The sequence below is a fragment of the Vreelandella sp. 2A-K22 genome (assembly GCF_054065485.1).
In genome coordinates, this window is sequence record NZ_JBSUGC010000007.1 from 114279 (window position 1) to 171949 (window position 57671).

Sequence of the window (57671 nt, forward strand, 5' to 3'; positions counted from 1 at the left end):
TTGGTCTGCGTGCTGGGTGAGACCGGGGTCAACTTCGGTGCGGGCATGACCGGTGGGTTTGCCTATGTGTTGGATGAAGAGCGCACCTTCGTGGACAAGTACAACCACGAACTGGTCGAGATTCACCGCGTTAACACAGAGGCCATGGAGGCGTATCGTCGTCACCTGCGTGAAATGATCGAAGCCTATGTGGCCGCGACGGGTTCCGCGCGTGGGGCGGCTATTTTGGAAGACTTCAGCGACTATGCGCGCCACTTCTGGCTGGTTAAGCCAAAAGCGGCCAGCTTGGGTAGTTTGCTGGATCAGTCTCGGCGTCAGCCGCAATAACCCGCTTATGCCCCTCACGCTGACAGGAGAGAGATCATGGCTAACCGTTTAAATAACGATTTTCAGTTTGTCGATGTGGGTCGTAAAGACCCAGAAAAGAAAGACGCCCGCGCCCGTGCCAAAGAGTTTGCGGAAATTTACGAACCGTACAAACCCACCGATGCGGCCAGTCAAGCGCATCGCTGCCTGCACTGCGGTAACCCGTACTGCGAGTGGAAGTGCCCGGTGCACAACTACATTCCCAACTGGCTACAGCTGGTGGTGGAAGGCAACATCATTGAAGCCGCTGAGCTGTCGCACAAAACCAACTCGCTGCCTGAAGTGTGTGGTCGCGTGTGCCCGCAGGATCGCTTGTGTGAAGGCGACTGCACGCTAAATGACGGCTTTGGTGCGGTGACCATTGGTTCGGTAGAGAAGTACATCACCGATACGGCGTTTGCCATGGGCTGGCGCCCGGATATGTCCCACGTCACCTGGACGGATAAAAAAGTCGCCATCATTGGCGCGGGCCCTGCGGGCCTGGGCTGTGCGGATATTTTGGCCCGTAACGGCGTTAAGCCGGTGGTGTTCGACAAGTATCCGGAAATCGGTGGCCTGCTGACCTTTGGTATTCCCGAGTTCAAGTTGGAAAAGAGCGTGATGGAGCGCCGTCGAGCGGTCTTTGAGGAGATGGGCGTCGAGTTCCGCCTGAATACCGAGATTGGCACCGATATCGAGTTTGAGACCTTGATGCAGGAGTACGACGCGGTTTTCCTGGGTATGGGGACTTATAAATACATGGAAGGCGGCTTCCCTGGCGAAGATCTGCCGGGCGTGTACAAGGCCCTCGATTTCCTGATTGCCAACGTCAACCGCTGCCTGGGCTTTGAAAAAGATCCCAACGACTATATCTCTATGGAAGGCAAGCGTGTGGTAGTGCTGGGCGGCGGTGATACGGCGATGGACTGTAACCGTACCTCGATTCGTCAAAACGCTACCAGCGTGACCTGTGCGTACCGTCGTGACGAAGGCAACATGCCGGGGTCGCGCCGTGAAGTCTCCAATGCTCGTGAAGAGGGCGTTGAGTTTTTGTTCAACCGTCAGCCGGTGGCGGTCGTCGGTGAAGAGAAAGTCGAAGGCGTGAAAGTTGTGCGCACACGCTTGGGTGAGCCGGATGAAAACGGCCGTCAGCGCCCTGAAGTGGTGCCCGGTTCTGAAGAGATCATTGCGGCGGATGCCGTGGTTATCGCCTTCGGCTTCCAGGCAAGCCCTGCGCCGTGGTTCGATAGCGCCAATATTCAGGTCGATGAGCGCGATCGCGTCACCGCGCCGGAGCACGGCCAGTACGCCTTCCAAACCAGCAACGAAAAAATCTTTGCCGGTGGCGATATGGTGCGCGGTTCTGATTTGGTGGTCACGGCGATTTACGAAGGTCGCCAGGCTGCAGAAGGTATTCTGGATTACCTGGGCGTGTAATTCGCCTTTACCCCGGGTGAGTGGGGCCGAATTGGCCCCGCGACTACCCCGGCATCAGGCCAACGCGAGGGCGCTGTGAACCCATCCCTGGGCGCTACTTTTGTCATCCATGACAAAAGACCCTCGCTTAGGCCTGATCCCGGCGTCGCTATGTGCATCGATCCATTGACTATCTTCGGCAGTTCAAATTGAGCCTTAAGCCGTAATCTGCTAGTCTGTCGACCCATCCTGGCGTGGCTTTCTGCCGTGCCTTCTGATCACGTTTCGACAGGTTATCCATGACACGATATATCTTCGTGACCGGCGGCGTTGTGTCCTCTCTTGGCAAGGGCATCGCCTCCGCCTCGCTTGCGGCGATTTTAGAGGCCCGCGGCCTTAAGGTCACCATGCTCAAGCTCGACCCGTACATCAACGTGGATCCGGGCACCATGAGCCCCTTCCAGCACGGTGAGGTGTTCGTCACAGAAGATGGCGCCGAAACCGATCTTGATCTCGGGCATTACGAGCGCTTTATTCGCACCAAAATGACTCAGCGCAACAACTTTACGACCGGCCGTGTTTACGAGCACGTACTGCGTAAAGAGCGTCGGGGCGACTATCTCGGTGGCACTGTTCAGGTCATTCCACATATCACCGACGAGATTAAAGAGCGCGTTTACGCGGGCGGTGAAGGGTTTGATGTGGCGCTGGTAGAGATCGGCGGCACGGTCGGTGATATCGAATCGCTGCCTTTCCTGGAGTCGATCCGCCAAATTCGTAGTGAGCAGGGCGCCAACCGCGCGCTGTTTATGCACCTGACCCTGGTGCCCTACATCAAAACGGCGGGTGAGACCAAAACCAAGCCGACCCAGCACAGCGTTAAAGAGCTGCGCTCTATCGGTATCCAGCCGGATATTCTGATTTGCCGCAGCGAAGTTGAGCTGGAAGAGAGCGAGCGCCGCAAAATCGCTCTGTTCACCAACGTCGAAGAGCGTGCCGTGGTACCGCTGCAGGATGCCGATACGATCTATCGCATTCCGCTGATGCTCCATGAACACGGTCTGGACGAGATCGTTTGCGATAAGCTGCGCCTGGAAGCCCCGGAAGCAGATTTATCCGAGTGGGTGAAGGTACTTGATGCCAAGCTCAACCCGCTCAAATCCGTCAGTATTGCCATGGTCGGTAAATACATGGAGCTGCTGGATGCCTACAAGTCGCTCAACGAAGCGCTGATTCATGCCGGTATCCAGGGTCGTATCAAGGTCAATGTCGACTATATTGACTCCGAAGACATTGAGCGTCATGGCACCGAGCGCTTGGCGGGTAAAGACGCTATTCTGGTGCCCGGCGGCTTTGGCGAACGTGGCGTAGAAGGCAAGATTATGACCGCTCAATTCGCCCGCGAAAACAACGTGCCATATCTGGGTATTTGCCTGGGTATGCAGGTGGCGGTGATTGAGTTTGCCCGTAATGTGGCAGGCTGGAACGACGCCAACTCTACCGAGTTCACCCACGACACCCAGCACCCGGTAGTAGGTTTGATCACCGAATGGCTAAGCCCAGAAGGCAAAGTCGAGCTGCGTGATGCAGCGTCTGATTTAGGTGGCACCATGCGCTTAGGTGGCCAGGTATGCCATTTGGCATCGGGAACCAAAGCACGCGAAGCCTACGGCTCGGATGAGATTGTCGAGCGCCACCGTCACCGCTTCGAGGTCAATAACCAGTTTATCGATGAGCTTGAAAAGGCGGGCTTGGTTATCTCAGGCAAGAGCGTCGACCAATCGCTGGTTGAAGTCATCGAGCTGGCTGACCACCCTTGGTACGTAGCCTGCCAGTTCCACCCGGAGTTCACTTCTACTCCCCGTGATGGTCACCCGCTGTTCTCTGGCTTTGTGAACGCCGCCTTGGATTACAAAACAGCGCGCAGTCGCGCCCACGCGAACTCGCAGGAATAAGAGGGCAGAAGCATGGCTTCTCAAGACCGATCTCAAGAGCGTCATATTAACGTTGCCGGCTTAACCGCCGGTAACTCCTTGCCGCTTATGCTGCTGGGTGGCATGAACGTACTGGAGTCGGCCGATCTTGCCGACGAAGTCGCTCAAGCCTACGTCACGGTGACCCAGAAGCTGGGTATGCCCTACGTTTTTAAGGCCAGCTTTGACAAAGCCAATCGCAGTTCGATTCACTCCTACCGCGGCCCGGGTATCGAGAAAGGGCTGCAGATACTGGCCGATATCAAAGCTCGCCACAACGTGCCGATCATCACTGACGTTCACGAGCCTTGGCAGGCGCAAGCAGCCGCTGAAGTCGCTGACATTATCCAACTGCCGGCCTTTTTGGCTCGCCAAACTGATTTGGTGGTCGCCATGGCCAAAACCGGCGCGGTTATCAATATCAAAAAGCCGCAGTTTTTGGCGCCCCATGAAATGCGTCATATCCTCAGCAAGTTCCAGGAAGCGGGTAACGACCAGTTGATGCTCTGCGAGCGCGGCTCAAGCTTTGGTTACAACAATCTGATTGTTGATATGCTGGGCTTTGGTGATATGAAGCAAACCGGCTACCCGGTATTTTTCGATGTGACCCACGCGCTGCAGCGCCCCGGTGGGCGTGCCGATAGTGCTGATGGGCGCCGTGCCCAGGTGGCTGAGTTAGCGCGTGCAGGCGTGGCTGTCGGCCTTGCCGGGCTGTTTTTGGAAGCCCACCCTGACCCAGACAACGCCAAATGCGATGGTCCCTGTGCATTGCCGCTGGATCAATTAGAGCCGTTCTTGACTCAGCTTGCCCAGTTGGATGCGCTGGTCAAAGGGTTTGAGCCGCTAACGATTCGCTAAGCTGTATTTAGCTAATCAGGTCGTTATATTAATAATTTTATCTGACTAACAGGAAAGGATACTGCCATGACCAAAATTGTTGCTATCAGTGCGTTGGAAGTGCTGGATTCCCGTGGTAACCCGACCGTGCAGGCGCACGTACGCCTTGCCAGTGGTGCTGTCGGTGAAGCCTGTGCCCCCAGTGGTGCTTCAACCGGCTCCCGGGAAGCGTTAGAGCTGCGCGACGGCGATAAGTCGCGCTACCTGGGCAAAGGCGTGCTGAAAGCAGTCGATGCGGTCAATGGCAAAATTCGTGAAGCGCTGATGGGCATGGATGCGCGTGATCAGCGCGGCTTGGACGATGCCATGTTGGCGCTGGACGGCACTGAAAACAAAGCGAATCTGGGGGCGAATGCCATCCTAGCCGTTTCGCTGGCGGCGGCTAAAGCAGCTGCTAACGCCAAAGGCGTACCGCTCTACGCCCACATTGCCGAGCTCTACGGTCAACCTGGCCAGTACAGCATGCCGGTGCCGATGATGAACATCATCAACGGCGGCGAGCACGCGGATAACAACGTCGATATCCAGGAATTTATGGTGCAGCCAGTGGGCGCGCCTAACTTCCGCGAAGGGCTGCGCATGGGCGCGGAAATTTTCCACGCGCTGAAGAAAGTGCTCTCCGCGAAAGGGCTCTCTACATCCGTCGGTGACGAGGGCGGCTTTGCGCCTAACCTGGCGTCTAACGCTGATGCGCTAGCGGTGATTAAACAAGCCGTTGCCGATGCTGGCTATGAGCTGGGTAAAGACGTCACGCTGGCGCTGGATTGTGCTTCGTCTGAGTTTTACAAAGACGGTCAGTACAACCTTTCCGGTGAAGGCAAAAGCTACGACGCCCAAGGCTTTACCGATTACCTGGCAGGCCTGTGTGCCGATTACCCGATTGTGTCTATCGAAGACGGCATGGATGAATCGGATTGGGCGGGTTGGAAAGCGCTGACCGATAAGCTGGGCGATAAAGTGCAGCTGGTGGGCGATGACCTATTCGTGACCAATACCAAGATTCTCAAGCGCGGTATCGATGAGCAGATCGGTAACTCTATCCTGATCAAGTTCAACCAGATCGGTTCGCTCTCTGAGACGCTGGACGCGATTAAGATGGCGCAGGATGCTGGCTTTACGGCGGTTATTTCTCACCGCTCCGGTGAAACCGAAGATACCACCATTGCCGATTTGGCGGTGGGTACCTGTGCCGGTCAGATCAAAACGGGCTCACTTTGCCGCTCTGATCGGGTTGCCAAGTACAACCGTTTGCTGGTGATTGAAGCAGAGCTGGGTGATGTGACCTACCCAGGTTTGAAAGCCATTAAAGGGCAGTAAAATGCCAATATCGAGCGAATTTTTAGAGGTGCTTGTAAGAGATGTCTCAAAATTTTGTAAGAGATATCTTACAAATACCGACGAGAATCGCTCGGTTTAGGGTAAGAAATAGCTTACTTTGCCACTAAGTAAAGTTTAAGATATTGTTTAATAAGTAGTTTTTTAAAAAGGGCGAGTCGCAGCGACTCGCCCTTTTGCATTTTGGCTTTGTTGAGAAGCGGCCATGATCTGACACAATATACACAGGACAAGGGGAGGCAAGGACGCTTCAGTCAGGATGCAGCGGGATGTAGGTCAGATGCGCCGGGTGATACAGTGAGGTGAGCCCTGGCAAGGACGTCATCTGAGGAGGTTGATCCAGGGAGTGGTCAGAGGAAGTGCTTGGAGCGGGCGGCCTACGGGTCGCCTTTTTTTGCCCGCAATTTGGCAGCACATTTTTGACGATACACTTTTGAAAACACAAAAAAACCAGCGCTGTTTTTAACAACCAGCGCTGGTTTAAAGAGAATTTTTAAAGAGAGCTTTTAAAAAGAGCTATGTGCTGATTTTTAAACCGTCACAGCGTTTAGCGCTCTAGTTTCTCAAGCTTGCCGGGCTTGCCATCCCACTCTTCGGCGTCCGGCAGCGGGTCTTTTCTTTCGGCGATGTTGGGCCATACTTCGGCCATCTCAGCGTTAATCTCGATAAAGGCCTCCTGTCCATCCGGCAGCTCATCCTCGGAGAATATCGCCTCGGCGGGGCACTCGGGCTCACACAGCGCGCAGTCGATACACTCGTCAGGATGAATGACCAGGAAGTTCGGGCCCTCGTAAAAACAGTCGACCGGGCAGACTTCCACACAGTCGGTGTATTTGCACTGGATGCAGTTCTCGGTAACGACAAACGTCATCTTGCTATCCCTCTTGCAGGGCCGGGTAACTCCCAGCCATGGTCAATCGTGAATGGTTATAAATCAGCCGTTTTTTATAAGCTAAAAGTTTGAACGACATTCTAGAGGTGCGCATACCTGGCGGCAAGCGCCATATGGCTTTCCCTCCTATAAGCACCATTAGATCAGGTCTCGCCACTGATACAACAGCGCTAGCGCTTCCCGTGGCGTTAAACCATCCATATCGACGTTTTCCAACGCCTCGACCACCGGATGCGGTGCAGCGGCGAACAGATCGTTTTGCTGCGGTGCGGTTCGCGGCGCCTGCGCTGTGTTATCCACATCACGCTGCTCCAAACTTATCAGCTTCTCGCGGGCACGTTTAATCACATGGTTGGGCACGCCCGCTAATTGCGCCACCTGCAAACCATAGCTCTGGCTGGCCGGGCCCGCTTCGATGCGGTGCATAAACACAATGCTGTCGCCATGCTCGGTCGCCGTTAGGTGGATATTGGCCACCCCTTCCATATGCTCAGGCAGCGCCGTCATTTCAAAGTAGTGGGTCGCAAACAGCGTTAGCGCGCGTCCTTTTGCCAAATGTTCAGCGCTTGCCCAGGCGAGCGACAGACCGTCAAAGGTACTGGTGCCGCGGCCAATTTCATCCATCAGGATCAAGCTTTGCTGGGTGGCATTGTGGAGAATGTTGGCGGTTTCAGTCATCTCGACCATAAAGGTAGAGCGCCCGCCGGCCAAGTCATCCGATGAGCCAATGCGGGTGAATATTCGATCCAGCGGGCCGATCTCGGCGGCATCGGCGGGCACAAAACTGCCGCAGTGAGCGAGAAGGGCGATGAGCGCCGTCTGACGCATATAGGTCGATTTACCGCCCATGTTAGGGCCGGTAATAATCAGCATGTGCTGGTCAGGATTGAGCGTCACGTCGTTGGGGACAAAGGGTGTCTCGCTCACCTGCTCGACCACCGGATGTCGTCCCGCGTCAATTTGAATCCCGGTGGTTTCGCTGAGTGTTGGACGCACCCAGTTCAGCGCCTCGGCGCGCTCGGCAAAGGCGCACAGTACGTCCAGTTCCGCCAAGGCTTGCGAGGTGCTCTGCAGCGCGTGAAGGCTTGCGTTGAGATCGCCAAGCAGGCGATCGTAGAGCCATTTTTCACGCGTCAACGCGCGAGATTTAGCGGAGAGTGCCTTATCTTCAAACTCTTTGAGCTCGGGGATAATGAACCGCTCGGCATTTTTAAGTGTCTGGCGGCGAATATAGTCGGCGGGCGCCTGCTGGGCTTGTGAACGCGGTAGCTCAATAAAGTAGCCGTGCACCCGGTTGTAGCCCACTTTGAGATTGGCTAGCCCCGTACGCTCGCGCTCGCGAAGCTCGAGCTGAATAAGATAGTCGCCCGCGTTTTCGGCCATGCCACGGTGCTCATCGAGCTCTGAATCAAAGCCATCGGCAATCACCCCGCCATCGCGGATCACCACCGGCGGATTTTCTACCAGCGCCCGGCTGAGCATATCGGCCATTTCTGGGTAGGGGCGAATATGCGGGCGCAGGTTATCCAGCGCACTGCCGCTCTCAACCTCGCTAAGCTGTTGCTCCAGTTCCGGAAGCGTTACCAGTGCATCCCGCAGCCGTGCCAAATCGCGCGGGCGGGCGCTATACAGCGCCACCCGGGCCAGAATGCGCTCCACGTCGCCCACCGCGCTCAACGTCTCGCGCAGCGGCATATAGGCGGCATCCAGGCTTAGCAGCGCCACACCCGCATGACGGGCCTGGACAATCTCGCGTTGACGCAGTGGCCGATTAAGCCAGCGTTTGAGTAGCCGTGAACCCATGGCGGTGGTACAGGTATCCAGCACGCTGGCCAGGGTGTTGTCGCTGCTGCCGCCCAGGTTGATATCAATTTCCAGATTACGGCGGCTGGCAGCGTCGATCACCACCGCGTCGTCGCGGTTCTCAACGCTGATGGCGGTCACGTGGGGCAGGCGCGAGCGCTGAGTGTCCCGGGCATAATCGATCAATACCCCGGCAGCAATTAGCGCAGAGGTTAAGTGCGCACAGCCAAAGCCACGTAAATCCTGCACTTCGAACTGGTCGCAGAGGCTACGGGTAGCGCTTTCCAAATCAAACAGCCACTCGCCCTGGCGGCGCAGGCTGCGTTTCTGCGACCAGGCCTCGGGTAGCGTTAAGCTTTCGGGTACCAGCAGCTCGGCCGGGGAGAGACGCGTCAGCTCGGCGAGCATTTCGGCTTCGCTGTCTACTTCCAGTACGTTGAAGCGACCACTGGAGAGCTCCAGCCAGGCAAGGCCCCAGCTCTCTTTTCCGGGAGAAACGGACACCAGGACGTTGTCGCGGCGGGCATCGAGCAGCGCTTCATCGTGGAGTGTGCCAGGGGTGACGATACGCACCACTTGGCGCTCAACGGGCCCTTTGCTGGTCGCGGGGTCGCCAATTTGCTCACAAATAGCGACCGACTCGCCGCCAGCGACGAGGCGGGCCAGATAGCCCTCAGCGCTGTGATAGGGGACGCCCGCCATCGGGATAGGCTTGCCGCCTGACTGCCCACGCTGGGTAAGGGTAATATCCAGCAGTGCGGCGGCGCGCTTGGCGTCGTCGAAAAACAGTTCATAAAAATCCCCCATGCGGTAGAACAGCAGTACCTCGGGGTGCTCGCGCTTGATCTTTAAATATTGCGTGATCATGGGCGTGTTAGGGGGAATGGCCTGTGACATGGGCGTCCTGATTGAGCAATTTCTTTGAGAAAGCTAAACGCAGTATTCTACGCTGAATAGACGACTCACTTGAAGGAGCGACCATAGTGCCCAGCGAAACTAGCCTGAAAAATCTTGATTTAACCCTGTTAGCTCAGCGGCTGGGGCGGCTGTGTAAGCAGTTGAATGTAGAAGTGACCGCCGCTGAGTCATGTACGGGGGGCGGCATTGCCAGCGCCATTACCGAGGTGGCGGGTAGCTCTGCTTACTTTACGACGGGCTATGTGACCTATGCGAATGCTGCTAAAACGCGCTTATTGGGGGTGCCTGAGACCACGCTGGCCGAGCACGGTGCTGTCAGCAAGGAGGTCGTCAAAGCCATGGTGCTGGGTGCCTGTAATGAAAGTGGCGCGGGCTTAGCTGTTGCCGTTAGCGGTGTTGCAGGCCCAGAGGGGGGGAGCGCTGAAAAGCCGGTGGGTACGGTTTGGTTGGCCTGGGGAGATGCTGCTGCCCAGGAAGCTGAATGCTTTCACTTTCCAGGTGACCGTCAGTCGGTGCGAGAGCAGGCCGTGCGTCAGGCCTTGGTTGGGCTGGTGGCGCGCCTGAATGAGCGCGAGAAGGCGAGCAAGACGAACCAGCCGTAAGAAAAAGGCGCATATGCAAAAAGGCTGTTGATAAAATAGATGAGAGAAAGCGCGATCAAGGATTTGTTTACGGCGCAATCTTTGGCATACTACTGGCTAATTATACAGCTTGTTATGAGGAATCTCTGAATGGCTCAGGATGACAACCGCACTAAAGCGCTAAACGCTGCACTCACCCAAATCGACCGTCAGTTCGGCAAGGGCACCGTCATGCGTCTAGGCGACGCACCGCGTGTCGTCATGCCGTCGGTTTCCACCGGTTCATTGGGTCTGGATATCGCCCTCGGCATCGGCGGGCTGCCGTTTGGCCGCGTGGCTGAAATTTTTGGTCCAGAGTCCTCGGGTAAAACGACACTGACCCTTTCGGTGATTGCGCAAGCGCAAAAGCAAGGCAAAGTGTGTGCCTTCGTCGATGCCGAGCATGCGCTTGACCCCAGCTACGCAGAAAAGCTAGGCGTCAACCTGGATGATCTACTGATTTCCCAGCCGGACACCGGTGAGCAGGCGCTGGAAATTACCGACATGCTGGTACGCTCTGGCGGTGTTGACGTGATTGTTATCGACTCGGTCGCTGCGTTGACCCCGCGCGCTGAAATCGAAGGCGAAATGGGTGATTCCCACGTTGGCCTACAGGCGCGTTTGATGTCTCAGGCACTGCGTAAAATCACCGGTAATATCAAAAACGCCAACTGCTTGGTGATCTTCATCAACCAGATCCGCATGAAGATCGGCGTCATGTTTGGTAGCCCCGAAACCACCACTGGTGGTAACGCGCTGAAGTTCTATGCCAGCGTGCGTCTGGATATTCGTCGTACCGGCTCGGTGAAAGTGGGTGATGAAGTCACCGGTAACGAAACCCGCGTGAAAGTAGTCAAAAACAAGGTAGCACCGCCATTCCGTCAGGCTGAATTCCAGATTCTTTACGGCAAGGGTATCTACCACGCCGGTGAGGTCATCGACCTGGGCGTGCAGTGCAACCTAGTCGACAAAGCCGGTGCCTGGTACAGCTATAAAGGTAAGAAAATCGGTCAAGGTAAAGCCAATTCAGCGCTGTATCTGGAAGAGCACCCGGAAATTATGCTCGAAATCGAAACGCAGATTCGTGAGCAGCTCTTGGCCAAGCCCGATCCTAAAAAGGAGAAGGAAGATGCACCTGCCGAAGCAGCGGCAGAATTGGATGCGGGTGATGACGATCTGCTTTAAGACGACTCTCGCTAAGATAAGCTGATGGCATTCACCTCCCAGCGTGATGCTACGCCCCGTGATATCGCCATTGGTTTACTGGCTCGGCGCGAATACTCCCGCGCCGAGCTTGCTCAGCGTCTGAAGAAAAAGTCTTTCGACGATGCCGCTATTGATGAGTGCCTGGACGCCTTGGTTGAACAAGGGCTGCAGTCTGACGCGCGCTTTGCGGCCAGTTTCGTGCGCTCGCGCATACTGCGTGGCCAAGGCGTGATTCGTATTAAAGGCGAGTTGCGCCAGCGCGGCATAGACCAGGAAACCCTTGCCACCGCTTTTGAAGAAGTGGAGGGGGGCGAGCAGGTCGACTGGTTTGAGCTAGCCCGGGAAACCCTGGCGCGGCGTTTTGATAGCCCTGGTGAGACCCCCAAAGAGCGCGCTAGGCGTGAACGTTTTCTCGCCAGTCGCGGCTTCGATTTTGAACAAATTCGCTACGCGCTCTCCTGTCTGTAATACGTTTTCCCCAGCCTATACAATACCCCCTCTTACATTTCTAGTAGCGCTCTAATACGCTTGTTCATCCAGTTGTTTACGTGGCTGTTTGCCTTTCTGCCACTAAGTGCGGCTTTAGTCGTTTGACAACTGCGCTATAATGGCTGCTTTGCGACCCCTGAGGGTAGCGGCAACAGCGCCCTGGGACATCACGCTTTCTTGTTACGGATACCCTATGAAAAGCGCAGAGATTAGACAGGCCTTTCTCACCTTCTTCGAAGAGCAGGGGCATACGATTGTACCCACCAGCTCATTAGTGCCGGGCAACGACCCGACGCTGCTGTTTACCAATGCCGGCATGGTGCCGTTTAAAGATGTGTTTCTAGGCCGCGATCCGCGCCCTTACGTGCGCGCCACCTCTGCGCAGCGCTGCGTTCGCGCGGGCGGTAAGCATAATGATTTAGACAACGTCGGCTATACCGCACGCCACCACACCTTCTTTGAGATGCTGGGTAACTTCAGCTTTGGCGACTACTTCAAGCGCGACGCCATTCGCTTTGCCTGGGTGTTTTTAACCGAAACGCTGGGACTCCCCAAAGACAAGCTGTGGGTAACGGTACACATCAGCGATGACGAAGCTGAGCGCATCTGGAAAGATGAGATTGGCATCGACCCTGAGCGCTTCTCCAAGCTGGATGAAGATAACTTCTGGCAGATGGGCGACACCGGCCCCTGCGGCCCCAGTTCGGAAATCTTCTTTGATCACGGCCCTGAGGTTTGGGGTGGCCCGCCGGGCAGCCCGGAAGAGGATGGCGATCGCTATATCGAAATCTGGAACCTGGTGTTCATGCAGTTTGATCGCGATGCCCAGGGCACGCTCAACCCGCTGCCCAAGCCCTCCATCGATACCGGTATGGGGCTGGAGCGTGTCGCCGCTGTCATGCAGGGCGTCCACTCCAACTATGAGATCGACCTGTTCCAGAACCTGCTGCAAGCCGCTGCGAAAGCGACCGGGCACCCTGATACCGCTACGCCTTCGTTGCGCGTAATTGCCGACCATATCCGTTCCTGTGCCTTCTTGATTGCTGATGGCGTGCTGCCTTCCAACGAAGGGCGCGGCTATGTCCTGCGTCGGATCATTCGCCGTGCAATTCGTCACGGCCACAAGCTGGGCGCGGTTGAGCCGTTCTTCCACAAGCTGGTGGAGGCGCTGGATGCGGAGATGGGCGATGCCTATCCGGAACTGCGTGAAGCGAGCGATCAAATTGCCCGTGTACTGCTGAAAGAAGAAGAGCAGTTCGCACGCACCCTGGATCACGGTATGGGGCTCTTGAATGCGGCACTGGCCGAGTTGGATGGCAAGGTGCTGCCGGGTGAGACGGTGTTTAAGCTTTATGACACCTACGGCTTTCCCTTCGACCTTACCGCCGACGTCTGTCGTGAGCGTGGCGTTAGCCTGGACGAAGATGGCTTTCAGCAGGCGTTAGAGGCCCAGCGTGAACGCGCACGGGCGGCCAGCCAATTTGGCGCCGACTACAGCGCCTCCATCGAGTTGGAGGGCGAAACTGCCTTTACCGGCTACGACCGCTTGGAAGATCAGGCCAAGGTAACCGCGCTGGTCGACAGCGAGGGCAATCCACTGGCAGCGCTGGAAGCGGGGCAGAAGGGTGTCGTGGTACTAGACCGCACGCCGTTTTACGGCGAGTCAGGCGGCCAGGTGGGCGATACCGGCTACCTGTATGTCGACGGTGGCCGTTTCCAGGTCACTGATACCCAAAAGCAGAGCGGTCATCATCTTCACCAGGGCATGATGGTAGAAGGCTCGCTAAGCGTTGGCGCAAGCGTGCGTGGTGAAGTGGATGCCAGCCTGCGCACAGCCACCATTCGCAATCACTCAGCCACCCACCTGCTGCATAAAGCGCTGCGCATGGTGCTGGGTGATCACGTACAGCAGAAAGGCTCGCTGGTGAACGCCGAGCGCCTGCGCTTCGACTTTAGCCACTTCGAGCCGGTGACCGCCGAGCAACTGGCGGAAGTCGAACGGCTGGTCAATGAGCAGATTCTGGCTAATGCGCCGACCAAGATCGAGCAGATGAGCCTGGACCAAGCCAAGGCCAAGGGCGCAGCAGCGCTGTTTGAGGCCAAATACGCCGAGAACGTGCGCGTGCTGACCATTGGTGCCGACGATTTCTCGATCGAGTTATGCGGTGGTACCCACGTGGCACGCAGCGGTGATATTGGCTGCTGCCATGTGATGAGCGAAGTGGGCATTGCTTCTGGTGTGCGCCGCATCGAAGCGATCACCGGCGAAAATGCGCTGGCTCACTTCCGCGAGCAGGAAGCCCGCCTCGAGCGATTGGGTGAGCGCTTGAAGACCAAGCCTGAACAGGTCGAAGCGCGGGTAGAATCACTGGTTGAGCGCAACCGTAGCCTGGAAAAAGAGCTTGAGCAGCTCAAGGCCAAACTAGCCAGTGCAGCGGGTAGCGATATGCTCAGCCAGGTGCAGGAGGTCAATGGCGTGAAGCTGCTGGCGACGCAGCTGGATGGCGTGTCAGGCAAAGATTTACGCGGCATCCTTGATCAGCTTAAGAACAAGCTAAGCTCTGGAGTGATTATCCTCGGCGTTGCCGACCAGGCGGCGGGCAAAGTGAGTCTGATCGCTGGGGTCACCCAGGATCTGAGCGGCCGAGTGAAAGCCGGTGAGCTGGTGAACCATGTTGCCTCCCAGGTAGGAGGGAAGGGCGGTGGCCGCCCCGACATGGCCCAAGCGGGAGGTAGTCAACCCGACGCCCTGCCGGATGCGTTGAAGAGCGTACCAGCATGGTTGGAAAACGTTCTTAGCTAAACCTCTGGGCCGGTGGCATTATTGTCACCGGCCTTATTATTTATTTAAAACTTGTGACACTTTCACCCTCCATTCCCGAACGCATAGGAAAAAACGGCATATGGCACTATACGTACAGAAGTTCGGCGGCACTTCGGTGGGCTCTGTCGAGCGTATCAAGGCCGTAGCGGAAAAGGTTAAGGGCTTCCGCGATCAAGGCCATCAGGTAGTGGTCGTGGTCTCCGCCATGAGCGGCGAAACCAACCGCCTGACGGACATGGCACAGGCGCTTAACGACGATCCCGCACCGCGCGAGATGGATATGCTGCTATCGACCGGCGAGCAGGTAACTATTTCACTGCTCGCCATGGCGCTTCAGCAAATCGGTGTGCCAGCCACTTCGCACACAGGCGCCCAGGTAGGCATTCATACCGATAGTGCCTATACCAAGGCGCGTATCCAGCGCATTGAAACCGAAGACCTCAAGGCCGATCTGGACGCTGGTCAGGTAGTTGTTGTGGCCGGGTTCCAAGGGGTCGATGAAGACGGCAATATCACCACCCTGGGCCGTGGTGGTTCTGACACCACAGGGGTGGCGCTAGCCGCTGCGCTAGGTGCCGATGAGTGCCAGATTTACACCGATGTTGACGGGGTATACACCACCGACCCTCGCGTCTGCTCCAAAGCCCAGCGCTTAACGAGCATTACCGTGGAAGAGATGCTGGAACTGGCCAGTCTCGGCTCTAAAGTGCTGCAGATCCGCGCGGTAGAGTTTGCCGGAAAGTACAACGTACCCCTGCGGGTGCTGTCGAGCTTTGAAGACGGCCCCGGTACCCTAATTGTTGCAGAAGCCGACCAAGACGAGGACGCTATGGAAGAACCACTGATCTCCGGTATCGCTTTCACCAAAAATGAAGCAAAATTAACCCTGCTGAATACGCCGGACGTGCCGGGTGTGGCATCACGCATTCTAGGGCCCATTGCCGATGCCAATATCGAAGTGGACATGATCGTGCAGAACGTGGCGCCGGCCGGAGACTATACCGACTTTACCTTTACGGTTGCTAAGGGCGATTACAAAGCCACTAAAAAGCTGCTTGAAGAGACGGTGATTCCTGATTTGGGCGGCGGTGAGCTGCGTGGCGACGACAATATTGCTAAGGTCTCTTTAGTGGGTGTCGGTATGCGTTCTCACGCCGGTGTGGCGTCGAAAATGTTCCGTGTGCTAGCTGACGAAAATGTAAATATCCGTATGGTCTCCACCTCTGAGATTAAAATCTCGGTCGTGATTGATGAGAAGCATATGGAGCTTGCTGTTAATGCATTACACAAAGCTTTTGGTTTAGATAAGGCAGATATCGAATCTGAATAACATTAATACCTTAAACCTTCTACGCTGAAGGGGTACTTACTGCCGTGTGGTGGTGAGCTTTCTTTCAACGGGAGGTATAAGGTGTCATGGAGCCGGAGTCATTGGTGACAGGGAACACTATGTCGCATAATGGCATGGTGTTGCCTCCGGCTGACATATCCCGTTGCATAAAACGTCTGAAAAGGAGATCAGCCATGCTCATCCTAACTCGCCGTGTTGGCGAAACGCTGATGATCGGTGATGAAATCACCGTCACCGTGCTAGGTGTGAAAGGCAATCAAGTACGTATCGGCGTAAATGCGCCTAAAGATGTGGCAGTTCATCGTGAAGAGATTTACCAGCGTATTCAGCGTGAACGAAACAGTGAAAATGAAGTGGAATAAGCCTTGCGAGCTCGCATGATGAAACGATGCTTAAAGCGTAAGCTTATATGTAAGATATGGCCGGTGCGAAAAAAATCCGTAGAAGACTAGACACAAGAAGACTAAATCGGTAATATTCGCGCCGTGCCGTTGAGGAGAGGTGGCCGAGTGGCTGAAGGCGCTCCCCTGCTAAGGGAGTATAGGGTTTATAGCCCTATCGAGGGTTCGAATCCCTCTCTCTCCGCCAGTCGCATGGCCAGTAAGTACTTTTACTTTGTTAAAAAGTGCATGGTCACAAGGTATGCGCCCGTAGCTCAGCTGGATAGAGTACCTGACTACGAATCAGGGGGTCGGAGGTTCGAATCCTCCCGGGCGCGCCACCTTTTTATGCTGACTGCATTTATGGTTAATCGTATTTTAGATTAGCTGTATTTAAAGTTAGTTGTACCAGAGGCTAATTGCATTAAGCAGTATTTGTAGTAGTCTTGGTAGCAGTAAAAGTAAACGTTAGTAAAACGTTACGCGCCCGTAGCTCAGCTGGATAGAGTACCTGACTACGAATCAGGGGGTCGGAGGTTCGAATCCTCCCGGGCGCGCCAGATTCCAAAACCCGCTCTCTTATTGAGAGCGGGTTTTCTGTTTCCAGTCTGACCGCCAGTTTCTAGCCTGACCGGAAGTCGCTCGCGCCCCGGTCTTGCGATCGTTTGTAGCGCCCCCGCTTTGCGGTAGGGCGCTTTTTTTTGCCTGTTAAAGGGGTGGTGCGAAAGAAGGGCTAAGCCATTGCAGCTTGCTGTTCGTCGACAACAAGGCTGTCGAGCAGTTGGTCTAACTCGGTGATGCGCTTTACGCGCTGAAAATTCTGTTCAGCTTCACTGCTGCCTTGACGCATTTGGGCAAGCCACTGCTTTACCAGAGAGACCACGACGCGGTCGGGTAGCTTTTGACGCTGTAGAGCGGCGTATTCTTTGAGCACGTTGGCGCGCATCGCCCAGCTACTCTCAGGTAGCCGCTCGCCGGTTTGCAGCCAGTGGCGAATGCGTGGCGCCAGCCAAGGATCGGCCAGGGCGCTCCGTCCCAGCATCACGTCGCGACACCCTGACAGGGTGCGGGCTTTCCAGTAATCTTCCAGTGTCCAGATATCGCCGTTGGCGACCACGGGGATGCTCACTTGGCGGCGAATTTTGCCGATCCACTCCCAGTGTGCCGGTGGGCGGTAGCCCTCGTCTCGGGTGCGTGCATGAACGACCAGCTGTGCTGCTCCGCCCGCTTCGGTGGCTTGGGCGCAGGCCACCGCTAAACGGCGATTAGCGAAGCCCAGGCGAATCTTGGCGGTCACCGGGATTTCCCCCTCTAAAGCGTCGTGAACGGCTTTAACCGCCTTATAGACGCGATCAGGCTGGCGTAACAGCGAGGCGCCGCCATCGTGCCGGTTAACCAGTTTGGCAGGGCAGCCGAAATTAAGATCGACGCTCACCGCGCCCAGGCTAAGCGCCTGGCGCGCGTTAGCCGCCAGGGCGACTGGGTCAGAGCCCAGTAACTGTAAATGCACGGGAATGCCGCTTGGTGTGGCCACAGGCGGTTGCGCAAGCTCGGGGCAGTGTTTATAAAACACTCTTGGCGGCAGGCGCGCATCGACCACACGTACAAACTCGGTGACCGTCCAGTCGAACCCGGCATGCCGGGTCAGCAGATCACGAGTCAGGGCGTCGATTACCCCTTCCATCGGGGCTAGGCCGATTCTGCCGTTTTGTAGTAAATTAACAACCATGACTTCCACTATCGCGCCATTGCATTCTATTCTGGGTGTGGCAGGTTAGTGCATTCCCCTTACTGCGCCAAGCGCCTTTCACCGTATTGGCGTCATGATGTGCGTAAAAATGGTACTTGAGCTGTGCTTCAAGACACCGGGCTTCAAGGAGATCGCTTTATGCAGGATCTAGAACTATTGCAAGAAGGGCTGGCGTTAATGGCGCTCGGTATGGGCGTAGTGTTTGTTTTTCTTACTGTTTTGGTCATTAGCGTTACGCTGATGTCGAAGCTTATTGGGCGTTTCCAACCCGCCCCTGTGGCTGTTAATACGGGCAATAAATCGTCGCCATCTTCGGGTTCCTCTGCGCAAAATGACGAGGTCATGGCGGTGATCAGTGCTGCAGTGCATCGTTATCGCTCAAGCCGGCGTCGTTAACTTTCTCGATTTTTTTCATTTTGGCCCTCTTGTGGCTATTTTTTTGTTATTTTTACTACAAACTTACAACTCTCTACTGTGAGCCATGACAATGAACGAAATAAAACGCCCTCTAGGCATTACTGATGTCGTGCTGCGCGATGCCCATCAATCGCTATTCGCTACACGTATGCGGCTGGACGATATGCTGCCGATCGCCGAAAAACTGGATCGCGTTGGCTATTGGTCGCTGGAAACCTGGGGTGGGGCCACTTATGACGCCTGTATCCGCTATTTGGGCGAAGATCCGTGGGAGCGCATTCGTGCATTAAAAGAGGCTATGCCCAATACACCTCAGGCCATGTTGCTACGTGGTCAGAACCTGCTGGGCTACCGCCACTACGCCGATGACGTTGTCGATAAGTTTGTCGAGCGGGCGAAAACCAACGGCGTTGATGTCTTCCGTGTTTTCGATGCCATGAATGACCCGCGCAATTTAGAGCGCGCCATTCAGGCGGTGCGTAACGTCGAAGGTCACGCCCAGGGCACCATCTCTTACACCGTGAGCCCGGTACATACCCTGGATAGCTGGGTTGATCTCGCCAAAACCATTGCTGGCTTAGGCGCAGATTCATTGGCTATCAAGGATATGGCGGGGCTACTGACGCCCTATACGGCATTCGATCTGGTCACCCGGCTCAAGAAAGAGCTATCGATTCCGGTGCACCTGCACTGCCACGCCACCACCGGCCTCTCTACCTCAACCATTTTGAAGGCAGTGGAAGCAGGCATTGATAACGTCGATACCTCGATTTCGTCCATGTCGATGACCTACGGTCACAGCCCCACCGAGTCAGTGGTGGCAATGCTGAAAGACACCGGCCGCGATACCGGTCTGGATCTTGAGCTGCTGGAAGATATTGCCGGTTACTTCCGCGAAGTACGCAAGAAGTACGCCGCCTTTGAAGGCTCGCTGCGCGGCATTGATTCGCGCATCCTGATTGCTCAGGTGCCCGGCGGCATGCTGACCAACATGGAAGGCCAGCTGAAAGAGCAGGGCGCGGGCGATAAGCTGGACGACGTGCTCAGCGAGATTCCCCGCGTGCGCGAAGATCTTGGCTTTATTCCGCTGGTGACGCCCACCTCGCAAATCGTCGGCACCCAGGCGGTCATGAACGTGATGATGGGCGAGCGCTACAAGTCGATCTCCAAGGAAGTTCAGGCGCTGCTCAAAGGTGAATATGGTGCTGCCCCAGCACCCTTCAACGCCGAATTGCAAAAGCGCGTCTTGGAAGGCGGCGAGCCGATTACCTGTCGCCCGGCGGATAACCTTTCACCGGAAATGGATAGGCTGGCTGCCGAACTGAAAGAGAAGGCTAGCGCTGAAGGCATTCGCTTGGCCGAAGGCAAGCGCGAAGTAGATGATGTTCTGACCTACGCGCTGTTCCCGCAGATCGGCTTGAAGTTCCTTAAAAACCGCGACAATCCCGACGCCTTTGAACCTGCCCCCCAGGCAACTGACGCAAGTGCTGAAAAGACACCCGCCAAGGTGGAAAGCAAAGCGCCGGTGGCTAGCAGTGGCTCGGAAACCTATACCGTTAAGCTCAACGGTAAAGCCTTCGTGGTGGAAGTGTCTGAAGGTGGTGAACTGGGCGAAGTGCAGGAGCAAACGGCGGCCAGCACTGGCGCCCCCAAAGAGGAAGTGTCTGCACCCACTGGTGAGAGCATTGATGCGCCGCTGGCCGGCAATATCTTCAAGGTTAATGTCCGCCCTGGCGATAAAGTCGCTGAAGGGGATGTGGTGATCATTCTTGAAGCGATGAAAATGGAAACCGAAGTGCGTGCCAGTATCGCAGGCACTGTGTCTAAGGTTAACGTCAGCGAGGGCGACAGCGTAGCCGTAGGCGATGCGCTGATCGAGCTCTAAGGGCCCAGTAATGGATAAATTAGTAACGTTATGGGAAGGCTCTGGGCTATATAACCTTGAGCTTGGCCAAGCCGTCATGATCATGGTGGGGCTACTGCTGCTTTACCTGGCCATTTATAAGAAGTTTGAGCCGCTGCTGCTGGTGCCGATTGGCTTTGGCGGCATTCTGGCCAATATTCCCGAAGCAGGGTTGGCGATTTCAGCGCTAGACCAAGCGATCGAGGTGGCGAAACCCGCAGTGCTACAGCAGATAGCGGCAGCGCTGGGCGCGACGCTGGATCCGTTAGCGAATGCGGAAGCCTGGCGTGAATCGTTAAAAGTGATAGCCCACGATGGCGTCGCACCGGATCAGGTGCGTGCCGCACGTGATATCGCCGTGGGCGTCGGCTATAGCGATGGCATGCTTTACAACTTCTATAAAGTAGCAATTGGTTCAGGTATCGCCCCGCTGATTATCTTTATGGGTGTGGGCGCCATGACCGACTTCGGTCCGCTGCTGGCCAATCCGCGCACGCTGTTTTTAGGTGCGGCCGCTCAGTTTGGCATTTTTGCCACTTTGTTTGGTGCCGTGGCGCTCACCTCGATGGGCATCATGGATTTCTCGCTCAATCAGGCCGCCGCCATTGGTATTATTGGCGGGGCGGATGGCCCGACCTCCATCTACGTCTCCAGCGTGCTGGCGCCGGAGCTGCTGGGTGCTATCGCGGTGGCTGCCTACGCCTATATGGCGTTGGTACCGCTGATACAGCCGCCCATCATGCGTCTGCTGACCACCGATAAAGAGCGTCAAATCAAGATGACCCAGTTGCGGCCGGTCTCCAAGCTGGAAAAAATCATCTTCCCGCTTATGCTGCTGATTCTGGTCGCGCTGTTTCTGCCCGATGCGGCACCGCTACTCGGTATGTTCTGCTTCGGTAATCTGATGCGTGAGTGTGGCGTAGTCGAGCGCTTGTCGGATACCGCGCAAAACGCCTTGATCAATATCGTCACGATTATCCTGGGACTGTCGGTAGGCTCCAAACTGATGGCCGAGAGTTTCCTGGCATTTGAGACGCTGGGGATATTAGGTCTGGGTATTGTCGCCTTTGGTATCGGCACGGCCGCTGGGGTATTGATGGCCAAGCTGATGAACCTGGTGAGCAAAATGCCCATCAACCCATTGATCGGTGCCGCGGGCGTTTCCGCCGTGCCTATGGCAGCGCGGGTGGCGAATAAGGTGGGGCTGGAGTCCAACCCACATAACTTCCTGCTGATGCATGCCATGGGCCCCAACGTGGCGGGTGTTATTGGGTCGGCAGTCGCGGCCGGGGTAATGATTAAATACCTGGGTTAACTAGTCCTCTGCCATCAACGGCATAGGGGTGTCATTGCGAACGCAGTGAAGCAATCTGGGGTTGGTTCTCAGGGTAGGCTTGAGATTGCTTCGTCTCAGGCTCCTCGCAATGGCCGGTGAGTGTCATCGCGAGCGAAGCGCGGCGATCTCGGTTTGTTTGCCACCGCAGAACGAGATTGCCGCGTCGCAAGCTCCTCGCAATGACATATGGGGCCCTTTCATCTGCTGCGTTATGCCTTTGGTGCAGAGAGAACCTCAATAGCACTCTTCAAGCGGTTTTCTAGCGGGGCAAGGTCAAGCGGGCAGTCCCGTGGCCAGCCAATGGTCAGGCGAACGCCATCACCATCGTAGTCGGCTTGCTCAATAGGGATGTCGTGCTCTTCGCACCAGGCGCGGGCAATCGCTTCATTGGCAAAAGTAAGGCGCAGGGTGTAGGTGTCGCGCTCAACCACTTCCCGGGTAGCGAGTGTCTCAAGGGCATGGCTAACCGCCTGAGCGTAGGCGCGGGCTAAGCCACCGGTGCCGAGCTTTGTACCGCCAAAATAACGAATGACCACACAGCCAATCTGGCCCAGTTGGCTCCCCTGGAGAACCTGATACATGGGGCGGCCAGCGGTGCCGCCAGGCTCGCCATCATCGGAAAAGCCAATCAGATTTTGCTCGCCGGGTGGCCCGGCAATGTAGGCAGTGCAGTGGTGGCTGGCATTAGGATGCGCGGTTTTCGCCGCATTCAGCAGAGTAGTGAATGCGTTGATATCGGGAGCGTGGCAGATCCAGGTGATAAATTGGCTCTTTTCTACTTCAATGTCAGCCGTGTGCCATGACCCTGTGGGTAACTCGGGAACCCGATAGCGCATTAATGCTCCGTAAAGGTAGTCTCACTTTTCACACCCATTACCATGCCGAGTACCTGAATATCCCGGTTGTGCAAAAATAGCGCTGGCTGCAAAGTATCTTCTGGCCATAGCTCTACGCCAAAGCGGCTGATAGAGAGCTGCCTCAAGGCGATCGTTTGCTGGTTTATTTCGGCAACGGCAGTTTCTGTCTGGGTATCGTGTTGATAGCGCCGGATAATAATGACATCGCCATCGAACAAGTTGCAATCACACAGTGCATTGCCACGCACTTTGAGTGCATAGGTATTGCGTCGGGTAATGCTAGGCGCCATTGCGTAAGGGCGCGGTGCCGGTTGTCTACGGCCAAACGTAACGGTAGGTGCTGCCATCGATAGGGTCATCAGAGAATCTCCATTGCATGTTCTTTCATACAGTGGTTTTCATTGTAGACCTGTTTTTGCATACAGTGCCAGAGATAATTGCTCTTACGACATATTGATGAAGATCACGCTGCGACCCAGCGCCGCATTGTGTGAGTGGCGAGAAAGGGGCTTTACGTGTAGAGTTCGACGCGAAATCAATATGCCAGGAGAGACGCTTGAGCCTGTGTCTACAAGCCCGACAGCTTGCCTGTGAACGCGATGACCGCTGGCTGTTTCAAGGGTTGGATCTGGAGGTTCGCAGCGGTGAAATAGTGCGAATTGAAGGGCCCAATGGTAGTGGTAAAACCAGCCTTCTGAAAATTCTCTCCGGCCAGCTCAGTGACTACCAGGGCGAACTGTTCTGGAATGGCGCTGCGATGAACGAGACACGCGAACATTTTCTCGCGAATCTGCTCTATTTAGGACACGCACCAGGCATTAAATCAGGGCTTTCACCGTTAGAAAATTTAGCCTGGTACCAGGCCTTAAGCGGGCAAAGCGGTAATGAAGAGCAGCGCCTGGAAGCTCTTGAACGGGTTGGGTTGGCAGGCTTTGAAGATGTGCCCGCAGGGCAACTCTCGGCAGGCCAACAGCGCCGTGTTGCCCTGGCGCGCTTAACGTTAACGCCGCGCGCCCTATGGGTACTGGATGAGCCTTTTACCGCGATTGATCGCCACGGCGTCGCTGATCTAGAAAGACAGCTGGTTGCCCACGCTCAGGCGGGGGGCTGCGTGTTAGTAACGACACACCACGAGTTAACCGCTTCACCGTTGCTCAGACGGATATCCCTAGGGTAGAAAGCAGGACTGTCTCAATTGGAAATAGCGGCTTAAATAACGCTCGACAGCGTGGTGCCAGGGGAGGTTGAAGCGAGGGTCTTTTGTCATGGATGACAAAAGTAGCGCCCAGGGAGGGGTTTACAGCGCCCTCGCGGAAACCTCCACTGGGCACCGATGCTTGTATGGTAGAGGAGAAAGGGTTGCACAGCTCTTTACATGGCTCTTCAAATAGCTCTTCACAAAGCTCGGAGACCACCCAACAGGTTTCAGCAGTGCCACTGCGTGAGCATAATGGTGGGTTAATGACCGCAGTGAAGGCCACGCTCGTGCGTGACTTAACGCTATTGCTGAGACGTCGTGGCGAAGTGCTCAATCCACTGGTGTTTTTTGCCCTGGTGATCACGCTGTTCCCGATCGCTATTTCGCCCGACCCTGAGCTGTTAGCGGTGATTGCTCCAGGTTTGCTGTGGGTCGCAGCTTTGTTAGCCGCGCTGCTTTCATTAGACAGCCTGTTTCGTAGCGATTATGACGACGGTAGTCTGGAGCAACTGCTATTGGCGCCGCAGCCGTTAGTCGCGCTAAGTTTGGCCAAAGTGGCCGTGCATTGGCTGCTGACAGGCCTACCGTTGGCGCTGATGGCGCCGATATTGGGTATTATGCTGGCGCTGCCGGCGGGCAGCTACGCCGTGCTGGCGCTGTCGCTTGCCCTGGGTACGGCAAGCTTGAGTTTGATTGGCGCCATCGGTGCGGCGTTAACCGTTGGCTTGGCACGGGGTGGAGTGCTGCTCTCGCTACTGGTGCTGCCGTTGTATATCCCGGTGCTCATTTTTGGCGCAGGCGCGGTGCAGGCGGCCATTTTTGGAGAGGGTGTCTCCGCACACCTGGCTATCCTGGGCGCGCTGCTCGCTGCCTCACTCATGTTGGCGCCGTGGGCGATTGCCGCATCGCTGCGTATCAGTATTAACGGTTAAGGACGGGACACGCTATGTGGGCCTTTATACACAAGCTGGGATCACCCAAGTGGTTCTACGGCATTAGTGCCAAATTACAGCCCTGGTTTTGGGCCGCGGCGGCGCTGTTGATCGTCACTGGCTCGCTGTGGGGGTTGGCGTTTGCGCCAGCGGATTACCAGCAGGGTAATAGCTTCCGAATTATTTACGTCCATGTGCCGGCGGCCTTTTTGGCTCAGTCTATCTTCATTGCCATGGCGGTTTCCGGCCTGGTGTTTATGGTCTGGAAAATTAAAGTCGCCGATATGGCGGCGGCGGTGATGGCGCCTCTTGGCGCAGCTATGACCTTTGTCGCGCTGTTTTCCGGTGCCGTATGGGGTGTGCCCACTTGGGGAACCTGGTGGATGTGGGATGCACGGCTAACGTCAATGCTGATCTTGCTGTTTTTGTACTTGGGCGTAATTGCTCTGCGTGGGGCTTTTACCAGCCGCGATAGCGCCTCACGGGCAGCCTCGGTGCTGGCCATGGTGGGGGTGATCAATATTCCCATCATCAAATACTCGGTGGACTGGTGGTACACCCTGCACCAGCCCGCTTCATTTACGCTGACCTCGCGCCCGGCCATGCCTACTGAAATGTGGCTGCCTCTGGTCATTATGGTGCTGGGTTTTTACTGCTTTTTCATTGCCTTAACGCTGATGCGCACACGCAGTGAAATTTTGCGCCGCGAAGCTAACAAACGCTGGGTACAGGAATTGGTGACCGGCCAAGTGGTGAAAGTACCGGCAGAGGAGGCTCGCTAATGGCGTTTGACTCATTTTCCGAATTTCTCGCCATGGGTGGTCACGCGCCTTATGTGTGGTCTGCCTGGGGCGTGACAGCGCTACTGCTGCTCGCCACCGTATGGCATGCGCGTGCTGAACAGCGCCAATTGATCAAAGGCTTGAAACGCCGTGCAAGACGCGCAAACAGCGCAAGGGGAAACGCCCAATGACGCCTAAACGTAAACAGAAACTCTTTATTATCCTGGGCCTTGTGTCGCTGGCCGCGATTGCCGTGGGGCTGACCCTGTACGCGCTGCGCGCTAACATCAATCTGTTTTTCAGCCCGGTACAGATCGCCCAGGGCGACGCGCCCATGGAGCGGCAGATTCGCGCCGGTGGCATGGTGAAAGAGGGTTCAGTATCCCGTGACCCCGAGAGCCTGGACGTCGAGTTTGTCGTCACCGATTACGTTGATGACCTGGAGGTCTACTACAGCGGCATCCTGCCCGACTTGTTCCGCGAAGGCCAAGGCGTGGTAGTGATCGGAGAGCTTCAGTCCGATGGTCGTTTGTACGCCGATAAAGTGCTTGCGCGCCACGATGAGAACTATATGCCCCCTGAAGTCGCCCAGGCACTTGAAGAGGCGGGCTATTCGCCAGCCGACTACCAGGCCAAAGCCGCGGAAGTGGGTAAACGCCTGGACGAAGAAGGCGTACCCCAAGCAAGCGAATACTAAGACCCACAGTTTAACCGCCTTGCCTTACCGCCAGTGCTGGTTCGGAGCGCACATGTTTATCAAAATGATTCCTGAAATTGGCCACTTTGCCCTCATTATCGCGCTGCTGATGGCGGCAGTGCAGGCCGTGATGCCGCTGGCCGGTGCGGCCACCCGGCGCCCGCTGTGGATGGCCTATGGTCAGCCCATGGCGGTGGGGCAGTTTGTGTTCATTGCCATTGCCTACGCCTGTTTGACCGCCAGCTATATGCTGGACGACTTTAGCGTGGCGAACGTGGCCAACAACTCCAACTCGCTGCTGCCCTGGTACTACAAGTTCAGCGCGGTGTGGGGCAACCATGAAGGGTCGGTGCTGCTGTGGAGCTTTATGCTCGCGGGCTGGGGGTGTGCGGCCAGCCTGTTTACCGGCAACCTGCCGCGGGATATGGTCGCGCGAGTAATGGGCGTGATGGGTATGGTTTGCGTCGGCTTCTTACTGTTTATTCTGATGACATCGAACCCCTTCGAGCGGCTACTGCCCGGTATGCCCCAGGATGGCGCCGACCTTAACCCGCTGTTGCAAGACTTCGGGCTAGTGGTGCATCCGCCGATGCTCTACATGGGCTATGTGGGCTTTTCCGTGGTCTTTGCATTTGCCATTGCAGCGCTGATGGGCGGTCGTTTAGACGCGGCCTGGACGCGCTGGGCAAGGCCCTGGACGAATCTGGCCTGGGCATTCCTGACCGTGGGTATCGCGTTAGGCAGTTGGTGGGCCTATTACGAGCTTGGCTGGGGTGGCTGGTGGTTCTGGGATCCGGTCGAAAACGCTTCACTGCTGCCCTGGCTGACGGGAACTGCACTGGTTCACTCACTCGCGGTCACCGAGAAGCGCGGCTCGTTTAAAAGCTGGACCGTGCTGTTGGCGATCTCGACCTTCTCGCTGTCGCTAATGGGCACTTTTCTGGTGCGCTCTGGGGTGCTGACCTCGGTGCATGCGTTCGCCAACGACCCGGCCCGCGGTTTCTTTATCCTGATGCTGCTGGCCATTACGGTAACGCTGTCGTTGCTGGTGTTTGCGCTACGCGCGCCGCGGGTGAGTCATAAAGTAGGCTTTAACTGGCTCTCCCGGGATGCGCTGCTGCTGGTTAATAATATCTTTCTGGTGATTATGACCGTCACCGTGCTACTGGGTACCGTCTATCCGCTGATTCTGGATTCTCTGGGGCTGGGGAAAATCAGCGTGGGCCCGCCTTACTTTAATACCCTGTTTGTGCCGCTTACCGTGTTGATGTGTATCTTTATGGGGCTTGGCTCGGTAACGCGCTGGAAGAGCATGGCGGCACGCGATCTGATTCGTAAACTGTGGTTAGCCGGTGTGGCCGCATTGGTGATCGGCATATTAATGCCGCTGCTGTACCGTGGCGAGTGGAACCTGTTTGTCTCCCTGGGCATTGTCTCTGCACTCTGGATTGTGCTGCCGATGGTGCGCGATGTATTCGATAAAACCCGCCACGCCAGTTCGTTTTTGGCCGGTGTTCGTAAGCTCTCCCTGGCTTATTGGGGCATGGTGCTGGGGCACGTAGGTGTTGCGGTCACTATCGTCGGCGTGACGGTAGTGTCCAACTACAACATTGAGCGCAACGTGCGCATGTCGCCGGGCACCACGGTCGAAGTCGCGGGCTATCAGTTCACCATGACCGAGTTAACCGAGCGTCGTGGCGCTAACTTCCTGGCGGACACCTCGATTCTACAAGTGCAGCGCGGCGACTCAGGCAGCAGCTTTACCATGCGGCCCGAAAAGCGTCTCTACCTGGCCACCGGTATGCCGATGACGCAAGTGGCCCTGCGCCCAGGGCTGTTCCGCGACCTCTATGTCGCCATGGGTGAGAACCTGGGCGATGGCAGTTGGGCAATGCGGGTGCAGTATAAGCCGTTCGTCCGTTGGCTCTGGCTGGGCGCACTGCTAATGGCGTTTGGCGGTGTATTGGCGGTGCTCGACAAGCGCTACCGCCGTACCGCATCCACCCGTGAAGCGCCCAAAGTGGCTAGCCAGGATGATAGTACTCAGAACAGTACTCAAAATGGCGCACGGGAGGCCACGGCATGAAGCGACGGCTACTGCTATTACTGTTGCCGGTGTGTTTTTTAGCCCTGGCGCTGTTCTTTTACCAAGGCCTCTCGCTAGACCCCTCCCAGCGGGATTCAGCGCTGATGGCGCGGGAGTTCCCGACCTTTGAAGCCAGCACGCTGCGTGATGAGAATCGCCGCGTTGACCAAACGCTGTTAAAGGGTGAGGTGACGTTGGTGAATGTGTGGGGCGAGTGGTGTCCGGCCTGTAAGCAGGAGATGCCGCAACTGCTGGAACTGGCTGATAACGACATTCGCATGGTCGGGGTCAACTACCGCGATACCCGCGAGAAAGGCATGCAGTTTCTCAGCGAATTTGGCGATCCGTTTGAAGTTAATATTTTTGATCCGGAAGGCGAGCTAGGGTTTGATCTTGGCGTCTACGGCGCCCCGGAGACATTCCTGGTCGATGCCGACGGGGTCATTCGCTATCACCATAAAGGCTACGTATCACCGCAAGACGTGCGCGAGCGAATTCTTCCGGAGGTGGAAAAATGGCGCTAATGCGAACCATGGCAGCGCTACTACTGCTGGTCATAGCGTTTGGTGCAGCGGCAGGTGGTATCGAACTGCGCGAATTTGACGACCCGGTCATGGAGAAGCGCTATCACGATTTAACCGCCTCCATGCGCTGCCCACTGTGTGAAAACCAAGCCATAAACGATTCCGATGCACCCATTTCGGCAGATATGCGTGAGCGGGTTTATCAACTGTTGCAAGACGGGCAGTCGGATATCGAAATTATCAACCATATGGTGCAGCGGTTTGGTGAATATATTCTCTACAACCCGCGTTTAGAGAGCCGTACCTACCTGCTTTGGGGCTTGCCCATCGCCCTGGTGTTGCTAGGTGCGATGGTGGTTGTGCTGATGATTCGCGCCCGCCGTAACGCCTCTGCTAAAGCGTTGAGCGCCGAAGAACGCCAGCGCATAGACGCGCTGACTAACCGTAAGGGGTCTTCATGACGCTGCTCTGGATAGCCATTGCCATTCTACTGCTCCCCGCGCTGTGGCTGCTGGTTTCGCCGCTAAGAAACGCGCGTGCCCTGCATGACCAGCAGCGCGATTTTGAAGCCAACGACACCTCCGCCGAGCAGAACGTGGCGATTTTCAAGCGCCGCTTGGCGTCACTGGAAGCGGCTCTTGAACGCGGCGACATAGATGCCGCACGCTTTGAGGAAGACCGGCTGGAACTCGAGCGCAGCCTGCTGGAAGACACTGCTTTTCGCGAGCGTCGGCCGCTAAAGGCTGCCAGCGCCGGCCGTATTGTCGTGCCTGTGGTGATGCTCGCTGTGGTCGCTGTTAGCGTTATTTGGTATCAGCAAAAGGGCGCTGAGGGCGACCTGGTGCTACTGGCCGTGCAGCAAGAAGTGCAGAACGACCCTGATGGATCGCTTGCCATGTATATCGAGCGCATGGAGGAGCAGGCCGAACGCCAGCCGGATAACCCTAATGTGTGGAGCGAGCTGTTTCCGCTCTACCGTGAAACCGGACAAATGCCCAAGGCCGTGGACGCCCTGGAGCGCCTGATCGAGATTGAAGGGCGCATTCCACCGCTGCTTGCGCAGTTGGCGCAAATTCGTTTCTTTATGGCTGAGCGCGAGCTTACCGACGAAGTACAAGCGTTGGTCGACGAGACGTTGGAGCAGGATCCCCGCCAGCCCACCGTGCTGGGCTTGCTGGGCATTAATGCCTTCGACAACGGCGATTACGAGCAGGCTATTGACCACTGGCGCCGGGCGATTGCCAATATCGAGGATCCCAACACTGTGTCCTCGCTACGCGACGGCATTCGCGTGGCTCAGGAGCGATTGGGTATTGAACCCGAAGAAGCCGTCACCGAGGGCACCGGCATTCGTGTGCGTGTCTCGCTGGATGAGGAGCTCGTCGGGCGCGTAGATGGCGATGCCAGCGTCTTTATTACCGCCCGCGATATTGAGGGCGAGTTACCGCCCCTGGCCGTGGTGCGGGCACAGGTATCCGAGCTGCCTATGACCGTGACGCTAGATAACAGTGTCGCGATGTCTCCCCAGGCGCAAATATCCCAGGTACAGGAAGCCCGTTTAGTGGTGCGTGTTTCTCCTTCTGGCCAAGCAGCGCCCCAGCCCGGGGATCTGTTTGGTGACCTTGAGAGCGTCAGCATCGGGCCAATTGAAGACGACGAAGCGGCCGAAGTGGTGATTAACCGTGTCTTTGAATAATCGCAACAGGAACGCCGTTTCGGTATGCGCTTAACGTCGATTCGCTTAGTCGGGTTTAAGTCCTTTGTGGATCCCGTCACGGTGCCCTTTGATGGCAATATGACCGCCATCGTAGGCCCCAACGGCTGCGGTAAATCCAATATTATTGACGCCGTGCGCTGGGTAATGGGGGAGTCATCCGCCAAAACCCTGCGCGGCGAATCCATGGCCGACGTTATCTTTAACGGCTCCACCGGTCGTAAACCAATCAGCCAGGCGTCCATAGAACTCAAGTTCGACAACCGCGATGGCAGCATGGGCGGCGTTTACGCTCAGTACGCGGAAATTGCCGTTAAGCGTCTAGTCACCCGCGACGGACAATCCAACTACTTCTTTAACGGCCAGAAATGCCGTCGGCGCGATATCGCCGACCTGTTTATGGGTACCGGTCTGGGGCCGCGCTCCTACGCGATTATCGGCCAGGGGATGATCTCGCGGCTGATCGAAGCCCGCCCCGACGATCTGCGCTCAACGCTTGAAGAGGCCGCGGGTATCTCCAAGTACAAAGAGCGCCGCCGGGAAACCGAAAACCGCATGCGGCGAACCCAGGAGAACCTGGAGCGTCTGGACGATATTCGCGAAGAGCTGGATAAACAGCTAGAGCGCCTCAAACGTCAGGCCGAAGCCGCCAAGCGCTATCAGGATCTCAAGGAACAGGAGTATCGGCTCAAGGGCGAGCTGGCGCTGCTGCGCGGGCGCGCCCTGCGTGCCGAGCAATCGCATCAAGAGAGCCGCGTTCGCGAATTGGAAATAGCGGTAGAAAAAGATGTCTTCGGTGTCCGTCAGTGCGAAACCCGCCTGGAGCAGGCCCGGGAGCAGCACGACGAACTTTCTGAGGTGCTCGATCGCCATCAGCAGCAGTTCTTTGAAACCACTACGCGCATCGCCCGTTTAGAACAGGATCAGGCCCACCGGCGTAGCCGTGAAACCCAACTGGCCAGCGACATCGCCACGGCTCGGCGCGAATTGGACGAGCAGCGCCGCGTTAGCGAAGGCGATCAGGAGCGTTTAGCCGCCATTGACGAGCGCTTTGAGGATCTGCTCCCCGAACACGAAGCGCTGGAGGAGCAGCTCGAAAGCCTGGAGCAGGCGTTGGCCGACGCATCTCCCGCGCTGGAAGCCGCCGAGCAGCAGTGGGCCGATGCCGAAACCCGCTGGCGGGATGCCAGCCGCGATGCGGATCGCAGCCAGGATCAGTTACGCGACCTTGAACAGCGTATTCAACGTTTACAAGCGGAAAATCAGCGCCGCCGTCAGCAGCGCAGCGAGGTAGCCGATCTCACCGCGCTGCGTGAAGAGCACGCTGTGTGCCAGGCGCAGTTGACCGAGGCCGAGGAGCAGTCGGAAGGTTTTCAAACCCAGCGGGATCAATGGCAGCAGCGCTACGGCGATGCTAAAGCAGCCTACCAGCAGGCTACTCAGACGCGGGACAATCAGCGCGCTGAACTCAGTCAGCGCCAGGGTGAGTTGGCCTCACTTCAAGCGTTGATTGATGCCGCCCTGGTGGATCACGATCCTGCTATTGGCACGACCTTAGAAGCGTATGGTTTAGCGGATGCCCCTCAGCTGGGCGAAGCACTGCAGGTTGAGCCCGGCTGGGAAACGCTGGTGTCCTGGCTGCTCGCGCCTTGGCTCAATGCCCGCCTGGTGAACCGCCACCAACTGGCCGCTTTACCTGAAGCCTTAGCCACGGAGTGGCGGCTGATTGATCAAACACCACCCGCCGCCTCAACCTCTGGCCAGCGATTAGACAGCTTGGTCAAAGGCGCCGGTGCGTTGGGTGAATGGTTAGCGAGCATTCACTATACGCAAACGGCAGAACAAGCGGAGGCGCAGGTAGCGCACCTCGCACCTGGCGAAAGCGTGGTAAGCCAGGATGGCGTTTGGCTGGGCCGCGGCTGGCTGAACCAGCAGGCCAACGGCGAAGGTATCGACGGGCTGCTATTAACGCGCCGCCGCTACGCCGAACTGACCGCCCAGCGCGAAAGCGAAGAAGAAGCGCTGGCGCTGGCAGAAGCGCAGTGTGAAGCGGCCAGTGAAACCATTGAAACCCTGGAACAGGCCCGTGAACAGCAGGCCGAACAGGAGCGCGCCCACGCCGCCACCCTGCAACAGCTGGCGGTAAAAGAGCGCAGCCTGGCCCAGCGCTTGGAACATCTGGAGAGTCGCGCCACTGAACTCGATGAAGAGCTTGCCCAGCTGCAAGAAGATGAGGCGGAGTTAGCGCTTACCATCGACGAGCAGCGTGCCCGCTGGCATGTGGCGATGGAACAGTTGGAAAGCGCGGCGCAAGCGCGGGAAACCAGCGCCGAACAGCGCAACCGGCAGCGTGAAGCGCGTGACCAGTTGACCCAGCAGCACGCCCCGCTCAAAGCGCAGCAGCAGGCGCTGGCGCTGGAGCGTGAACGCTTGAGTGCCGAGCGCGATAGTCTGCGCTCACAGCAGGCGCGTTCAAGTGACTCTGAAGAGCGGCTCTCGCTGCGGATTGCCGAGCTGGAAGAGTCACGGGAAATGCTGATCGAACCCGACGAGCTGGCCGGTGAAGAGCTTGAAGAGCTGCTTCATCAGCGCGAGCAGCAGGAAGGGCGCTTAAACGCCACTCGTCAGCAGGCTCAGGCACTGGCAGAACAGCTGCGTAACGATGAACTTGCCCGCCAGCAGCACGAGCGCAACCTGGAACAGAGCCGCGAGCAGCTCCAGCAGCGGCGCATGGACGTGCAGGCGCTGGCGCTTAAAGCCACCACCCAGGATGAGCAGCTAGCTGAGCTTGGTCATAACGTCGAGACTCTTGCCGAACAGTTACCCCAGGAAGCGACGGAAACCCGTTGGCAGGAACGCCTGGAAAGCACCACGGATAAAATTCGCCGCTTGGGGGCGATCAACCTCGCTGCCATTGAGGAGTACGACCAGCAGGCCGAGCGGCGAAATTATCTGGAAGCGCAGCATGCTGAGCTGACCGAAGCGCTGGAAACCCTCGAAAGGGCGATTAAGCGTATCGATCAAGAAACCCGTGTGCGTTTCCGCGAAACCTTTGATCAGGTGAACACTGGGCTACAAACCCTTTTCCCTCGCGTATTCGGCGGCGGTGCTGCATGGCTAACGCTAACCGGCGATGATCTGTTGGAAACCGGCGTGGCGATTATGGCCCGCCCGCCGGGTAAGAAGAACAGCACCATTCATCTGCTCTCGGGCGGCGAGAAGGCGCTGACTGCGCTGTCGCTGGTATTTGCGATCTTTCAGCTTAACCCCGCGCCGTTCTGTATGCTGGATGAAGTCGATGCCCCCTTGGATGACGCCAACGTGGGCCGTTACGCCAGACTGGTGAAAGAGATGTCTGAAAACGTTCAGTTTATCTACATCACCCACAACAAGATTGCCATGGAAGCCGCCGAGCGCTTGATGGGTGTCACCATGCAAGAGCCCGGCGTATCGCGGTTAGTCTCGGTGGGTATTGAAGAAGCGGCGGCGCTGGTCGATTAAACTAACTCCCTATCCTACCAAGCAGCAGTGAAAGCATTCTGATTGAGACCTGGGAGAACGAAGACTAAGCAGCAGAGTTCTTGGAAGAGCACTTCTGTTGAGAGCGTTTTTCCAAGGAGGCTATTGTCGAAAGCAGAGTTAGCGAAAGCACTATTGGCGATAGTAGAGTGAGCAAAGCTGAAGCGGCAAACGCCAAGTAGATAAACTTTTTGTTGGAAAAATGCGTAAAAAAATGTCCTAAAGCGTTCTTCTTAACTATATTAACCCTACTAATAGCGCGCTTGAGATGGTTAAACGGCTTATAGAGGCAATACGCAATGGCGGGTGTGTCGGTTGTCAAAACGGCTTTTCTTGCTTCTCGGATTCCTTTATAAAGCTATTTATAGATGTTAGATCTAATGATTGCGGCACTTTTGTTTGAAGTTAAGGTCAGATTTCTCTGGCCTAAAGAGAGGCAGAATTCTGCCATGGCGTGAAAATCGCGTTAAATGCAGCAAAAATTGGCCCTTTTGGTAGTAATCGCGCTATGCTTGGCTTTATTGATAGCAGGTAATTATTCAATAGCCGTTACCTATATTCAGGCATGACATTTTAGACACCGTGCCTTAGCAACCGGCAAGACGACCATGGAACGTTCGACATGGAACTAAGAGAGTGGCTAATCATTTTAGGGCTGGCGTTGGTATCGCTCATCGTTATTGACGGTGTGCGAAGACTTCAACGGCAGCGTCGTGTACCCCGTCTGGATCAGGCGGAGAAAGACCTATCCGGGAGTTCGCTAGATGATCCCGAGGAGGCTGCTAAAGCTGCGGAGATCAATTGGGAACTTCCAAATGGCGGTGCTCGAGTTGTTAAACCCGCAGACTATAGTGGCTTAGGTAATAAACCAAAGTTAGAACGTCAAGAGCATCCTGGGCCTTCTAGAGTGCTTTCAGAGTTTAGACGTTCCGCCTCTGCTAAAGCCGCCAAGCGCAAAGCTGATAAGGCAGATAAACTCGATAAAGCAGCATCAGTTGCTAAGCCAGCACCAAGCGTAGCCGTTAAGACAGAGCCGCCAGTCACTTCTGCGGCGACGTCTTCTGCTAGTTATGCTGCCCACAATGCGCCCACTGAACATGAGCGCCGCGAGCCCAGTATCTCAATGACTGACTCTGCACAAACTGGTTCTCCTCAAACTGAGAGGCCGCAGGTCAAGGCGACAGTACCTTCGCAGCCGGAACCACAAAGCGAGCAGCCTGCGTATTCTGCTGCAACGCCTAGCTCTCCGGTGGCAGAAGAGAACGTTGAAGCGTCTCAACCTGCTGCTTCAGATGCTATCTCGTTCACCGCCAGTGACGCAGCTGCCACTGAAACAAACAGCGAAATGGCGGCACAGCCTCGCACTCAGCAGGAACCAGAGCACACCCAGGAGCCTGTGCTGCGGGCTGAGCCAGAAGATGCAGTATTTGCTAAACACGCCAATGAGCATTCGCCGAAACGGCGTCAGTTGCGTTCTGATACAGCGGGCGAATACGACGAGTTGGATGATGACGAAGTTGATGAGTATCGCCTGGTCGACTTTGAAGGCATGGGGCGCTCGCTGAAGCGTCGTTTGATTGCGCGGCGTAAAGAGAAGCAGCGCAAAAAAGCTGAGAAAGCGGTGCGTGATCAAGCCTTGGCCCAACAGAAGGCCGAGCGCAAAGCGCTGGAAGCAGAGCAGAAGCGTGAAGCCAAAGAAGCCGCTGACGCAGAGCGTGCCCGCCTTGCTCAAGAGCAGGCCCAAGCTCGTGAAGAAGCGGCTGCCGCCGAAAGGCTAGCCGCCCAGCAGCATGCTGCCGATGAAGAGGCGCGTCGCTACGCAAGCCATGAGTATGCAGCCCACGAAGAAGGTTTTGAAGAAAGCTTCGAGGCAGACGCTTATGACGGCCAAACGGCCGGCGAGCGTGGGATGAACGAGCGAGTCCGCGTACACCCAACGTTAGAAAAAGCTCTGCGCCATGATGTGAACGGTGAACACGCTAAAGAGACGCTGTCCAATGCCGAAGAAGTCGTGGTGATTAGCGTTCTGTCCCGTGATCCAGAAGGCTTCGATGGCACCAAACTACTTGAGCTGATGATGGTGTGCGGTTTGCGCTACAGCAGTGAAATGGGTGTTTTCCACCGCTTTGAAACCGAGAGCGATGCTAGTGAGCTTCAGTTCTCGATGGTGAATGTGGTTAAACCGGGTACTTTCCCCATTGAAGAGATGGGTGAGTTTATGACGCCCGGTATCACGCTGTTGATGCCGCTACCTGGCGCCATCGATAGTGCCGCTGCCTTTGAGGCGATGGTAGAAACCGCCATGGTGGTGGTTCGCCATATGGGCGGCGAGCTAAAAGACGAAAACCGCAGCGTGATGACCGCACAAACGATCGAATTTGCCCGCCAGCGGGTGCGTGAGTTTGAGCGCCGCCATCGCCTGCATCGTCAACTGCAAGCCCGCTAATCGTCGCCTACTAACCGACGAAGCAGCACTTGCTGTGAAACACCCGCCTTCTTGCCAGGAGGCGGGTGTTTCTGTTCAATACGCTGTCGTTTTGTCATTTTTATGTTTTTGAAATTTAGCTTTTGCGTTTTCGCTGCCGATTTTAGCTAGTACTGGAACCCACCCCAATGAGTCAGTCTGATTCTCAATCTCTGGAAGAGATTAACCAACTGCGGGCCGCACTGGACGAGGCCAACTACCGTTACTACGTGCTGGATGAACCGACGCTGACGGATGCCGACTATGATCGTAAATTTCAGCGTTTACAGCAGTTGGAGGCTGAGCATCCGGAGTTGGTCACTCCCGATTCACCCACTCAGCGTGTGGGCGCTGCCCCTGCGGATGGCTTTCCATCGGTGGCCCACGCTATCCCCATGCTGTCGCTGGATAACGCCTTTAGCCGTGACGATATCCTCGCCTTTGCTGAACGGGTGGCCGAACGCCTCGAATGCACGGCAGACGGTCTTGAGTTTACCTGCGAGCCAAAGTTGGACGGCGCGGCCGTCTCGTTAGTTTATGAGCAGGGCATGCTGGTGAGCGGTGCGACTCGAGGTGATGGTCGCACCGGCGAAGGCATTACCTCTAATCTGCGCACGCTGCGCTCGGTACCGCTCAAGCTGATGGGTAAAAACGTGCCTGCGCTGTTAGAAGTACGGGGTGAGGTCATTATGCGCCATGCGGGCTTTGAGGCGCTGAACGAGCGCGCCAGGCAAGAGGGCAGCAAGGTCTTTGCCAACCCCCGCAACGCGGCGGCAGGCAGCCTGCGCCAGCTGGATCCACGCATCACGGCAAAGCGCCCGCTAGAGTTTCACGCTTATCAGGCTGCGCGCTTGGAGCCAGACCTAGGGGATACTGCGCACAGCGAATTAATGCAGCGTTTGTCCACGTTAGGCTTTCGCGCCAGTTCAGAATTGAAGGTAGTCAAAGGCCCGCAGGCCGTTGCCGATTACTGTGACCAGTTAGGAGAAAGGCGAGACGATTTAGGTTTCGATATCGACGGCGTGGTGATCAAGGTGAACGACCTGCGCTACCAGCGTGAACTTGGCTTTGTTGCCCGCGCGCCGCGCTGGGCGGTGGCGTTCAAGTATCCGGCTCAGGAAGAGGTCACCACGCTTAACGATGTGGAGTTCCAGGTCGGTCGAACCGGGGCGATTACGCCCGTGGCGCGCCTGGAACCAGTCACCGTGGCCGGTGTGACGGTTTCTAACGCGACGCTGCACAACGCCGATGAAATCAAACGCTTGGATGTCATGATCGGCGATACGGTGTCGATTCGCCGGGCCGGTGATGTGATTCCTCAAGTGGTGAGCGTGCATACCGAGCTGCGACCAGCGGATGCCAGGGCGATCATTTTTCCCGAACATTGCCCGGTGTGCGGTTCGGATATCGAGCGTATTGAAGGTGAAGCGGTCGCTCGCTGTTCGGGGGGCCTTTACTGTGCGGCGCAGCGTAAAGAAGCACTCAAGCATTTCGCCAGTCGCAAAGCGCTGGATATTGACGGCTTGGGCGAAAAGTTGATCGTGCAGTTAGTTGATTTGGGCTGGGTAGAAACGCCGGCGGCGCTGTTTCACTTGTCTGTCGAACAGCTTCAAAGCCTGCCGCGTATGGGCGAGAAATCAGCCACCAACTTGGTCAACGCACTTGAAACTGCTAAATCGACTACGCTGGCGCGGTTTATTTACGCCTTAGGCATTCGTGAAGTAGGCGAGGCGACGGCGGCCAATCTCGCCAACCACTTTGGTACCCTTGAGGCCATTCAAGCCGCTGAGTTGGAAGCGCTGGAAGCGGTCAACGATGTCGGCCCGATAGTGGCCGCCCATGTGCATACTTTCTTCCGCCAACCGCACAACCAGGAAACCATTGCCGCGCTGATTGATGCGGGCATTACCTGGCAGGAGGCGGAAGTCACCCAAGGCCCTACTCCGCTGGAAGGCCAGACCTGGGTGCTCACCGGCTCATTGGAGAGTATGACCCGCGATGAGGGCAAAGCACGCTTGCAGGCGTTGGGTGCTAAGGTGGCGGGTAGTGTATCGAAGAAGACTACCTGCCTGGTCGCAGGCGAAGCGGCGGGCAGTAAACTTACCAAAGCTGAACAGATGGGCGTGGAAGTCGTGGACGAAGCCACCTTTATCGAACGTTTGGCAGAGTGGGAGCAGCGTTAATGAGCCGTTTTATTGAAGTACCCGCCCGAATGCTGCCACAGGACACCCTCAATGCTCTGCTGGAGGCGTTTGTGACCCGCCAGGGCTACGACACTACTGATACCACGGGCGAGGGCATGCACGGCTGGGTAGCCGAACTGAAAAAGCAGCTTGAGCGCAATGAGCTGATTATCGCCCACGACCTTGAGCTAGAGATGACCGAAGTGATGACCCTGGCTCAGTGGCGTTCGTTTGGGCGCGATGTCGCCGACGACGAAGAAGAGGGCGATATTTAGCCTCATCTTGCGAAAAACCTCCCAATATGTCGTTGCGAGGAGCGCAGCGACGCGGCAATCTCAGCCTGTCGGGGCACCCACCCCAGATTGCTTCACTTCGTTCGCAATGACGCCTATGTGTCATTGCGAGGAGTGAAACGACGAAGCAATCGTTGCTGGCATTGGCAGGCAAACCCGAGATCGCCGCGCTTCGCTCGCGATGACAAAAGAATGTTGTAGCCAGGCACCCAGCCAATGTGTCATGGCGAGAGTGAAACGACGAAGCAATCTCAACCTGTCGGGGCCCCCACCCCAGTTTGCTTCACTGCGTTTGCAATGGCACCCCATATAATGAGGCGGAGTACTTCGCAGTGACAAAAAAGAGCTGTTACCCGGTTTTCTATTAAGCATTCTCGCCACGAATAATCCCACTAATAATCCGCCGCCCCGGATGCAGATGATCGACCAGCGGCGCTTCCAGTGGCATTGGTTCATCGCAGATTCGTGAGGCGATTACCTCGGCACAAAGCGGCGCGCTGGCGAGCCCCCTTGAGCCGTGGGCGGTGGATATCCACAGGCCTGGATGGTGCCTGCCAGGTATCTCCGCCACGCGGGTGGCATCTTTGCTCAGCAGCGAATAATCCGTTCGCCATGCTTCTGCCACCGGCACCGGCCCAGCGTAAGGGGTTTTGTCGGGGCTTGCTGCACGCACGGCGGCACGGCCCTTAAGGTTCTCAGGGCTCAGCTCAATGCCTGTATGTTCCAACGCCTTTACCAACGCGGGCAGCGTCTGGCGCAGCTCATCGATATTGCGCTGATGGTCGTCATCCGTCACATCAGTTGTCGCATTGTTGGGTACAAAGCTAGCCCCGAAGGTCAGCACACCCTCTAAAGCGGGCGCCACATAGCCGCCAGCACAGACGACGCGTTTAGGGCCCGCCACCTCATCGGGTAGCGTTATCTCGCTAATCTGGCCGCGCACCGACTGTAGCGGTAATTCCGCCGTTTGCGTAAAGCGGTTAGCCAAATACGCGCTGGCAATCACCACCTGATCCGCCCCCAACGTACTGCCATCGGCCAAGTTCAGTTGCCAGCCGTTTTCTAGTTGGGTAAGGGAGCTAACGTCGCCTTGCTGCAAGCTAATGCCTGCTTGGCTAAGCAAGTACTCACACAGCGCCTTAGGCCTTACCCACCCCGCCTGTGGATAATAAAGCCCGTGAGGTGCACTGACGGTGATTGCCGCCGTTTCGGTTAACGTCGGGGTCTCCATGCCCGTGACGACTTCAGGTGGCAGCGGGTGTTGCTCGATAAAACGCTGCTGGCGGCGTGCCTCTTTATCACTGCTTGCCAACTGCACCACGCCGCAGGGCTGCCATAAGCTTTGGGGGGAGTTTTGCTGCGTTAACCAGCGCTGGCTGTACAACAGCCCAGCAAGATAAACCCGGCTTTGGTGATTGGTCTCGGCGGCAAGCTTTACATATAGCGCGCCCTGGCGATTACCCGAACCGCCCGCACCGGGTGCTTCGCGCTCCACCACTGTCACCTTAATGCCCCGGCGTGCCAGCGCTGCCGCTACGCTGCTTCCCGCCAACCCGGCGCCGACTATCACAACGTGCTTGGCCGGTGTCGCAGGCGGTGGGATAAACCAGGGAGTGGCCTGGCGGCGGTGATCCGCTGGTGGAGCTTCGATACTGCCCGCTAGCATTTCCCGCTTGCGGCCATAGCCCGGCACTTTCTTCCAGTTAAAGCCCGCCGCTTTCAGGCCCCGCTTAACGATGCCTGCGCAGGTGAAAGTGGCGAAAGTCGCGCCGGGGCGTGAACGGGCGGCCATGGCGTTAAACAATTCAGGCTGCCACATATCGGGGTTTTTAGACGGCGCAAAGCCGTCTAAAAACCAGGCGTCGACCTGACCATCCAACTGCTCCAGGCGCTCAGTGGTATCGCCGAAATGCAGATCAAGGGTGACGCGATCGGTTAAGTGCAGGCGGTGAATGCCGCTAACCGCAGCGGGCCACTGGGCACAGAGCGCCTGTGCATAAGTCGCCAGCGAGGGCCAGCTAGCTAATGCTTGTTCAAGGGCAGCTAGCTCAAGGGGAAACTTCTCTGTGGATAACAGGTGCAGTCGTGCAGAAGAAGGGGCATGTTGTTCAAAACAGGCCCAGGCGCAGAGCATATTGAGCCCGGTGCCAAAGCCGGTTTCGCCAATCACAAAGGGCCGCGCGGCTTCCCAGGCGGTAAAGCGTTCGGGCAGGTGGTTGGCACCCAGAAATACATGTTCGGTCTCTGCGCGCCCATCGCCACGGGTGAAATAGATGTCATCAAACGCTGTTGCGTGGGGGGCTCCCTCGTTCCAGGTAAGGGTTGGCGTCGTTAATGCCGCAAGCGGTGGCAAAGCGTTTGAACGTTGGGTCACGCAGGTATCCGTATTGATGAACAGGTGGTTAAAAAATGATCAATTTGTTAGCGCTGGCGTTATCTCTGGCTTAGCGCAAAGCGTCCGCCGGGTTTGCACAGAGTTTTCCACAGGCTCTGTGAAAAAGCCGACGAACCCTCCATACTTGCCTATTGGCGTCAAGGCATAACTTTCTTGAACGGCTTAACAATTACCTTGGCATACACCCCTGCAATAATGTATGGGTCGGCGTCGGCCCATGCCTTGGCGCCTTCCAGGCTGTCGAATTCCGCTACCACCAAGCTGCCGGAAAAGCCTGCATCGCCAGGATTTTCAGCGTCGATGGCAGGGTGAGGGCCAGCCAGTACCAGGCGGCCTTCATCGCGCAGCGCTTCCAGGCGTGCCAAGTGGTCTGGCCGGGCCGCTAAGCGGCGCTCTAAGCTATTGGGTACATCTTCACTCATAATGGCATACAGCATTTGGGGTTAACTCCTTGATAAGACGAGGATGCAAAGTGACCGTTAATTGACCGCACTGGCATAAGCGCGCACCATATCTTACCCATTGCGAAGGGTTCATTCACAGCTGAAAAGCGCATTCTGACAAACTGGCCACACGGCGTCATGCTTATGCCTCGACTTCCCTATACCTTTGATGCCGATCAGCGCTACCCAGTTGATTTGCACATGCACTCAACCGCTTCCGATGGCGCGTTAACGCCCACCGAGCTGGTAACCCTGTGTGCCGAACGCGGGCTGACGCACATGTCGCTCACCGATCACGATACCATGGACGGCATTGAAGAAGCGGGCCGCGCGGCGGAGCAAGCAGGGCTGTGTCTTATCCCCGGCTGTGAGTTATCCACACGCTGGCAGGGCGTCAATATCCATGTGGTGGCGTTGATGCCCGGTGGCTTACAGGGGCCAATGGTGGAAGGCCTGATTCAGCAGCGTGAAGCGCGGATACAGCGTGCAGCAGTGATCGCCGAAAGGCTGGAAAAAGTCGGTTTATCCAACGCGTTGGAAAAAGCACGCCTGCACGCCGGCAGCGACCGCCCGCTAGGCCGCCCGGACTTTGCCCGCGCGCTGGTAGCGGAAGGCGTGGTGCCCGACTGGGCCAGCGCCTTCAAGCGCTATCTGGGCAGCGGCAAAAAGGGCGATGTTAAAGCCCACTGGCCGGAAATCAGCGAAGCCGTGAGCTGGATTGTTGATTCCGGCGGTGTGGCCGTGATTGCCCATCCACTGCGCCACGGCTTAACCCGGCGCAAGCGTGGCCTGTTGATGGATACCTTCCAAGCGGCGGGCGGCCAAGCGGTTGAACTGGTCAGCGGCCAGCAGAACCCGGATAGCACCCGCGACCTGGCGCGTCAGCTAGTGGAGCGCGACCTTTACGCCTCTATGGGCAGCGATTTTCACTTCCCTGGCAGTCATGCGGCCCCCGGCAGCATGAGCCTGGTGCCGCGCACGGCGGCGCCCCCCATATGGCAGCACCCCCGGCTGCTGCACCTGCGTGATGCGTCACCCGGCCTGCTGGCGGTCGGTTAAATCACAGCCGGATCATTTCAAAGCCCGGTCAGTTAAAAGCCAAGTCGGCTATGCTGTATAGGCAGTGCCTACGGATAGGAGTTACCAATGAGCCAATATTTTCAGATTCACCCGGAAAACCCTCAGAAACGCCTCATCGATCAGTCGATTGCGATCATTCGTAAAGGCGGTGTGGTTGCTTACCCCACTGATTCGGGCTATGCCCTTGGCTGCCATCTGGGTGAGAAGAAAGCCATTGAGAAGATAAAATGGATACGTTCGCTGGACGATAAACACAACTTCACCCTGGTGTGCTCCGATCTCTCGGAAATTGGCACCTACGCCAAGGTGGATAACGATGTATTTCGGTTGCTGAAAGCCCATACCCCAGGGCCTTACACTTATATTCTGGATGCCACTTCAGAAGTGCCGCGCCTGCTACTGCATCCCAAGCGTCGCTCCATTGGCGTGCGCGTACCGGATCACCGCATTACCCACGCGTTACTGGCCGCATTAGGCGAGCCGTTGATGAGCGTAACGTTGATTCCGGTGGGCGATGACCTGCCCATGAACGACCCGGAAGAGATCCGCGAGCGTTTTGGCGCCCACCTGGATGCCATTATCGACGGCGGCGCCTGCCATTTAGACCCCACCAGCGTCATCGACCTGCGCGAACTGCCGCCGAAAATCATCCGTGAAGGGCGCGGCGATATTTCTCCTTTCGTCGTCTAAAAACACTTTTCAGAGCAAATCCCTGCTTTTAGCTTTAATGAGCAGGGAATTTGTCTATTTTTCATTATTTGAATGTTCAATGAAAATAAAATATGATCCTAACGGTTCTTTTCGATAATAAATTGTGATCCTTTAAGGCGAGGAATCGCCTCGTCTTTTTGAGATCGCCTAGCCCAGGAGATCATTCAATGACGAAGCCATTCCCTTCTCGCCTCTGCACCCTTGCTGCTCTAGCCAGTCTCACCGCTTTACCGCTGACCAGCCATGCAAATAGTGATGACGCAGAAATATGTGCCCAGGAAGCCTATGCAATGGGCCTGCGCTATCAACAGCAGTCTGCTGAAGCCGCTGCTCTGCAGCGTCAGGGTTTTGCCCTCGCCACCTACCGGCTTGAGGATCAGATTGAGGCGCATGGTGGTAGCGACGACTTGGCGATCATTACCGACCTGGATGAAACGGTGCTGGATAATAGCGCTCTGTTGGTTCGCGACATGCAGGCGTGCCACGACTACACCACCTGGGACACATGGAAGCATTGGGAGCGTGAAGGCGAACCGCGTTTGATGCCGGGTGCCAAAGCGTTCCTGGATTACGCGGATGAGCAGGGTGTGGCTATTTTTTACGTCTCTGATCGCTACCAGGAGAACGAGGCCGACACTATCGCCACCTTGGAAGCGCTAGAGCTACCCCAAGTCTCTGAACAGAGCGTGATGTTGCTGGGGCCTGCCAAGGCAGAACGCCGCGCGGAAGTGGTGGATAACCACACGCTGGTGATGCAGCTGGGTGATTCCCTTCACGATTTCGCGGGTGACTTCGCGGGCGCCGACCTTGACCAGCAGCATGCGCTTGTTGAAGAGAATGCCGAGCGTTTTGGCAACGATTGGATCGTGTTCCCCAACGCTACTTACGGTGCCTGGAGCGAGGCTGAGTTAGACGCCTGGGAAGCCCCGCACGAAGTGGAGTGATCGGTTAGATAACCACTCCATACCGCATTAAATAAACGCTGCGCGCCCCAGATTTGGCTATTTTGTTTGACGATTTAGTTTAGCTGTCTCGGGGCGCGTTCTTGTCTTAGTCACTCTTGTGGCTATTTTCTTGAACGTCATCTTTTTTGTCATCGTCCTTCTTGCGCGGGTCTTCGCTGTCTTCGTCCAGCCAGGTGCCGCAGCGTAGGCAGTAGCGGGCGCGTTTTTCATGGCGTTCGTGACCGCAGCCGGGGCAGGCTTCTTCGGAGTAACGCTCTTCACGGATCGAGCGAATCACCTGAGCGGAAAACACCCCGGTGGGCACGGCAATGATCGAGTAGCCGAGCAGCATGAGTACCACCGTAATCGATTTACCCAGCGCCGTAGCGGGGACGATGTCGCCATAGCCGACGGTGGTCATGCTGACGATGGCCCAGTACATCGACATCGGAATACTGGTGAAGCCCGCCTCAGAGGATTCGATGGTGTACATCAACGCCGCGAACAGGGTGATCACCATTAATATGGCGCTAAAAAACAGCAAGATCTGGCGCATGCTGCGTTTAAGGGCATCCATTAAAAGACGCGCCTCGCCGACAAACTCCATCAGGCGCAGAATACGAAAAATGCGCAGTACCCGCAGCAGACGAACGATCACCAATCCATGGGCGCCGGGTACCAAAAGCACTAGCCATGGGGGCAACACGGCAATCAAGTCGACGATCCCGTAAAAGCTTCTTAAATAGAGTGTCGGCTTTTCCAGGCAGTAAATGCGCAAGATCAGCTCAATGCTGAACAATAGCGTGAAGGCCCACTCAAGATAGAAGAATAGCTCACCGTACCGCTCGGCATAAGTCTCGATACTGCCCAGCATAATGACCGCAACGCTGAGTAGAATCGCCACAATCAAGGCGATATCAAAAGCTTTTGCTCCCGGCGTGTCAGACTCAAATATGATATGAAACAGGCGGGTGCGTAGGCCTTCCGCGCCGGGGGTTAAGTTTAAATTCATTGCATCATCCTGAAGTGGACCTCAATGCCGTCCTGAAAAGTGCGCTAGGACCTAGCGTAGCGCGGTTTGGTACGCCAAGCGATGGGCGAGCGCTAACGCCGCTTTACCGTAGGCTGCATTGGGCTGGCCGTCCGCATCGAGCGCGCCAGGCAGCGCCTGGGCATAAGCGCGTGCGGTGGCATCCAGTTCGGGATGTTCGGCGAGAGTGGCCAGCGCCTGCTGGGCATCGTTTAAAAAGCTGGCTTGTTGGCTGTCGTGGTAGGCGTCCAGCGCCAGCGTGGCACGGTGCAGCCACTCTGCCGGGGAGTGCGCTTCGGGGAGCGGCCAGTGTTGGGTACTAAGCGCATTGCCACGGGCCGCCTTGCTACTGTCCGAGGGCCGCAGCGCTACCTGTTCAGCAAGGGTTAATGCCAGTGCCCACAGAGCTTCAGGCTCGCCGCCTTTTAATTCGAGCTCTGCTTCGCGAATCGGCGTGCGGTAGCCACCGCTAATAATTTCGCCTTCATCCAATACCAGCTCGATATGGCTTTCCTGACCTTGTCCGCCCTCTTTTAGCTGCCAGCTACGCCGTGTGAAATCGGTGCTGAGTTGGGGGGCGAGGGCATCTAGCACACCGCTAAGTTCGCCTTGAAAAGGGGGGAGCTTGGCAATTGAAGCGAGATCCAACTGCGGGCCAGCAATCTGCCACTCCCACTCTTCGCGCTGGGAAAGCCCGCCACCACCTTGGCCAGCGGTTTTCACCGTTTGCAGCACCTGGCCGTCTACCTGGCGAAGTCGCAGCGCAATATGTGCTTTCGCCAGATCACCCTGAGGGGTATCAAAGTAGGTATTGGTCAGCGTTTGTTTACGCACGGCGTGTGAAGCGAGATACGGGTGTTGAGTCAGCGCCGCAGGCCCTGTCGGGGCAAGGGCCAGTTTAAGTTCCACTTCCATGGGGTTTGGGCTTTTCATGACGCTAGCCACCTCGTTATCGTGACATTTAAATGAATATTTGATTACATTTGTGAACTTTTCATGACGGCGGCAGGCGCACTCTTTATACTGGCGCCGCCATTTCCAGGCTCCCCGAAAACAGGCTAAAAGGCATTATGGTTACCTCCAATCCTTTTTCTTCGATGTTTGGCCGCTCGCCATTCCAGCCGTTATTGGCCCATATCGTCAAGACGAATGAGTGTGCCGATCAGCTGTTGCCGTTTTTTGAAGCAACCCTGGTTGATGACTGGGACAAAGCGGCTGAGCTGCGCGAAAACGTCACCCGCCTAGAGCATGACGCCGATACGCTGAAAACAGAGCTGCGGTTGAACCTGCCCAACACCATGTTTCTTCCGGTGTCGCGCTCCGATCTGCTTGATCTGATCAGCGTACAGGACAAGATCGCCAACAAGGTGCGTGACATTACCGGCATTATGCTGGGGCGTAAAATGCGCGTGCCGGATGAGCTGGCCGCGCCGATGCGCGACTACATTCGAACCAGCGTTGCCTGCGTGGCGCAAGCGCGTCAAGCGCTAGAAGAGCTCAAGGATCTACTCGAGTCCGGCTTTGGCAAAAACGTCTCGGATGTGATGCAGAAGATGATCCGTGAGCTGCACACCCTCGAACACCAAGCCGACGACCAACAGATCACTATTCGCCGCCAGCTGTTCAAGCTTGAGAGCCAGCTACCGCCAGTGGACGTGATCTTTCTCTACAAGATCATTGAATGGGTTGGCGAACTATCCGACCGCGCCGAGCGCGTGGGTAGCCGTCTGCAGATCCTGACTGCCCGCTAAGGGGACTTTCATGCTGATTATTGCCCAGCACGGTGAAATTTTTATCATCCTGGCCTGTTTGTTTGGCTTTTTCATGGCCTGGGGCGTTGGCGCCAACGACGTGGCCAATGCCATGGGAACCTCGGTGGGGTCGAAAGCGATCACCATCAAACAGGCTATCCTGATTGCGGTCATTTTTGAATTCCTGGGTGCCTGGCTAGCCGGTGGCGAAGTTACCAATACGATCCGTAAAGGTATTATCGACCCCGAACTGCTACAGGACGACCCACAATTGCTGGTCTACGGCATGCTGGCAGCACTGCTGGCGGCGGGAACATGGCTGCTGGTGGCCTCCATGAAAGGCTGGCCGGTTTCCACGACGCACTCGATTGTCGGCGCGATCGTAGGCTTTGCGGTTGCAGGGCTAGGCCCTGCCACGGTGGACTGGGGTGCGGTAGGCAAGATTGCCGCCAGTTGGGTGGTCTCCCCCTTGTTGGCAGGTACCATCGGTTTCGTGCTGTTTAAATCGGTACACCACCTGATTTTCGAGGACGCCAACCCGTTCACGGCTGCCAAACGCTACGTACCCGGCTATGTGTTTCTGGTAGGTTTCATCGTTTCGATGGTCACGCTGACCAAAGGGTTATCTCATGTGGGGTTGGATCTAACCTTCAATCAGAGCCTGTTGCTGTCGATCCTGCTGGGCCTGGTGATCATGGGTATTGGTCTGATCATGCAGCGGCGTATCAAGTTCGAGCACAATACCAACGACCACTTCGGTTATGCCAATGTTGAGCGTGTGTTCGGCGTGCTGATGATCTTCACCGCCTGCGCCATGGCCTTTGCCCACGGCTCCAACGATGTGGCGAATGCGGTTGGCCCACTGGCGGCAGTCATCAGCGTGGTGCAAACCGGCGGTGAAATTGGCGGCTCTGCACTGGTGCCCTGGTGGGTGCTGGTACTTGGCGGCAGCGGCATCGTGGTGGGTTTGGTCACCTATGGCCATAAGGTCATCGCTACTGTGGGCACCGGGATTACGGAACTGACCCCCAGCCGTGGCTTTGCCGCTACCCTGGCGGCAGCCACGACGGTGGTGCTGGCCTCGGGCACTGGCCTGCCGATTTCCACCACCCACACCCTGGTAGGCGCGATTCTTGGGGTGGGGCTGGCACGCGGCATGGCGGCATTGAACCTGCGGGTCATCGGCACGATTGCCATGTCATGGCTGATCACGCTACCAGCAGGCGCTGGCCTGGCGATTCTGTTCTTCTTTATGTTCAAGGGCATGTTCGGCTAACGAATAATAAACAGCACTTGTAAACGTAGTACGCCAAGGCTCGAAAGGCTTTAGAAGCATCTGAGCGATAAGATCACAGCGGCATCTTCATGTTTATCTGCATTAGATCGAGCAGATTTGCATTTGAAGGTGCCGCTGTTTTTCGTGCTCTGGTAAAGTAACTGGAGATTGTTTTTGAGATTGTTTTTGAGATTGTTTCTTTCACCTGCTGCCGGAGAGCGGCCCTTGGATACGCGCTTCCCTTTTGTTGATTGGTTTCGTAACGCTTCCCCCTACATCAATGCCCACCGGGGGCGAACCTTTGTCATCTTAATTGAAGGCGAAGCCATGGCGTCTGGCCGAGGGGAGCAACTGATTCAGGATTTGGCGCTGCTGCATACCCTGGGCGTGCGTTTGGTTGTCGTGTTCGGCATTCGCCCCCAGGTGCATGAAGCGTTGACTGCCGCTGGCGTAGAGCCCACGCGCATCGATGGCCGCTGGGTCGCGGATCGCGCGGTGATGGCTCACGTTGAGCAGGTAGCTGCCCACCAGCGGCTATGGCTTGAAGCACGGCTCTCCCTTGGCCTGCCCAGCACGCCGCTGCACGGTGTGGAACTGAGCGTGATCTCCGGCAACCTAGTGACCGCCAAGCCGTTAGGCGTGCGCGAAGGGGTGGATTTCGACCACAGCGGCGAAGTACGCCGGGTGCGTGCCAGCGCCATTGAAGGCCTACTGGAAAAAGGCTCGCTGGTGCTACTGCCACCGCTCGGGTTCTCCAGTACAGGTGAGGTGTTTGATCTGGATGCCTCTGAAGTCGCTCAACACGCCGCCGTGGCGCTGAAAGCCGATAAGCTGATCTTGCTGGGGGAATCCGAAGGCTTGGAAGATGAGCAGGGCGCGCTGCTGCGTCAGCTCTCCCCAGCGGAGGCCGAGCCGCGTTTAAGCGCCGCAGTGCCAGGCAGCGAGCTAGCCCGCCACTTACAGGCCGCCTGCACCGCCGCACGGGAAGGCGTGGCGCGTACGCACCTGCTTTCCTGGCGCAACCACGATGCCCTGCTGGGTGAGTTGTTCACCCGGGACGGCGTGGGCACCATGATTACCCAGCACCGCTACGAACAGCTGCGCCCGGCCACGCTCAACGATGTAGCGGGCTTGCTGGAACTGCTGGAACCGCTAGAGCGGAGGGGCATGCTGGTCGCACGCTCAAGGGAGCGCCTGGAGCACGAAATCGATGACTACATGGTGATCGAGCGCGACGGTATGGTGATTGGCTGCGCCGCGCTGCATGTATTTACTGATACCAGCATTGCCGAACTCGCCTGCGTGGCGGTGCACGACAGCTACCGCGGTGGCGAGCGGGGCGAGCGCCTGGTGGAGGCCATGGAGCGCCGCGCCCGCCAGCGCGGCTTAACTGAAGTGTTCGTGCTGACGACCCACACCGCCCACTGGTTTGTGGAACACGGCTTCCGCGCCGCCAGCCTGGAAGACCTACCCCCGCTGAAACGCGAAACCTACAATCACGCCCGTAAATCGAAGGTGTTGGTTAAGCAATTAGCGTAATTCGCTTATTGAAAATTGGGTGGCTAGTTAGCAGATCTGGTTTAGCGGGTCGAACTCGGCATTAGCGAAAACAGCGCCGGCTGTTTTTGCGCTTCTTGTTGAATAGTGTCGTCAATCGGTGTGTCGTAGGTTTTGAGCAGATAGCCCAGCACCGAATAAAAACCCACCATGGCGATCAGGTCGATCACTGCTTTGCGCCCGATCGCCTCGGCCAGTTCTGCTTCCTGCTCCTTGGCCAGCATGCGCTCATCGAATAACGCATCCACGGCATTGACGATAAGACCGTCAACGCCTTCGGGAGTACCGCGAATAGCCGTGATCCGGTGTTCGGAGAATCCCAGGGCGAGTGCACGACTAACATGATGGGCCCACTCATAGGCAGAGCCCATACGTAAACCCGCGCGTAAAATCACCACTTCGGTCAGCTCCGGGCCTAACGCATTCTCCTTAACAACGTGTTGGCGCAAGGGCGCCCACGCTCTAAGCAAGGCCGGGTGATTGGCCATGGTGCGATAAACGTTGAGTGCGCCAGCAAAGCCCTCGCGTAAATCAGGGATCTCCTCAGGCCAGTCGGCATCGGAAATAGGCGGGCAGGGAGAAGAGGGCATGGGTGGTCTCCTTTCAGATGTTGTTGATTGTGTCATCACTCTGCGATGGCGGCGGTTATGGCCTCGGCAATACGCTCAATGATCAGGTCTACTTCGCCAGGCGCAATGATATAGGGCGGTGCCAGCAAGATATGGTCGCCATAAATGCCATCAATAGTGCCGCCCATCGGGTAGCTGATCAGGCCACGCGCCATGGCCTGCCGCTTGATCTTGGCGTAAATCTTTCTAGCCGGATCGAAAGGTGTTTTGCTTTCCCTGTCCGCGACAATCTCGATACCGCGAAACAAGCCCCTGCCGCGAATATCGCCCACATGGGGGGATGCGCCGAGCGCCGCTTCAAGGCCGCTCTGCAATCTCGTGCCCATGGCATTTACGTTCGCCAGCGTCTCTGGCCGTGCAATGATCTCAACCACTTTGTTGGCGGCCGCGGCGGCCACAGGGTGGCCAAGATAAGTATGGCCATGCTGAAACAGCCCAGACCCATTGGCAAAACTGGCGTAGATGTTGGCCGATAGCATCACCGCGCCGATAGGCTGATAACCGCCGCCCAAACCCTTGGCGATCGTAACGATGTCCGGCGTTACCCCATCTTGTTCGCAGGCGAAGACGGTGCCGGTTCTTCCCATGCCGCACATCACTTCGTCGAGGATCAGCAGTACGCCGTATTTATCGCAAATGGCACGCACGCGTTTGAAGTAATCCGCCTCAGAAGCGACCGCCCCTAAGGTGGCACCGACGACGGGTTCGGCAACGAAGGCCATGACTTCTTCAGGGCCAAGTCCCAGAATCTTTGCCTCAAGCTCCTCGGCAAGCCGTGCCGCGTAGGCCTCGGGCGTCTCATCGGTGCCCTTGTCGCGATACGCATAGCAGGGCGATACATGGTGGGTTTCTGGCAGGATGGGCTGAAACTGCTGGCGCCGCATGGCATTGCCACCGGTTGCCAACGCGCCGATGGTATTGCCGTGGTAGCTCTGGCGTCTGGCAATGATATGCCGCCGCTGGGGCTGATTAATCTCTACAAAGTACTGCCGGGCCATTTTCAGCGCCGCTTCAACGGCTTCTGACCCACCCGACACCAAGTAGACGTAATCCAGCCCTGCGGGGGCTAAATCCACGAGCTTTTCGGCAAGTGCTTCGGCGGCATCGGTAGTGAAAAATGAGGTGTGGGCGTAACAGAGGCTATCGATCTGTGAGCGCATGGCGGCCAGCACTTCCGGGTGAGCATGCCCGACGCTGGTGACCGCAGCGCCTCCCGACCCATCCAGATAGCGACGCCCCGTGGTATCCGTGATATAGACGCCCTGTGCCGACGCAGCATGAGGCAGTTTCCCGCCGATACCGCGGTGAAGAATACGCGTCATAGCCTCTTTCCCTCATTATCAAACGGTGAGTAATTCATATGACAATGAGATTGGCACACTCACAAAGATGTTTGCAACAAATAAATCATTTAAATATAGTGTGAAACATGTAGATCATTTCTTTGCAGAGCCAACCCTTATTTCTTCACAGAGCCAACTACTATGCAGCCGAGCGATTCCCTAAGAGAGCAGATTATTGCCCAGTACGATGCCATGTCTGCGCAGCTGCAACAGGCCGCTCGCTACGTGCTTGAGTATCCGGAGGAAGTGGCGCTGGTGTCCATGCGCGAGGTGGCGCGCCTAGCGGGTGTGCAACCCGCCACCATGACACGGCTTGCCAAGTTCTTGGGATTGCCAGGGTACGACGAACTTCGGGCGCAGCATGCAGCGGTGTTACGTCAGGGGGGCGATGGCTTTGCGGCCAAGGTTCGCCAGCGGGTAGATGAAGGCAGTGAAAGGGGAGTCAGCGATACCGCTTCGCATATGCTTCAAGGGCTGAGTGCCCAGCTTGCTAAGCTCTGCGAGCCTGATTCGCTGCGGCAGCTGGAAGCCACCGCCACTAGGCTGAGATCAGCGAGAAAGGTATACGTGCTGGGGTTACGTTCCTGCCATGCCGTTGCCTGGCATTTCCATTACGTGATGACCCTACTGGGCGAGCGCTCGGTGCATCTGGATGGGCCTGGGGGAACCGGCGGAGATGGACTAATTCGTGCCACATCTGAGGATGTATTGCTCGTTATCTCCATCAAACCTTATGCAACAGGGACGCTGGAACTGGCCCAACTGGCAAAAGATAAGGGGGTGGGGATTGTTTCCATCACCGATAGTGAAGTGTCGCCGCTGGTGGGGATGTCAGCGCAGACGATTCTATGCCCCACGGAAACCGATAGCTTTTTCCACACGCTAACCCCGGCATTAGCCATTTCCGAAGTACTGTGCAGTTTATTGGCGGAATTTGACCGGCCTAAGACGCTAGACGCTTTGCAGCAAGCGGATGAACACCTCTCGCATCTCAATACGTATGCGACGGCTATCCCCAGGCGGCAGTGAGAAGCGAGGCTTATTGACCCAACATTACTGTCAGATAAATCCTTCGATAATTACCGAGCGGTAATTATCAGTCGTCTCGTCGGGTTATTAGGATTAAATATTCCCGAGCGGGAATATTTTGGCGTTGCCGTGATTGTATGAACAGTGTTCTAACAAAAGGGTGGCTCAAAGCCACCCCGGGAATGCGCGCTATATCTTATATAAGAAACGCTTAGGTATTTAAGATAACGCCGCCATTCAGGTGCATGGTCTGGCCACTCATGTAGGAGGATTCCTCACTGGCCAAATAGACATAGGCAGGGCCCATTTCGCTGGGCTGCCCGGCGCGCTTCATGGGTACCTGGCCGCCGAATGACGCTACCTTCTCATCTTCAAAGCTGGCGGGAATCAGCGGGGTCCATACCGGCCCTGGCGCTACGGCATTCACGCGAATGCCACGATCCATCAGCGACATCGCCAACGAACGCACCAGCCCCTGAATAGCGCCCTTGGTGGCGGTGTAATCGATCAGCGTATCGTTGCCCTTAAAGGCATTGATCGATGAGGTGGCAATAATGGTGTCGCCTTCGCTGAGATGCGGCAGGGCAGATTTGCTGAGATAGAAGTGGCTGAAAATATTGGTCTGGAAGGTGCGCAGCAGTTGGTCATCGGGGATCTCGGTAATGTCATCCCAATCGTACTGCTCGGCGGCGTTGTTGATGACGATATTGATCTTGCCGAAGTGATCGAGAGTGCGCTTAACGATCTCACGGCAAAACGCTGGCGCTGCCACATCGCCTTTCAAAACCAAACAGCGACGGCCTTCGGCTTCCACCAGCCGCTTGGTCTCTTCCGCATCTTTGGTTTCTTTAAGGTGCACGATCACGCTGTCAGCACCTTCGCGGGCATAGTGAACGGCGACTGAGCGCCCTATGCCGCTGTCGCCACCGGTAATAATCGCGACCTTGTCCAGTAACTTATCGGCGCCCCGGTAGCTTTCACGGATGTATTCGGGCTCCGGGCGCATGGCGTATTCATCACCAGGCTGTTTATCCTGGTGCTGGGGTGGTTGGTGTTGATCACTCATGTGCGGTCACTCCATTGTTGGCACAATTTGGTTTGCACATACGGTTAGTCATCGTAAAACATCACTTACTAACCACTGTTCAGGCCCTCGTATCCTCGAGTACCTTCACGCTGTAAACGTAGACCAAGGTAGTAACAACGGCAAACCAGGAAGCGAACGCTGAGCAATAAAACGGTTGGTCATGCAGAGAAATGATAGTGGCAGGTTATTGATGCTATCAATATTGCTAATGTAGCTGCTATAAAGCTATTTACTTGTTTTAAGTGTTTGTTTTAAATATTGTTTAATTGCAGTTATGTCGTGGGTGCTTATGAGGGTGAATTGCAAGTTGAAGGGGAAGGGCTACAGTTAAGTCAGCCAGGGATAGGAGGCACCACGAACGCCTCCCACTCTTTCGCTCACCCACTACGGTAAGGAAGAAGCGATGACTCAAGTTCCCGATAAAGACCAGAAAGCCCCTAAAGAGAAGGATGACCACCATGATGAGGCCAATCCGATGCCGGATACTCATCATGTAAACCCGGAGTCCGATGACGATAAAAAGTCAGGCAGGGATACCAAGAAATAATCTATGCAACATTTTTTAGGCCAACGCAAAACAACAAAGGCGCTACTTCCGGTAGCGCCTTTTCTATCAACGCTAAACCTCAATGTTGATAGAGGACGTTGATACGGCAACGTCACCTAGCGAGGTAGGCAGTAACTGCCCCAATGAGGAGTAGAGGGCGTCAGAAGTGGATGCTGCAACCGCTCGATCCGTCTTTTCCATGGCTTCTTCAGCTTTCTTTAGCTCACGACGAGCTTCTTTATCTTCTTCATTCAGCCGAACCTTAAGTTCGTTAACTGCTTCGCGCAGCACTTTCTGAGCGTCAGTCAGTACGCCGCGGAGTGCGTGTTCACTAGCGCTGGGGCCATTGGATTTCGAGCGGTTGTCTTCATTCTGAATGAGGTTGGGCAGGCTCGGTAATACGCCGACCTCGTTAGATTCATCAGCTTCAGGCTCGCCCGCTGCCTTCTCGGCCTCTTGCTCAGCAGCCTTTTCAGCATCATCTTCGGCTGTTTCCGCACTGGCTTCGGCTTGCTGCGCGTCACTGGAAACCGTTGCCTGGGCGCTCTCATCGCCACCCGCCGGGGCCCCCGCTGATTCGGCTCCGCTGGTTTGAGCCACGGCCGGTTGAGCTGCTGTCGTAGGAACTGCTGGCGTTGCAACCACGGACGGGATAGCGGTCATGCCTGCACCACCGCCACCTTGGTTGTTCAACAGCTTAGCCGCACCGGCAAGCTCACGGGCGATGCTCTTGAGCTCCTTGGCCATGTTTTTAAGCTGTTCAGGAGAGGCGAAGGCCATCATGGCTTTCAGCATTTCAATCCGCTGACGCAGGAAGCCCACTTTATCGGTGGCCTGCTGCTGGGAGGCTTCCTTTGGAGTAGGCAGCGACGCCAAGCTTTCCAGCGCTTCCTGCTGCTTTTTAAGACGCTTTGTGAACGGGTCGTCTTCAGCAGGCTCGCTCTTTTGGGGGGCGACGCGGGTAGGCGTTAAAAACTGCGGCTTATCTTGGCGCTGATTAATTAGTGTAAATGACGAAAATCCAATCTTCATGGCGGTATCCTCTCCTCATTGTTAGAAGATATCGGCCATTTAACTTAGGTCTTTAACCCCCGGACTTTAGACGCCGCTTAACTTCCACACTTAGCCTGCCTTCACCTAGCTTCAGTTTCAGCTTCTGGCCGGGCTGAGTATCTTCCGCGCGGCGAATGACCTGGCCCTGCTCATCCTGGGCAATCGCATAGCCGCGCCCCAGCACCGCCAGCGGGCTGACCGCGTTTAACTCCCGCGCCGCGGCTTTCAAACGTGCCTGTTGGCTCTCCAACTGGCGCTGCATTGCACTACCCAAACGGCGCTGTAACTGGCTCACACGCTCGCTTTCTGCACGGTGCAACCGTGCCATATCCTGGCTGGCCAAGCGCCTGCTCAGCTGTGTCACCTGGGCTTTCTGCTGGCCGAGCGTTAACTGCATGGCACGATTCAAGCGCTGATTGAGGGCGGTTAAGTGCTGGCGCTGGCGGTTGAGCTGTTCACCGGGGTGGCGCAGCTTGGCGCGCAGGGTATCCAGCCGCTGGCTGTCGCGCTCCAGGCGCGCCTGCATGGCCCGCTGCAAACGACTGTGTTGATGCTCAAGCTGGCGCTTAAGGGTGTTTTGATCCGGCACTAGGCGCTCAGCAGCGGCAGAAGGGGTGGGAGCGCGCATATCCGCGGCAAAATCCGCCAGGGTAATATCCACTTCGTGGCCCACCGCCGACATTACCGGCAGCCGGGAGTGGAAAATCGCCCGTGCCAGGTGTTCGTTATTAAACGCCCAGAGGTCTTCCAGGCTACCGCCGCCGCGAGTGATCAAAATTACGTCCCGCTCCGGGTCTAGCCGCGCCTGACGGTTAAGCAATGCCAGCGCCGAGATCATCGCCGGGGCGGCTTCCGCGCCTTGCACCGGCACCGGTATCAGCGTGACGTCCGCCAGCGGCCAGCGGGCTTCCAGCACCGCCAGCACATCGCGAATCGCTGCCCCGGTGGCGGAGCTCAAGATCAGCAGCTTGCGGGGCGGGAAGGGCAGCGGCCGAGCGTTGGCAAACACACCTTCACCTTCCAACTGCGCTTTTAAGCGCTCAAACGCCGCCAGCAGTTCCCCCAGGCCCGCCGCCTGCACAGCATCGGCAATTAGTTGGTAGTCGCCCCGCGGCTCGAACAGCGACACCCGCCCGCGCAGCTTGACCTGATCACCGTCGCGCATCGGCGCCGAAACAAACCGTGCCCGCTGACGAAACAGCGCGCAGCGAATCTGCGCCCGGTCATCCTTCAAGGTGAAATAAACATGCCCGGAAGCGGGGCGAGAAACGTTAGAGAGCTCGCCCTCTACCCACACCTCGCCCACATCGCGCTCAAGGGTTTGCTTGGCGCGCTGGTTGAGTTGGCTGACGGAGAGTGTTTGGGCGGGTGTTTGGGTCATGGCGGATATCTGAAGGCAGGGCACTGTAGCCTAGCATCAAATACTAGCGCTCATCGAATATAGAGCGGGGCAAATTCGTTGCCCCGCAAGCGCTATCGATGCTGAGAACGTCGACGAATCCATTCGCCGGGAAGGGTTAGCAACAAGCAGCAACACATCATTAGCAGCGCAAGAAGAGCAACAGAGGCCATATCAGACCCTGCGTCGGAAATATTGCTGTATAGCAAGAGCGGCAGCAGGTTGATCTGTGAACCGGTAAGCGCCAGGGCCGTACCATAGGCGCCAAAAGCTACGGCAGCACAAAGGCTCCA

50 protein-coding genes and 3 tRNA genes (2 of these 53 cut by a window edge) are annotated in these 57671 nt (G+C 56.6%); 38 read left to right on the forward strand and 15 right to left on the reverse strand.

Annotated elements, in window-relative coordinates; translation table 11 throughout:
* The 5 genes from gltB to eno form a co-directional block, all read left to right on the forward strand.
* Positions 1–327, forward strand: partial view of a glutamate synthase large subunit gene (gltB, locus tag ACW17M_RS11360; RefSeq protein ID WP_457547412.1) — the final stretch only. Its footprint begins 4116 nt before the window's first position; only the last 327 of its 4443 coding nucleotides appear in the window; the start codon falls outside the window, past its left edge; the stop codon is at positions 325–327.
* A 36-nt stretch (positions 328–363) separates the two neighbouring features.
* Positions 364–1782: an FAD-dependent oxidoreductase gene (locus ACW17M_RS11365; protein ID WP_457547413.1), complete on the forward strand. Its 1419-nt coding sequence runs from the start codon at positions 364–366 to the stop codon at positions 1780–1782.
* A 278-nt stretch (positions 1783–2060) separates the two neighbouring features.
* Positions 2061–3716: a CTP synthase gene (locus tag ACW17M_RS11370; protein ID WP_022519971.1), complete on the forward strand. Its 1656-nt coding sequence runs from the start codon at positions 2061–2063 to the stop codon at positions 3714–3716.
* 12 nt (positions 3717–3728) lie between these two features.
* Complete coding sequence (kdsA, locus tag ACW17M_RS11375) at positions 3729–4592, forward strand: 3-deoxy-8-phosphooctulonate synthase (RefSeq protein WP_022519970.1); 864 nt, start codon at positions 3729–3731, stop codon at positions 4590–4592.
* Positions 4593–4658: 66 nt separating this feature from the next.
* Positions 4659–5948 (forward strand): phosphopyruvate hydratase, encoded by a 1290-nt coding sequence (gene eno / locus ACW17M_RS11380; RefSeq protein WP_141439957.1) that lies wholly within the window; start codon positions 4659–4661, stop codon positions 5946–5948.
* Between the two features lie 565 nt (positions 5949–6513).
* Here eno and fdxA read toward each other — a convergent pair.
* Positions 6514–6837: a ferredoxin FdxA gene (gene fdxA, locus ACW17M_RS11385; protein WP_007111508.1), complete on the reverse strand. Its 324-nt coding sequence runs from the start codon at positions 6835–6837 to the stop codon at positions 6514–6516.
* Between the two features lie 159 nt (positions 6838–6996).
* A complete protein-coding gene (mutS, locus tag ACW17M_RS11390; protein WP_457547414.1) occupies positions 6997–9558 on the reverse strand; it encodes a DNA mismatch repair protein MutS in 2562 nt (853 codons plus the stop codon).
* 83 nt (positions 9559–9641) lie between these two features.
* Between mutS and ACW17M_RS11395 the strand changes: the two genes are divergently transcribed.
* The 9 genes from ACW17M_RS11395 (at position 9642) to ACW17M_RS11435 (ending at position 17009) form a co-directional block, all read left to right on the forward strand.
* Positions 9642–10181 carry a CinA family protein gene (locus ACW17M_RS11395; protein ID WP_035538996.1) on the forward strand — a complete coding sequence of 180 codons (540 nt, stop codon included), beginning with the start codon at positions 9642–9644 and terminating at the stop codon, positions 10179–10181.
* Between the two features lie 129 nt (positions 10182–10310).
* Entirely contained in the window at positions 10311–11384 is a 1074-nt protein-coding gene (recA, locus tag ACW17M_RS11400) for a recombinase RecA (protein ID WP_027957359.1), read from the forward strand.
* Between the two features lie 24 nt (positions 11385–11408).
* Entirely contained in the window at positions 11409–11873 is a 465-nt protein-coding gene (locus tag ACW17M_RS11405) for a regulatory protein RecX (protein ID WP_022519966.1), read from the forward strand.
* 214 nt (positions 11874–12087) lie between these two features.
* Positions 12088–14697, forward strand: a complete 2610-nt coding sequence (gene alaS, locus ACW17M_RS11410; protein ID WP_141439955.1) for an alanine--tRNA ligase — start codon at positions 12088–12090, stop codon at positions 14695–14697.
* 100 nt (positions 14698–14797) lie between these two features.
* A complete protein-coding gene (locus ACW17M_RS11415; protein ID WP_009286781.1) occupies positions 14798–16048 on the forward strand; it encodes an aspartate kinase in 1251 nt (416 codons plus the stop codon).
* A 194-nt stretch (positions 16049–16242) separates the two neighbouring features.
* Complete coding sequence (gene csrA / locus ACW17M_RS11420; RefSeq protein ID WP_007111501.1) at positions 16243–16431, forward strand: carbon storage regulator CsrA; 189 nt, start codon at positions 16243–16245, stop codon at positions 16429–16431.
* A 133-nt stretch (positions 16432–16564) separates the two neighbouring features.
* Positions 16565–16657 (forward strand) — tRNA-Ser (locus ACW17M_RS11425).
* Positions 16658–16713: 56 nt separating this feature from the next.
* Positions 16714–16790, forward strand: a tRNA-Arg gene (locus ACW17M_RS11430).
* Between the two features lie 142 nt (positions 16791–16932).
* A tRNA-Arg gene (locus tag ACW17M_RS11435) sits at positions 16933–17009 on the forward strand.
* Positions 17010–17182: 173 nt separating this feature from the next.
* Here the strand turns inward: ACW17M_RS11435 and ACW17M_RS11440 are convergent.
* A complete protein-coding gene (locus ACW17M_RS11440; RefSeq protein ID WP_223828023.1) occupies positions 17183–18178 on the reverse strand; it encodes a tRNA dihydrouridine synthase in 996 nt (331 codons plus the stop codon).
* Between the two features lie 159 nt (positions 18179–18337).
* Here ACW17M_RS11440 and ACW17M_RS11445 point away from each other — a divergent pair, with 159 nt between their 5' ends.
* The 3 genes from ACW17M_RS11445 to ACW17M_RS11455 all read left to right on the forward strand — a co-directional run bounded on the left by ACW17M_RS11445 (position 18338) and on the right by ACW17M_RS11455 (position 21834).
* A complete protein-coding gene (locus ACW17M_RS11445) occupies positions 18338–18595 on the forward strand; it encodes an OadG family protein (protein ID WP_342584775.1) in 258 nt (85 codons plus the stop codon).
* A gap of 91 nt (positions 18596–18686) precedes the next feature.
* Positions 18687–20501, forward strand: a complete 1815-nt coding sequence (oadA, locus tag ACW17M_RS11450; RefSeq protein ID WP_457547415.1) for a sodium-extruding oxaloacetate decarboxylase subunit alpha — start codon at positions 18687–18689, stop codon at positions 20499–20501.
* 10 nt (positions 20502–20511) lie between these two features.
* The gene (locus ACW17M_RS11455) at positions 20512–21834 is read left to right on the forward strand and encodes a sodium ion-translocating decarboxylase subunit beta (RefSeq protein ID WP_022519961.1); all 1323 of its coding nucleotides are present in this window, start codon (positions 20512–20514) and stop codon (positions 21832–21834) included.
* A 230-nt stretch (positions 21835–22064) separates the two neighbouring features.
* On the opposite strand, the gene ACW17M_RS11460 is transcribed toward ACW17M_RS11455, so the two are convergent.
* Both ACW17M_RS11460 and ACW17M_RS11465 read right to left on the reverse strand, forming a co-directional pair.
* Positions 22065–22691: an IMPACT family protein gene (locus ACW17M_RS11460; RefSeq protein ID WP_022519960.1), complete on the reverse strand. Its 627-nt coding sequence runs from the start codon at positions 22689–22691 to the stop codon at positions 22065–22067.
* Positions 22691–23071, reverse strand: coding sequence for a LexA family protein (locus tag ACW17M_RS11465; protein WP_027957354.1), 381 nt, complete (start codon positions 23069–23071; stop codon positions 22691–22693). The genes ACW17M_RS11460 and ACW17M_RS11465 overlap by 1 nt, the downstream gene beginning before the upstream one ends.
* 197 nt (positions 23072–23268) lie before the next feature.
* Between ACW17M_RS11465 and ccmA the strand changes: the two genes are divergently transcribed.
* The 13 genes from ccmA (at position 23269) to ACW17M_RS11530 (ending at position 39086) form a co-directional block, all read left to right on the forward strand.
* Positions 23269–23889: a cytochrome c biogenesis heme-transporting ATPase CcmA gene (gene ccmA / locus ACW17M_RS11470; protein WP_457547416.1), complete on the forward strand. Its 621-nt coding sequence runs from the start codon at positions 23269–23271 to the stop codon at positions 23887–23889.
* 284 nt (positions 23890–24173) lie between these two features.
* Complete coding sequence (gene ccmB / locus ACW17M_RS11475) at positions 24174–24842, forward strand: heme exporter protein CcmB (RefSeq protein WP_223828158.1); 669 nt, start codon at positions 24174–24176, stop codon at positions 24840–24842.
* 14 nt (positions 24843–24856) lie between these two features.
* A complete protein-coding gene (locus ACW17M_RS11480; RefSeq protein WP_009286787.1) occupies positions 24857–25624 on the forward strand; it encodes a heme ABC transporter permease in 768 nt (255 codons plus the stop codon).
* A complete protein-coding gene (gene ccmD / locus ACW17M_RS11485) occupies positions 25624–25815 on the forward strand; it encodes a heme exporter protein CcmD (RefSeq protein WP_022519956.1) in 192 nt (63 codons plus the stop codon). Before ACW17M_RS11480 ends, ccmD begins: the two co-directional genes overlap by 1 nt.
* Positions 25812–26321 carry a cytochrome c maturation protein CcmE gene (ccmE, locus tag ACW17M_RS11490; protein WP_027957351.1) on the forward strand — a complete coding sequence of 170 codons (510 nt, stop codon included), beginning with the start codon at positions 25812–25814 and terminating at the stop codon, positions 26319–26321. Before ccmD ends, ccmE begins: the two co-directional genes overlap by 4 nt.
* A 52-nt stretch (positions 26322–26373) precedes the next feature.
* Positions 26374–28407, forward strand: a complete 2034-nt coding sequence (locus ACW17M_RS11495) for a heme lyase CcmF/NrfE family subunit (protein WP_022519954.1) — start codon at positions 26374–26376, stop codon at positions 28405–28407.
* Positions 28404–28931: a DsbE family thiol:disulfide interchange protein gene (locus ACW17M_RS11500; protein WP_041157622.1), complete on the forward strand. Its 528-nt coding sequence runs from the start codon at positions 28404–28406 to the stop codon at positions 28929–28931. Before ACW17M_RS11495 ends, ACW17M_RS11500 begins: the two co-directional genes overlap by 4 nt.
* On the forward strand, positions 28922–29392 hold the full coding sequence (locus ACW17M_RS11505; protein WP_039858734.1) for a cytochrome c-type biogenesis protein: 471 nt from the start codon (positions 28922–28924) through the stop codon (positions 29390–29392). The genes ACW17M_RS11500 and ACW17M_RS11505 overlap by 10 nt, the downstream gene beginning before the upstream one ends.
* Complete coding sequence (gene ccmI / locus ACW17M_RS11510) at positions 29389–30627, forward strand: c-type cytochrome biogenesis protein CcmI (RefSeq protein ID WP_039858736.1); 1239 nt, start codon at positions 29389–29391, stop codon at positions 30625–30627. The genes ACW17M_RS11505 and ccmI overlap by 4 nt, the downstream gene beginning before the upstream one ends.
* A 24-nt stretch (positions 30628–30651) precedes the next feature.
* Positions 30652–34146 (forward strand): chromosome segregation protein SMC, encoded by a 3495-nt coding sequence (gene smc, locus ACW17M_RS11515; RefSeq protein ID WP_457547417.1) that lies wholly within the window; start codon positions 30652–30654, stop codon positions 34144–34146.
* 640 nt (positions 34147–34786) lie between these two features.
* On the forward strand, positions 34787–36610 hold the full coding sequence (gene zipA, locus ACW17M_RS11520) for a cell division protein ZipA (RefSeq protein WP_457547418.1): 1824 nt from the start codon (positions 34787–34789) through the stop codon (positions 36608–36610).
* 167 nt (positions 36611–36777) lie between these two features.
* A complete protein-coding gene (gene ligA, locus ACW17M_RS11525; RefSeq protein WP_457547419.1) occupies positions 36778–38811 on the forward strand; it encodes an NAD-dependent DNA ligase LigA in 2034 nt (677 codons plus the stop codon).
* On the forward strand, positions 38811–39086 hold the full coding sequence (locus ACW17M_RS11530; protein WP_027957343.1) for a YheU family protein: 276 nt from the start codon (positions 38811–38813) through the stop codon (positions 39084–39086). Before ligA ends, ACW17M_RS11530 begins: the two co-directional genes overlap by 1 nt.
* Positions 39087–39468: 382 nt before the next feature.
* Here the strand turns inward: ACW17M_RS11530 and mnmC are convergent, their stop codons facing one another.
* Both mnmC and ACW17M_RS11540 read right to left on the reverse strand, forming a co-directional pair.
* Positions 39469–41478 (reverse strand): bifunctional tRNA (5-methylaminomethyl-2-thiouridine)(34)-methyltransferase MnmD/FAD-dependent 5-carboxymethylaminomethyl-2-thiouridine(34) oxidoreductase MnmC, encoded by a 2010-nt coding sequence (mnmC, locus tag ACW17M_RS11535; protein ID WP_457547420.1) that lies wholly within the window; start codon positions 41476–41478, stop codon positions 39469–39471.
* A 158-nt stretch (positions 41479–41636) separates the two neighbouring features.
* On the reverse strand, positions 41637–41936 hold the full coding sequence (locus ACW17M_RS11540; RefSeq protein ID WP_138800953.1) for a YciI family protein: 300 nt from the start codon (positions 41934–41936) through the stop codon (positions 41637–41639).
* Positions 41937–42080: 144 nt separating this feature from the next.
* On the opposite strand from ACW17M_RS11540, the gene ACW17M_RS11545 reads away from it, so the two are divergent.
* The 3 genes from ACW17M_RS11545 to ACW17M_RS11555 all read left to right on the forward strand — a co-directional run bounded on the left by ACW17M_RS11545 (position 42081) and on the right by ACW17M_RS11555 (position 44677).
* Complete coding sequence (locus ACW17M_RS11545) at positions 42081–43001, forward strand: PHP domain-containing protein (RefSeq protein ID WP_159176105.1); 921 nt, start codon at positions 42081–42083, stop codon at positions 42999–43001.
* An 87-nt stretch (positions 43002–43088) separates the two neighbouring features.
* Entirely contained in the window at positions 43089–43712 is a 624-nt protein-coding gene (locus ACW17M_RS11550) for an L-threonylcarbamoyladenylate synthase (protein WP_190373948.1), read from the forward strand.
* Between the two features lie 188 nt (positions 43713–43900).
* On the forward strand, positions 43901–44677 hold the full coding sequence (locus ACW17M_RS11555; protein ID WP_022519942.1) for a 5'-nucleotidase, lipoprotein e(P4) family: 777 nt from the start codon (positions 43901–43903) through the stop codon (positions 44675–44677).
* Between the two features lie 106 nt (positions 44678–44783).
* Here the strand turns inward: ACW17M_RS11555 and ACW17M_RS11560 are convergent, their stop codons facing one another.
* Both ACW17M_RS11560 and ACW17M_RS11565 read right to left on the reverse strand, forming a co-directional pair.
* The gene (locus ACW17M_RS11560) at positions 44784–45689 is read right to left on the reverse strand and encodes an ion transporter (protein ID WP_457547421.1); all 906 of its coding nucleotides are present in this window, start codon (positions 45687–45689) and stop codon (positions 44784–44786) included.
* Positions 45690–45740: 51 nt separating this feature from the next.
* Positions 45741–46640, reverse strand: coding sequence for a CYTH domain-containing protein (locus tag ACW17M_RS11565; RefSeq protein ID WP_041157630.1), 900 nt, complete (start codon positions 46638–46640; stop codon positions 45741–45743).
* A gap of 137 nt (positions 46641–46777) precedes the next feature.
* Between ACW17M_RS11565 and ACW17M_RS11570 the strand changes: the two genes are divergently transcribed.
* From ACW17M_RS11570 to argA, 3 genes are all read left to right on the forward strand, one after another.
* Positions 46778–47458, forward strand: coding sequence for a TIGR00153 family protein (locus tag ACW17M_RS11570; protein ID WP_009286796.1), 681 nt, complete (start codon positions 46778–46780; stop codon positions 47456–47458).
* Positions 47459–47468: 10 nt separating this feature from the next.
* On the forward strand, positions 47469–48734 hold the full coding sequence (locus ACW17M_RS11575) for an inorganic phosphate transporter (protein ID WP_027957338.1): 1266 nt from the start codon (positions 47469–47471) through the stop codon (positions 48732–48734).
* A gap of 225 nt (positions 48735–48959) precedes the next feature.
* Positions 48960–50273 (forward strand): amino-acid N-acetyltransferase, encoded by a 1314-nt coding sequence (gene argA, locus ACW17M_RS11580; RefSeq protein ID WP_233975489.1) that lies wholly within the window; start codon positions 48960–48962, stop codon positions 50271–50273.
* 41 nt (positions 50274–50314) lie between these two features.
* On the opposite strand, the gene ACW17M_RS11585 is transcribed toward argA, so the two are convergent.
* On the reverse strand, positions 50315–50881 hold the full coding sequence (locus tag ACW17M_RS11585; RefSeq protein ID WP_457547422.1) for a carboxymuconolactone decarboxylase family protein: 567 nt from the start codon (positions 50879–50881) through the stop codon (positions 50315–50317).
* Between the two features lie 35 nt (positions 50882–50916).
* Positions 50917–52242: an aspartate aminotransferase family protein gene (locus tag ACW17M_RS11590; protein WP_457547423.1), complete on the reverse strand. Its 1326-nt coding sequence runs from the start codon at positions 52240–52242 to the stop codon at positions 50917–50919.
* Between the two features lie 162 nt (positions 52243–52404).
* Here ACW17M_RS11590 and ACW17M_RS11595 point away from each other — a divergent pair, with 162 nt between their 5' ends.
* Positions 52405–53292, forward strand: a complete 888-nt coding sequence (locus ACW17M_RS11595; RefSeq protein ID WP_457547424.1) for a MurR/RpiR family transcriptional regulator — start codon at positions 52405–52407, stop codon at positions 53290–53292.
* A 211-nt stretch (positions 53293–53503) separates the two neighbouring features.
* On the opposite strand, the gene ACW17M_RS11600 is transcribed toward ACW17M_RS11595, so the two are convergent.
* Positions 53504–54358, reverse strand: coding sequence for an SDR family oxidoreductase (locus tag ACW17M_RS11600; RefSeq protein ID WP_027957334.1), 855 nt, complete (start codon positions 54356–54358; stop codon positions 53504–53506).
* A gap of 424 nt (positions 54359–54782) precedes the next feature.
* Between ACW17M_RS11600 and ACW17M_RS11605 the strand changes: the two genes are divergently transcribed.
* Positions 54783–54926, forward strand: a complete 144-nt coding sequence (locus ACW17M_RS11605; RefSeq protein WP_022519932.1) for a hypothetical protein — start codon at positions 54783–54785, stop codon at positions 54924–54926.
* A gap of 72 nt (positions 54927–54998) precedes the next feature.
* Here the strand turns inward: ACW17M_RS11605 and ACW17M_RS11610 are convergent, their stop codons facing one another.
* From ACW17M_RS11610 to ACW17M_RS11620, 3 genes are all read right to left on the reverse strand, one after another.
* Positions 54999–55958 (reverse strand): hypothetical protein, encoded by a 960-nt coding sequence (locus ACW17M_RS11610; RefSeq protein WP_457547425.1) that lies wholly within the window; start codon positions 55956–55958, stop codon positions 54999–55001.
* Positions 55959–56010: 52 nt separating this feature from the next.
* Positions 56011–57360, reverse strand: coding sequence for an exodeoxyribonuclease VII large subunit (gene xseA, locus ACW17M_RS11615; protein WP_457547426.1), 1350 nt, complete (start codon positions 57358–57360; stop codon positions 56011–56013).
* 92 nt (positions 57361–57452) lie between these two features.
* Positions 57453–57671 carry the end of an ABC transporter permease gene (locus ACW17M_RS11620; RefSeq protein ID WP_457547427.1) on the reverse strand. 606 nt of this gene lie beyond the right edge of the window, so 219 of the gene's 825 nt are visible here — the last part of the coding sequence; its start codon lies off the right edge, out of view — the gene reads right to left on this strand; it ends in the stop codon at positions 57453–57455.

Bases quoted from the DNA above. Each gene is read 5' to 3' on its own strand.
- ACW17M_RS11365 (WP_457547413.1), top strand. From the start codon at position 364: ATGGCTAACCGTTTAAATAACGATTTTCAGTTTGTCGATGTGGGTCGT.
- ACW17M_RS11370 (WP_022519971.1), top strand. From the start codon at position 2,061: ATGACACGATATATCTTCGTGACCGGCGGCGTTGTGTCCTCTCTTGGC.
- kdsA (WP_022519970.1), top strand. From the start codon at position 3,729: ATGGCTTCTCAAGACCGATCTCAAGAGCGTCATATTAACGTTGCCGGC.
- eno (WP_141439957.1), top strand. From the start codon at position 4,659: ATGACCAAAATTGTTGCTATCAGTGCGTTGGAAGTGCTGGATTCCCGT.
- fdxA (WP_007111508.1), bottom strand. From the start codon at position 6,837: ATGACGTTTGTCGTTACCGAGAACTGCATCCAGTGCAAATACACCGAC.
- mutS (WP_457547414.1), bottom strand. From the start codon at position 9,558: ATGTCACAGGCCATTCCCCCTAACACGCCCATGATCACGCAATATTTA.
- recA (WP_027957359.1), top strand. From the start codon at position 10,311: ATGGCTCAGGATGACAACCGCACTAAAGCGCTAAACGCTGCACTCACC.
- ACW17M_RS11405 (WP_022519966.1), top strand. From the start codon at position 11,409: ATGGCATTCACCTCCCAGCGTGATGCTACGCCCCGTGATATCGCCATT.
- alaS (WP_141439955.1), top strand. From the start codon at position 12,088: ATGAAAAGCGCAGAGATTAGACAGGCCTTTCTCACCTTCTTCGAAGAG.
- ACW17M_RS11415 (WP_009286781.1), top strand. From the start codon at position 14,798: ATGGCACTATACGTACAGAAGTTCGGCGGCACTTCGGTGGGCTCTGTC.
- csrA (WP_007111501.1), top strand. From the start codon at position 16,243: ATGCTCATCCTAACTCGCCGTGTTGGCGAAACGCTGATGATCGGTGAT.
- ACW17M_RS11440 (WP_223828023.1), bottom strand. From the start codon at position 18,178: ATGGTTGTTAATTTACTACAAAACGGCAGAATCGGCCTAGCCCCGATG.
- ACW17M_RS11445 (WP_342584775.1), top strand. From the start codon at position 18,338: ATGCAGGATCTAGAACTATTGCAAGAAGGGCTGGCGTTAATGGCGCTC.
- oadA (WP_457547415.1), top strand. From the start codon at position 18,687: ATGAACGAAATAAAACGCCCTCTAGGCATTACTGATGTCGTGCTGCGC.
- ACW17M_RS11455 (WP_022519961.1), top strand. From the start codon at position 20,512: ATGGATAAATTAGTAACGTTATGGGAAGGCTCTGGGCTATATAACCTT.
- ACW17M_RS11460 (WP_022519960.1), bottom strand. From the start codon at position 22,691: ATGCGCTATCGGGTTCCCGAGTTACCCACAGGGTCATGGCACACGGCT.
- ACW17M_RS11465 (WP_027957354.1), bottom strand. From the start codon at position 23,071: ATGACCCTATCGATGGCAGCACCTACCGTTACGTTTGGCCGTAGACAA.
- ccmB (WP_223828158.1), top strand. From the start codon at position 24,174: ATGACCGCAGTGAAGGCCACGCTCGTGCGTGACTTAACGCTATTGCTG.
- ACW17M_RS11480 (WP_009286787.1), top strand. From the start codon at position 24,857: ATGTGGGCCTTTATACACAAGCTGGGATCACCCAAGTGGTTCTACGGC.
- ccmD (WP_022519956.1), top strand. From the start codon at position 25,624: ATGGCGTTTGACTCATTTTCCGAATTTCTCGCCATGGGTGGTCACGCG.
- ccmE (WP_027957351.1), top strand. From the start codon at position 25,812: ATGACGCCTAAACGTAAACAGAAACTCTTTATTATCCTGGGCCTTGTG.
- ACW17M_RS11495 (WP_022519954.1), top strand. From the start codon at position 26,374: ATGTTTATCAAAATGATTCCTGAAATTGGCCACTTTGCCCTCATTATC.
- ACW17M_RS11500 (WP_041157622.1), top strand. From the start codon at position 28,404: ATGAAGCGACGGCTACTGCTATTACTGTTGCCGGTGTGTTTTTTAGCC.
- ACW17M_RS11505 (WP_039858734.1), top strand. From the start codon at position 28,922: ATGGCGCTAATGCGAACCATGGCAGCGCTACTACTGCTGGTCATAGCG.
- ccmI (WP_039858736.1), top strand. From the start codon at position 29,389: ATGACGCTGCTCTGGATAGCCATTGCCATTCTACTGCTCCCCGCGCTG.
- smc (WP_457547417.1), top strand. From the start codon at position 30,652: ATGCGCTTAACGTCGATTCGCTTAGTCGGGTTTAAGTCCTTTGTGGAT.
- zipA (WP_457547418.1), top strand. From the start codon at position 34,787: ATGGAACTAAGAGAGTGGCTAATCATTTTAGGGCTGGCGTTGGTATCG.
- ligA (WP_457547419.1), top strand. From the start codon at position 36,778: ATGAGTCAGTCTGATTCTCAATCTCTGGAAGAGATTAACCAACTGCGG.
- ACW17M_RS11530 (WP_027957343.1), top strand. From the start codon at position 38,811: ATGAGCCGTTTTATTGAAGTACCCGCCCGAATGCTGCCACAGGACACC.
- ACW17M_RS11540 (WP_138800953.1), bottom strand. From the start codon at position 41,936: ATGCTGTATGCCATTATGAGTGAAGATGTACCCAATAGCTTAGAGCGC.
- ACW17M_RS11545 (WP_159176105.1), top strand. From the start codon at position 42,081: ATGCTTATGCCTCGACTTCCCTATACCTTTGATGCCGATCAGCGCTAC.
- ACW17M_RS11550 (WP_190373948.1), top strand. From the start codon at position 43,089: ATGAGCCAATATTTTCAGATTCACCCGGAAAACCCTCAGAAACGCCTC.
- ACW17M_RS11555 (WP_022519942.1), top strand. From the start codon at position 43,901: ATGACGAAGCCATTCCCTTCTCGCCTCTGCACCCTTGCTGCTCTAGCC.
- ACW17M_RS11560 (WP_457547421.1), bottom strand. From the start codon at position 45,689: ATGAATTTAAACTTAACCCCCGGCGCGGAAGGCCTACGCACCCGCCTG.
- ACW17M_RS11565 (WP_041157630.1), bottom strand. From the start codon at position 46,640: ATGAAAAGCCCAAACCCCATGGAAGTGGAACTTAAACTGGCCCTTGCC.
- ACW17M_RS11570 (WP_009286796.1), top strand. From the start codon at position 46,778: ATGGTTACCTCCAATCCTTTTTCTTCGATGTTTGGCCGCTCGCCATTC.
- ACW17M_RS11575 (WP_027957338.1), top strand. From the start codon at position 47,469: ATGCTGATTATTGCCCAGCACGGTGAAATTTTTATCATCCTGGCCTGT.
- ACW17M_RS11585 (WP_457547422.1), bottom strand. From the start codon at position 50,881: ATGCCCTCTTCTCCCTGCCCGCCTATTTCCGATGCCGACTGGCCTGAG.
- ACW17M_RS11590 (WP_457547423.1), bottom strand. From the start codon at position 52,242: ATGACGCGTATTCTTCACCGCGGTATCGGCGGGAAACTGCCTCATGCT.
- ACW17M_RS11595 (WP_457547424.1), top strand. From the start codon at position 52,405: ATGCAGCCGAGCGATTCCCTAAGAGAGCAGATTATTGCCCAGTACGAT.
- ACW17M_RS11600 (WP_027957334.1), bottom strand. From the start codon at position 54,358: ATGAGTGATCAACACCAACCACCCCAGCACCAGGATAAACAGCCTGGT.
- ACW17M_RS11605 (WP_022519932.1), top strand. From the start codon at position 54,783: ATGACTCAAGTTCCCGATAAAGACCAGAAAGCCCCTAAAGAGAAGGAT.
- ACW17M_RS11610 (WP_457547425.1), bottom strand. From the start codon at position 55,958: ATGAAGATTGGATTTTCGTCATTTACACTAATTAATCAGCGCCAAGAT.
- xseA (WP_457547426.1), bottom strand. From the start codon at position 57,360: ATGACCCAAACACCCGCCCAAACACTCTCCGTCAGCCAACTCAACCAG.